Origin of the sequence: Pseudomonas sp. RW407, assembly GCF_003176655.1 — a bacterium.
Taxonomy (GTDB): Bacteria; Pseudomonadota; Gammaproteobacteria; order Pseudomonadales; family Pseudomonadaceae; genus Pseudomonas; species Pseudomonas delhiensis.
Genome location: NZ_QGSL01000029.1, coordinates 381,245 through 437,271 on the forward strand (window position 1 = coordinate 381,245; position 56,027 = coordinate 437,271).

General features: G+C 67.5%; 52 protein-coding genes and 1 other RNA gene (1 of these 53 cut by a window edge). 15 read left to right on the forward strand and 38 right to left on the reverse strand.

The features are described from left to right. Positions 1-29: 29 nt before the first annotated feature. Positions 30-878, reverse strand: coding sequence for a mechanosensitive ion channel family protein (locus DK254_RS02610; RefSeq protein WP_109932008.1), 849 nt, complete (start codon positions 876-878; stop codon positions 30-32). Between the two features lie 118 nt (positions 879-996). Then, complete coding sequence (locus DK254_RS02615; protein ID WP_089390669.1) at positions 997-1,476, reverse strand: YajQ family cyclic di-GMP-binding protein; 480 nt, start codon at positions 1,474-1,476, stop codon at positions 997-999. 154 nt (positions 1,477-1,630) lie between these two features. Here DK254_RS02615 and DK254_RS02620 point away from each other — a divergent pair, with 154 nt between their 5' ends. The 4 genes from DK254_RS02620 to DK254_RS02635 are packed head-to-tail and all read left to right on the forward strand — an operon-like array spanning position 1,631 to position 6,227. Continuing rightward, a complete protein-coding gene (locus DK254_RS02620) occupies positions 1,631-2,596 on the forward strand; it encodes a response regulator (RefSeq protein WP_109932010.1) in 966 nt (321 codons plus the stop codon). 37 nt (positions 2,597-2,633) lie between these two features. After that, positions 2,634-3,548: a putative 2-dehydropantoate 2-reductase gene (locus tag DK254_RS02625; RefSeq protein WP_109932012.1), complete on the forward strand. Its 915-nt coding sequence runs from the start codon at positions 2,634-2,636 to the stop codon at positions 3,546-3,548. Between the two features lie 57 nt (positions 3,549-3,605). Continuing rightward, the gene (locus DK254_RS02630) at positions 3,606-5,651 is read left to right on the forward strand and encodes an ATP-binding protein (RefSeq protein WP_109932939.1); all 2,046 of its coding nucleotides are present in this window, start codon (positions 3,606-3,608) and stop codon (positions 5,649-5,651) included. Positions 5,652-5,654: 3 nt separating this feature from the next. Next, positions 5,655-6,227, forward strand: a complete 573-nt coding sequence (locus DK254_RS02635) for a cob(I)yrinic acid a,c-diamide adenosyltransferase (RefSeq protein WP_109932014.1) — start codon at positions 5,655-5,657, stop codon at positions 6,225-6,227. Between the two features lie 300 nt (positions 6,228-6,527). Here DK254_RS02635 and DK254_RS02640 read toward each other — a convergent pair whose 3' ends face one another. The 4 genes from DK254_RS02640 to secA form a co-directional block, all read right to left on the reverse strand. After that, a complete protein-coding gene (locus DK254_RS02640) occupies positions 6,528-7,478 on the reverse strand; it encodes a Nudix family hydrolase (protein WP_109932016.1) in 951 nt (316 codons plus the stop codon). 28 nt (positions 7,479-7,506) lie between these two features. After that, entirely contained in the window at positions 7,507-8,130 is a 624-nt protein-coding gene (locus DK254_RS02645; protein WP_109932018.1) for a glutathione S-transferase family protein, read from the reverse strand. 182 nt (positions 8,131-8,312) lie between these two features. Continuing rightward, positions 8,313-9,530, reverse strand: coding sequence for a bifunctional glutamate N-acetyltransferase/amino-acid acetyltransferase ArgJ (gene argJ / locus DK254_RS02650; RefSeq protein WP_109932020.1), 1,218 nt, complete (start codon positions 9,528-9,530; stop codon positions 8,313-8,315). 93 nt (positions 9,531-9,623) lie between these two features. Next, on the reverse strand, positions 9,624-12,377 hold the full coding sequence (gene secA / locus DK254_RS02655; RefSeq protein ID WP_109932022.1) for a preprotein translocase subunit SecA: 2,754 nt from the start codon (positions 12,375-12,377) through the stop codon (positions 9,624-9,626). 305 nt (positions 12,378-12,682) lie between these two features. Between secA and DK254_RS02660 the strand changes: the two genes are divergently transcribed. Then, the gene (locus DK254_RS02660; protein WP_109932024.1) at positions 12,683-13,138 is read left to right on the forward strand and encodes a DciA family protein; all 456 of its coding nucleotides are present in this window, start codon (positions 12,683-12,685) and stop codon (positions 13,136-13,138) included. Positions 13,139-13,312: 174 nt separating this feature from the next. On the opposite strand, the gene lpxC is transcribed toward DK254_RS02660, so the two are convergent. The 18 genes from lpxC to rsmI all read right to left on the reverse strand — a co-directional run bounded on the left by lpxC (position 13,313) and on the right by rsmI (position 32,648). Further along, a complete protein-coding gene (gene lpxC / locus DK254_RS02665; protein ID WP_009617927.1) occupies positions 13,313-14,224 on the reverse strand; it encodes a UDP-3-O-acyl-N-acetylglucosamine deacetylase in 912 nt (303 codons plus the stop codon). Positions 14,225-14,336: 112 nt separating this feature from the next. Next, a complete protein-coding gene (gene ftsZ, locus DK254_RS02670; RefSeq protein ID WP_009617925.1) occupies positions 14,337-15,521 on the reverse strand; it encodes a cell division protein FtsZ in 1,185 nt (394 codons plus the stop codon). Positions 15,522-15,576: 55 nt separating this feature from the next. Further along, on the reverse strand, positions 15,577-16,824 hold the full coding sequence (ftsA, locus tag DK254_RS02675) for a cell division protein FtsA (protein ID WP_089390660.1): 1,248 nt from the start codon (positions 16,822-16,824) through the stop codon (positions 15,577-15,579). A 21-nt stretch (positions 16,825-16,845) separates the two neighbouring features. Next, positions 16,846-17,709 (reverse strand): cell division protein FtsQ/DivIB, encoded by an 864-nt coding sequence (locus DK254_RS02680; protein ID WP_109932026.1) that lies wholly within the window; start codon positions 17,707-17,709, stop codon positions 16,846-16,848. 4 nt (positions 17,710-17,713) lie between these two features. Next, positions 17,714-18,661 (reverse strand): D-alanine--D-alanine ligase, encoded by a 948-nt coding sequence (locus tag DK254_RS02685; RefSeq protein ID WP_109932941.1) that lies wholly within the window; start codon positions 18,659-18,661, stop codon positions 17,714-17,716. Next, positions 18,661-20,100, reverse strand: a complete 1,440-nt coding sequence (gene murC, locus DK254_RS02690; protein ID WP_109932028.1) for a UDP-N-acetylmuramate--L-alanine ligase — start codon at positions 20,098-20,100, stop codon at positions 18,661-18,663. The genes DK254_RS02685 and murC overlap by 1 nt, the downstream gene beginning before the upstream one ends. Continuing rightward, the gene (murG, locus tag DK254_RS02695; RefSeq protein WP_109932030.1) at positions 20,093-21,166 is read right to left on the reverse strand and encodes an undecaprenyldiphospho-muramoylpentapeptide beta-N-acetylglucosaminyltransferase; all 1,074 of its coding nucleotides are present in this window, start codon (positions 21,164-21,166) and stop codon (positions 20,093-20,095) included. The genes murC and murG overlap by 8 nt, the downstream gene beginning before the upstream one ends. Further along, complete coding sequence (gene ftsW / locus DK254_RS02700; RefSeq protein WP_109932032.1) at positions 21,156-22,355, reverse strand: putative lipid II flippase FtsW; 1,200 nt, start codon at positions 22,353-22,355, stop codon at positions 21,156-21,158. The genes murG and ftsW overlap by 11 nt, the downstream gene beginning before the upstream one ends. Then, on the reverse strand, positions 22,355-23,701 hold the full coding sequence (gene murD / locus DK254_RS02705; RefSeq protein ID WP_109932034.1) for a UDP-N-acetylmuramoyl-L-alanine--D-glutamate ligase: 1,347 nt from the start codon (positions 23,699-23,701) through the stop codon (positions 22,355-22,357). The genes ftsW and murD overlap by 1 nt, the downstream gene beginning before the upstream one ends. 13 nt (positions 23,702-23,714) lie before the next feature. Beyond that, on the reverse strand, positions 23,715-24,797 hold the full coding sequence (gene mraY / locus DK254_RS02710) for a phospho-N-acetylmuramoyl-pentapeptide-transferase (RefSeq protein WP_109932036.1): 1,083 nt from the start codon (positions 24,795-24,797) through the stop codon (positions 23,715-23,717). Beyond that, the gene (gene murF, locus DK254_RS02715) at positions 24,797-26,161 is read right to left on the reverse strand and encodes a UDP-N-acetylmuramoyl-tripeptide--D-alanyl-D-alanine ligase (protein ID WP_109932038.1); all 1,365 of its coding nucleotides are present in this window, start codon (positions 26,159-26,161) and stop codon (positions 24,797-24,799) included. The genes mraY and murF overlap by 1 nt, the downstream gene beginning before the upstream one ends. Continuing rightward, complete coding sequence (locus DK254_RS02720) at positions 26,154-27,620, reverse strand: UDP-N-acetylmuramoyl-L-alanyl-D-glutamate--2,6-diaminopimelate ligase (RefSeq protein WP_109932040.1); 1,467 nt, start codon at positions 27,618-27,620, stop codon at positions 26,154-26,156. The genes murF and DK254_RS02720 overlap by 8 nt, the downstream gene beginning before the upstream one ends. After that, positions 27,620-29,365, reverse strand: coding sequence for a penicillin-binding protein 2 (locus DK254_RS02725; protein WP_109932042.1), 1,746 nt, complete (start codon positions 29,363-29,365; stop codon positions 27,620-27,622). The genes DK254_RS02720 and DK254_RS02725 overlap by 1 nt, the downstream gene beginning before the upstream one ends. Beyond that, complete coding sequence (ftsL, locus tag DK254_RS02730) at positions 29,362-29,655, reverse strand: cell division protein FtsL (protein WP_009617905.1); 294 nt, start codon at positions 29,653-29,655, stop codon at positions 29,362-29,364. The genes DK254_RS02725 and ftsL overlap by 4 nt, the downstream gene beginning before the upstream one ends. Further along, on the reverse strand, positions 29,652-30,593 hold the full coding sequence (rsmH, locus tag DK254_RS02735) for a 16S rRNA (cytosine(1402)-N(4))-methyltransferase RsmH (RefSeq protein WP_109932943.1): 942 nt from the start codon (positions 30,591-30,593) through the stop codon (positions 29,652-29,654). Before rsmH ends, ftsL begins: the two co-directional genes overlap by 4 nt. A gap of 8 nt (positions 30,594-30,601) precedes the next feature. After that, the gene (mraZ, locus tag DK254_RS02740; protein ID WP_089390647.1) at positions 30,602-31,057 is read right to left on the reverse strand and encodes a division/cell wall cluster transcriptional repressor MraZ; all 456 of its coding nucleotides are present in this window, start codon (positions 31,055-31,057) and stop codon (positions 30,602-30,604) included. A gap of 308 nt (positions 31,058-31,365) precedes the next feature. Further along, positions 31,366-31,717: RNase P RNA component class A (rnpB, locus tag DK254_RS02745), an RNA gene on the reverse strand. Between the two features lie 88 nt (positions 31,718-31,805). Continuing rightward, positions 31,806-32,648: a 16S rRNA (cytidine(1402)-2'-O)-methyltransferase gene (gene rsmI / locus DK254_RS02750; RefSeq protein WP_109932044.1), complete on the reverse strand. Its 843-nt coding sequence runs from the start codon at positions 32,646-32,648 to the stop codon at positions 31,806-31,808. 127 nt (positions 32,649-32,775) lie between these two features. On the opposite strand from rsmI, the gene DK254_RS02755 reads away from it, so the two are divergent. From DK254_RS02755 to DK254_RS02770, 4 genes are read left to right on the forward strand one after another with little or no spacing between them, the layout of a single operon-like run. Then, positions 32,776-34,590 (forward strand): penicillin-binding protein activator, encoded by a 1,815-nt coding sequence (locus DK254_RS02755; RefSeq protein WP_109932944.1) that lies wholly within the window; start codon positions 32,776-32,778, stop codon positions 34,588-34,590. After that, positions 34,590-34,967: a YraN family protein gene (locus DK254_RS02760; protein WP_371921101.1), complete on the forward strand. Its 378-nt coding sequence runs from the start codon at positions 34,590-34,592 to the stop codon at positions 34,965-34,967. The genes DK254_RS02755 and DK254_RS02760 overlap by 1 nt, the downstream gene beginning before the upstream one ends. 28 nt (positions 34,968-34,995) lie before the next feature. Next, a complete protein-coding gene (locus DK254_RS02765; protein WP_009617899.1) occupies positions 34,996-35,589 on the forward strand; it encodes a phosphoheptose isomerase in 594 nt (197 codons plus the stop codon). Then, complete coding sequence (locus DK254_RS02770; protein WP_109932048.1) at positions 35,586-36,167, forward strand: BON domain-containing protein; 582 nt, start codon at positions 35,586-35,588, stop codon at positions 36,165-36,167. The genes DK254_RS02765 and DK254_RS02770 overlap by 4 nt, the downstream gene beginning before the upstream one ends. Before the next feature lie 377 nt (positions 36,168-36,544). Here DK254_RS02770 and DK254_RS02775 read toward each other — a convergent pair whose 3' ends face one another. The 7 genes from DK254_RS02775 to rplM all read right to left on the reverse strand — a co-directional run bounded on the left by DK254_RS02775 (position 36,545) and on the right by rplM (position 41,354). Continuing rightward, positions 36,545-36,952 carry a ClpXP protease specificity-enhancing factor gene (locus DK254_RS02775; RefSeq protein WP_089390705.1) on the reverse strand — a complete coding sequence of 136 codons (408 nt, stop codon included), beginning with the start codon at positions 36,950-36,952 and terminating at the stop codon, positions 36,545-36,547. Positions 36,953-36,963: 11 nt separating this feature from the next. After that, on the reverse strand, positions 36,964-37,581 hold the full coding sequence (locus tag DK254_RS02780; RefSeq protein WP_109932050.1) for a glutathione S-transferase N-terminal domain-containing protein: 618 nt from the start codon (positions 37,579-37,581) through the stop codon (positions 36,964-36,966). Between the two features lie 92 nt (positions 37,582-37,673). Further along, positions 37,674-38,456: a cytochrome c1 gene (locus DK254_RS02785; protein WP_109932052.1), complete on the reverse strand. Its 783-nt coding sequence runs from the start codon at positions 38,454-38,456 to the stop codon at positions 37,674-37,676. Beyond that, positions 38,456-39,667: a cytochrome bc complex cytochrome b subunit gene (locus DK254_RS02790; protein WP_109932054.1), complete on the reverse strand. Its 1,212-nt coding sequence runs from the start codon at positions 39,665-39,667 to the stop codon at positions 38,456-38,458. Before DK254_RS02790 ends, DK254_RS02785 begins: the two co-directional genes overlap by 1 nt. Further along, positions 39,667-40,257, reverse strand: a complete 591-nt coding sequence (petA, locus tag DK254_RS02795; protein ID WP_109932056.1) for a ubiquinol-cytochrome c reductase iron-sulfur subunit — start codon at positions 40,255-40,257, stop codon at positions 39,667-39,669. Before petA ends, DK254_RS02790 begins: the two co-directional genes overlap by 1 nt. 261 nt (positions 40,258-40,518) lie before the next feature. Continuing rightward, positions 40,519-40,911: a 30S ribosomal protein S9 gene (gene rpsI / locus DK254_RS02800; RefSeq protein ID WP_009617885.1), complete on the reverse strand. Its 393-nt coding sequence runs from the start codon at positions 40,909-40,911 to the stop codon at positions 40,519-40,521. 14 nt (positions 40,912-40,925) lie between these two features. Next, the gene (rplM, locus tag DK254_RS02805; protein WP_109932058.1) at positions 40,926-41,354 is read right to left on the reverse strand and encodes a 50S ribosomal protein L13; all 429 of its coding nucleotides are present in this window, start codon (positions 41,352-41,354) and stop codon (positions 40,926-40,928) included. A gap of 244 nt (positions 41,355-41,598) precedes the next feature. Here rplM and DK254_RS02810 point away from each other — a divergent pair, with 244 nt between their 5' ends. Next, positions 41,599-42,636, forward strand: coding sequence for an NADP(H)-dependent aldo-keto reductase (locus tag DK254_RS02810; protein ID WP_109932060.1), 1,038 nt, complete (start codon positions 41,599-41,601; stop codon positions 42,634-42,636). Between the two features lie 109 nt (positions 42,637-42,745). Here the strand turns inward: DK254_RS02810 and DK254_RS02815 are convergent, their stop codons facing one another. After that, on the reverse strand, positions 42,746-43,882 hold the full coding sequence (locus DK254_RS02815) for an acyl-CoA dehydrogenase family protein (protein ID WP_109932062.1): 1,137 nt from the start codon (positions 43,880-43,882) through the stop codon (positions 42,746-42,748). Between the two features lie 250 nt (positions 43,883-44,132). Between DK254_RS02815 and DK254_RS02820 the strand changes: the two genes are divergently transcribed. Beyond that, the gene (locus DK254_RS02820; protein ID WP_167364809.1) at positions 44,133-45,032 is read left to right on the forward strand and encodes a GlxA family transcriptional regulator; all 900 of its coding nucleotides are present in this window, start codon (positions 44,133-44,135) and stop codon (positions 45,030-45,032) included. 90 nt (positions 45,033-45,122) lie between these two features. Continuing rightward, positions 45,123-46,082, forward strand: coding sequence for a hypothetical protein (locus DK254_RS02825; RefSeq protein ID WP_109932064.1), 960 nt, complete (start codon positions 45,123-45,125; stop codon positions 46,080-46,082). Positions 46,083-46,172: 90 nt separating this feature from the next. Here DK254_RS02825 and zapE read toward each other — a convergent pair whose 3' ends face one another. The 3 genes from zapE to DK254_RS02840 all read right to left on the reverse strand — a co-directional run bounded on the left by zapE (position 46,173) and on the right by DK254_RS02840 (position 49,397). Continuing rightward, positions 46,173-47,267: a cell division protein ZapE gene (gene zapE / locus DK254_RS02830; RefSeq protein WP_043272363.1), complete on the reverse strand. Its 1,095-nt coding sequence runs from the start codon at positions 47,265-47,267 to the stop codon at positions 46,173-46,175. Positions 47,268-47,362: 95 nt separating this feature from the next. Further along, positions 47,363-48,709, reverse strand: coding sequence for a tryptophan--tRNA ligase (locus tag DK254_RS02835; RefSeq protein ID WP_109932066.1), 1,347 nt, complete (start codon positions 48,707-48,709; stop codon positions 47,363-47,365). Between the two features lie 43 nt (positions 48,710-48,752). Further along, the gene (locus tag DK254_RS02840; protein ID WP_109932068.1) at positions 48,753-49,397 is read right to left on the reverse strand and encodes an alpha/beta hydrolase; all 645 of its coding nucleotides are present in this window, start codon (positions 49,395-49,397) and stop codon (positions 48,753-48,755) included. A 138-nt stretch (positions 49,398-49,535) separates the two neighbouring features. Here DK254_RS02840 and DK254_RS02845 point away from each other — a divergent pair, with 138 nt between their 5' ends. After that, on the forward strand, positions 49,536-49,979 hold the full coding sequence (locus tag DK254_RS02845; RefSeq protein WP_089390633.1) for a YhcB family protein: 444 nt from the start codon (positions 49,536-49,538) through the stop codon (positions 49,977-49,979). Between the two features lie 564 nt (positions 49,980-50,543). Here DK254_RS02845 and phnX read toward each other — a convergent pair. Continuing rightward, the gene (gene phnX / locus DK254_RS02850) at positions 50,544-51,371 is read right to left on the reverse strand and encodes a phosphonoacetaldehyde hydrolase (RefSeq protein WP_109932070.1); all 828 of its coding nucleotides are present in this window, start codon (positions 51,369-51,371) and stop codon (positions 50,544-50,546) included. A gap of 52 nt (positions 51,372-51,423) precedes the next feature. After that, complete coding sequence (locus DK254_RS02855; protein ID WP_109932072.1) at positions 51,424-52,539, reverse strand: 2-aminoethylphosphonate--pyruvate transaminase; 1,116 nt, start codon at positions 52,537-52,539, stop codon at positions 51,424-51,426. Positions 52,540-52,683: 144 nt separating this feature from the next. Here DK254_RS02855 and DK254_RS02860 point away from each other — a divergent pair, with 144 nt between their 5' ends. Continuing rightward, the gene (locus DK254_RS02860; RefSeq protein ID WP_109932074.1) at positions 52,684-53,553 is read left to right on the forward strand and encodes a LysR substrate-binding domain-containing protein; all 870 of its coding nucleotides are present in this window, start codon (positions 52,684-52,686) and stop codon (positions 53,551-53,553) included. A gap of 168 nt (positions 53,554-53,721) precedes the next feature. On the opposite strand, the gene DK254_RS02865 is transcribed toward DK254_RS02860, so the two are convergent. Then, positions 53,722-54,606 carry a LysR substrate-binding domain-containing protein gene (locus tag DK254_RS02865; RefSeq protein WP_109932076.1) on the reverse strand — a complete coding sequence of 295 codons (885 nt, stop codon included), beginning with the start codon at positions 54,604-54,606 and terminating at the stop codon, positions 53,722-53,724. Positions 54,607-54,875: 269 nt separating this feature from the next. On the opposite strand from DK254_RS02865, the gene DK254_RS02870 reads away from it, so the two are divergent. After that, positions 54,876-56,027 carry the 5' portion of an MFS transporter gene (locus DK254_RS02870; protein ID WP_109932078.1) on the forward strand. Its footprint extends 207 nt past the window's final position, so the window shows 1,152 of its 1,359 coding nt (coding positions 1-1,152); it begins with the start codon at positions 54,876-54,878; its stop codon lies beyond the right edge, outside the window.

Sequence of the window (56,027 nt, forward strand, 5' to 3'; positions counted from 1 at the left end):
CATGGCCGGCCTTCCTCATGGGCTCGCCCTCACTCGGCGAAGGCTTCCTCCTCGGAACCCCTGACCACCCGCACCACCCGGCTCGGCAGCGCCAGGTCGATACCGCGGTCGCGCAGGCACAGGCGCACCTGCTCGTTGAGCATGAAGGTCACCGCGCCGAAATCGGCATTGGCGGTCCACAGGCGCAGCGACAGGGTCACCGAGTTCTCGCCCAGGGCCGAGACCACCACCACCGGCGCGGGGGTCTTGAGCACGCGCGGGTCCTGGGCCAGCTCCAGGAGAATGCCGCGGGCGGCGTCCAGGTCGGCGTCGAAGGCCAGCTTGATGTCGAAGATCACCTGGCGCGTGGCCTGGCTCGAGACGTTGGTGATGATGCCGTTGGACAGCGCGCCGTTGGGCATGATGACCGTGCGGTTGTCACCGGTGCGCAGCACGGTGTGGAAGATCTGGATGCTGTCCACGGTGCCGGCGACGCCCTGCGCCTCGATGGCATCGCCGACCTTGAACGGGCGGAACAGCAGGATCAGCACCCCACCGGCGAAGTTCGACAGGCTGCCCTGCAGGGCCAGGCCGATGGCCAGGCCGGCGGCGCCGATGGCGGCGACGAAGCTGGTGGTCTGGATGCCGATCATCGAGGCCACGCTGACCACCAGGAGGATCTTCAGCACGATGTTGACCAGGCTGCCGATGAAGCCCTGGAGGGTCTTGTCCACCCGCTGGCTGGCCAGCAGCCCGCCCACCCGGCGGGTCAGCAGGTTGATCAGCCACCAGCCGATCAGCAGGGTGATCAGCGCCAACACGGCGTTGCCCAGGTAACTCAGCACCAGCGGCGTCCAGGCCTCAGCGCTCCGTACTATCTGGTCGTAGTTCATGTCCATGGAATGGGGCCCCCTTGGTTTCGATCCGTAGAAATGCGATCGCCATGGCGAACCATGGCGATCGGTGTTCGCCGAGCGGCACTCTAATTGCGACGCCGCCCGGTCGACGAGGTTCCGCTCAATCGCGGAAGTTGTTGAACTGCAGCGGCATGCCCAGGGATTCGCTGCGCAGCAGGGCGATCACTTCCTGCAGGTCGTCGCGCTTCTTGCCGGTGACGCGCACCTGCTCGCCCTGGATGGCGGCCTGGACCTTCATCTTGCGGTCCTTGATCAGGCCGACGATCTTCTTCGCCAGGTCCTTGTCGATGCCCTCGCGGAAGTCCACTTCCTGCTTGACCACCTTGCCCGAGGGGTAGGCGTCCTTGAGCTCCATGCACTGGATGTCGATCTTGCGCTTGATCAGGTTGCTGCGCAGGATGTCGAGCATCTGCTCCAGCATGAAATCGGCCTCGGCGGTCAGGGTAACCGACTTGTCCTTGGGCTCGAAGCTGCACTTGCCCTTGAGGTCGAAACGGCGATCGAGCTCCTTGCCGGCGTTGTCCAGGGCGTTGGTCAGTTCGTGCTTGTCCAGTTCGGACACCACGTCGAACGAAGGCATGTCATCTCTCCAGATGGACGGCGCGACCCGGTTCACAGTCGGGCATGCGCCTGGCTTGACGGTAAAAATGCGCGCTCATTATAACTGAGCCACAAGCGCGCGCCCGGCCAAGAACCGGCGAACTCCCCCCCGCCTCCTCCGAGTCCCCTGCCCCATGCCAACCAACCATCTGAGCATCCTGGTGGTCGACGACGCGAAATTCTCCAGCGCCATGATCGGCCGGGCACTGAGCCAGGCCGGCTACCAGAACGTGCGCTTCGCCAGCAGCGCCAGCGAAGCCCTGCAACTGCTGGAACGGGAACCGGTGAGCGTGCTCCTGGCCGACTGGCTGATGCCGGAGATGGACGGCCTGGAGCTCACCGCGCGGGTACGCCAGCTGGACGAGAGCGGCGACCACTACACCTACATCATGCTGCTCACCGGCAAGGAGGGCGACAACGCCCTGGCCGAAGCCTTCGACCGCGGCGTGGACGACTTCGTCAGCAAGGCGGCGATGAGCGAACAGCTGGTGCCACGGGTGCTGGCCGCCGACCGCCTGTGCAACACCCTGCAGCGCCTGCTGGTGGAAAACCGCCTGCTCACCGAGAACATCAACCGCCTGGAGGAACGCAACCTGGTGGACGCCGCCACCGGCCTGGGCAACCTGCGCTACCTGCGGCAGAAGCTCGCCGACAGCATCCGCCAGGTGGAGTCCCGCGGCGGCGCGGTGTGCTACCTGCTGATCGGCATCCCCGCCCTGCTGGAGCAGGACGGCCAGCACTTCCCCGGCTTCCACCAGGAGCTGCTGCACGGCATCGGCCGGCGCCTGCAGCAACTGGTGCGGCCGCTGGACGTGCTGGCGCGCATCGACGAGCAGCACTTCGGCCTCATCACCCTGATCGACGACCTCCAGGAATGCTCGCCGAGCAGCTTCCGCCGCCTGCACGAGGGCCTCAACCTCAAGGCCTTCAAGACCAGCCGCGGCTTCGTCACCCTCAAGGCCGGCATCGGCCTGGTGGGGCTGGACGCCAAGTCCCTGCCGCTGCAGGCCGAGGCCGTGCTGGAACAGGCCCGCCAGCTGCTGCCCGACGCCTACGCCAGCGGACGGATCAACGCCAGCCGGCTGCCCGGGGTGCGCTAGACTTCGCAGTACGCCCATCGACCCGCGAAGCCCCACCATGAACTGGACCATCCTCGGCGCCGGCAGCCTCGGCAGCCTCTGGGCCGCCCGCCTGGCCCGTGCCGGCCTTCCCGTGCAGCTGCTGCTGCGTGACCGCCAGCGCCTGGCGGCGTACCGCGCCCGCGGTGGCGTCAGCCTGTGCGAGGACGGCCGCGAGAGCCTCTACCCGATCCCGGCGGAAACCGCCGGCCAGCTGAACGCCCCGATCCAGCGCCTGCTCCTGGCCAGCAAGGCCTACGACGCCGAGGAGGCCGCCGCCAGCGTGGCCGCGCACCTGGCCCCCGGCGCCGAGATCATCCTCCTGCAGAACGGCCTGGGCAGCCAGCAGGCGGTGGCCGCGCACCTGCCGCGGGCACGTTGCCTGTACGCCTCCAGCACCGAAGGGGCGTTCCGCGACGGCGACTTCCGCGTGGTCTTCGCCGGCCGCGGGCAGACCTGGCTCGGCGACGAGCGCGGCGGCCCGGCGCCAGCCTGGCTGGCCGAGCTGGCCAGTGCCGGGATTCCCGCGCAATGGAGCGACGACATCCTCGAACGGCTGTGGCGCAAGCTGGCGCTGAACTGCGCGATCAACCCGCTGACCGTGCTCCACCACTGCCGCAACGGCGAGCTGGCCGGCCATGCCGAGCAGGTCGCCGGCCTGTGCGACGAACTCGGCCAGTTGCTCCATGCCTGCGGCTACGACGCCGCGGCGCGGGAGCTGCAGGGCGAAGTGGAACGGGTGATCGCCGCCACCGCGGCCAACTACTCCTCCATGTACCAGGACGTGGCCAGCGGCCGCCGCACCGAGGTCGCCTACCTGCTCGGCCATGCCTGCGCCGAAGGCCGCCGCCGCGGCCTGCCGCTGCCCGGGCTGAACGCCCTGCACCAGCGCCTGCGCGACGCGCTGCGCCAACGCGGATTGCCCGAGGCCTGAACGGCGGGCTAACCTGCCCGCCTCGCCTTCGATCGCCGAGCCCCTATGCCGTCCTTCATCAACCTGCGTCAGCGCCTGGAAAACCTGCCGGTCGGCCAGAAGATCCTCGCCGCCCTGCTGGTGCTGCTGGCCACCGTGTTGCTGGCGGCCAACCTGGCGTTCATCAGCGCAGCCTACTGGATCTCCCAGGACAGCGTGGCGCCCCAGGCCCTGCAGACCATCGGCCGGCTGATCGCCAACCCGGCGCTCAGCTACCCGGCGCTGAGTTCCCCGGAGCAGGCCGACACCCTGCTGCACCAGCTCGACGACTACCAGCCGCTGCGCGCCGCGGCGCTCTACGACGCCAACGGCACGCGCATCGCCCAGTCGCCCCGGGAAGGCTCGCTGCCCAGGCACCTGGAAGACCTGGAGCGCTGGCGCGCCCGCGAATACCGCCTCAACGCCCTGTTCGAGCTGCCGCAACCCGGCGGGCGCAACGGCTACCTGCTGCTGGTGGCCAGCAGCGAGCTGCCCGGCGCCTTCTATACCGGCACCCTGACCGCCAGCCTGGCGATCCTGGCGGTGAGCGTGCTGCTGTGGATGCTCATCGCCCGGCAGATCCGCCGCCTGATCACCCGGCCGATCCGCAGCCTGGAGGAACTGTCGCGCCAGGTCACCCGCGAGGAGAACTACTCGCTGCGCGCCGAACGTGGCAACGCCGACGAGATCGGCCGCCTGTCCGACGCCTTCAACACCATGCTGACCCGCATCGAGGCCCGCGAGCAGCAGCTCAAGCGCGCCCGCGACGACGCCCAGGACGCCATGGCCCAGGCCCAGGACCTGGCCGAGGAAACCCGCCGCTCGAACCGCAAGCTGGAGCTGGAAGTCCAGGTGCGCAGCAAGATCGAGAAAAAGCTCACCGGCTTCCAGCACTACCTCAACAGCATCATCGACTCCATGCCCTCGGCCCTGATCGCGGTGGACGAGCAGCTCTACGTCACCCAGTGGAACCAGGAGGCCAGCCGGCTCTCCGGCACCAGCCTGGACGACGCGGTGAACCAGCCGGTGTTCCTCGCCTTCCCCTCGCTCAAGCCCTTCCTGCTGCAGCTCACCCGCGCCGCCGAGCAGCACAAGGTGGAGCGCGTCGAGCGCGTCACCTGGGCCTTGATCGACTCGCCGCGGCACTATGCCCTGACCTTCTACCCGCTGATGGGCGGCACCGGCCGCGGCGCGGTGATCCGCATCGACGACATCACCGAGCGCCTGGGCATGGAGGAGCTGATGGTGCAGTCGGAGAAGATGCTCTCGGTGGGCGGCCTGGCCGCCGGCATGGCCCACGAGATCAACAACCCGCTGGGGGCCATCCTGCACAACGTGCAGAACATCCGCCGGCGGCTGTCGCCGGAGCTGCCGAAGAACCTGGAGGTAGCCGCCGAGGTGGGCATCGCCCTGGACGACCTCAACCACTACCTGGAGGCGCGGGAGATTCCCAGGCTGATGGACGGCATCCAGTACGCCGGCTCGCGCGCGGCCAAGATCGTCACCCACATGCTCGCCTTCAGCCGCCGCAGCCACCGGCAGATGGCGCCCTGCGAGCTGCCATCGCTGATCGAGCAGGCGGTGGAGATCGCCGGCAACGACTTCGACCTGGCCGGCGGCTTCGACTTCAAGTCGCTGGAAATCGTCCACGAGTTCGACCCGCGCCTGGGCCCGGTGCCGGTGATCGCCAACGAGTTCGAGCAGGTGCTGCTCAACCTGCTGAAGAACGCCGCCCAGGCCATCCACCTGCGCGACGACGAGGAGGAAGGCGAACAGGGCCGGATCATCCTGCGCACCCGGCTGAACCCGCCGTGGGCGGAGGTACAGGTGCAGGACAACGGCTGCGGCATGCCGGAGACGGTGCGCAAGCGCATCTTCGAGCCCTTCTTCACCACCAAGGAAGTGGGCCAGGGCACCGGCCTGGGCCTGTCGGTGTCCTATTTCATCATCACCAACAACCACAAGGGGCAGATGGAAGTGCAGTCGGAACTCGGCCAGGGCACCTGCTTCACCCTGCGCCTGCCGCTGGGCGACGAGCCCGTGGCGCCGGTGGCGCTGCCGCCCCCGCAGAACAAGGAGCTCTGAGGCATGGGCTACCGCCTGTCGAAGATCTATACCCGCACCGGCGACGCCGGCGAAACCGGCCTGGCCGATGGTAGCCGGGTGCCCAAGCACCACCCGCGCATCGAGGCCATCGGTTGCGTGGACGAACTGAACAGCCAGTTGGGACTGCTGCTGGCCGACCTGCAGGAAGCCCGCAGCGCCGCGCTGGACCAGCTGCTGACGGTGCTGGCGCCGGTGCAGCACCGCCTGTTCGACCTCGGTGGCGAACTGGCGATGCCGGAATACCGGGCCCTGGACGACCACGAGGTGGCCCGCCTGGAGCAGGCCATCGATGCCTGGAACGAGGAACTGGAACCGCTGAAGGACTTCATCCTCCCCGGCGGCTCCCGCCTGGTGGCGCAGATCCACGTGTGCCGCGCCCTCGCGCGCAAGGCCGAGCGCCGCTGCCAGCAGCTCAACGCAGAGGAGCCGCTGCAGGGCGCGGGGCTGCGCTACCTGAACCGGCTGTCGGACCTGCTGTTCGTCGCCGCGCGCATCGCTGCCAAGCGCCAGGGCGTGGCCGAGGTGTTGTGGAAGGCGGCGGAAAAACCCGCCTGAACCCTCCCGGCCCACCGTAGGGCGCATAACGCCTATGGCGTTATCCGCCATCGCCGCCGGGCACCGAGGCTCCGGCCGGCGGCGGATAACCGCGAACGGTTATTCGCCCTACGCTCCTGAAACACCATGCCTCCTGCAATGGGAATGGCGTGGGAGCGGTTGTAGGAGCAGGCCCTGCCCGCGATTCGCGCGCAGGGCGCGCTCCTACAGTGGGAATGGCGTAGGGGCGGTTGTAGGAGCGGATTTCAGCCGATACGTCCGGCTATCGCGGACGGAGTCCGCTCCTACAGGTCGTACGGCCTACGCTTCGCTCTTCGGCCAGAACGCGCGGATGCCGGCCACGCCCTGGGCGCCTGCCTGCCAGGCGCGCTCCAGGTCCTGCGGGCCCAGGCCGCCGAGGAGGAACACCGGCTGGTTGAAGCCTTCCACCAGTTGCTGCGCCGCATCCCAGCCCAGTGCCGGCTCGCCCGGATGGCTCTGGGTCGGCTGCACCGGCGACAGGGTGACGAAGTCCACGCCCATGGCGCTGGCCAGGGTCAGCTCCTCGGCGCCGTGGCAGGATGCCGCGAGCAGGCGGTCGTCGGGGAATGGGCGGCCGTTGGGGGCGTACTTGCGCAGTTGCTCGGCGGTCAGGTGCCAGCCCGCGGAGGGGAAGTCGCCCAGCCATTCCAGCGGGCCCTTGAGCATCAGCTGCGCCTTGCCGGCGCACAGCCCCACGGCGTCCACCGCCATGTCGCGGTATTCCGGGCTGTACATGTTCGGCGCGCGCAGCTGGATCAGGCGCACGCCACCGGCCACGGCGGCGCGGATGCCCTGCAGGACTTCCTGCGGCTCCAGGCCGTCGGGGGTGATCAGGTAGCGCTCGGGCAGGCGCGCGGCGTGCACGATGGGCCGGTTGGCGGCGGGGAACTCGTAGTCGGGCAGCTCCCGCGGGGCCACCCAGGCCAGCGGCTGGCCCTCGGCGCCGTGGGGCTCGCCGGAGAACCCCGAGACCTCCCAGACGTCCAGCAGCACCTGCTTGTCCGGGTAGTCGTGGGCCACGCGGATCAGCGGCCGGGCGCGCTCGACGCGGATGCCCAACTCCTCTTCCAGCTCGCGGGCCAGCGCCGCCTGCACCGGCTCGCCCTCCTCCACCTTGCCGCCGGGGAACTCCCAGAGGCCGCCCTGGTGCTTGTCGTCCGGGCGCCGGGCGATCAGCACGCGGCCATCGGCGCCACGGATCACGGCGGCGGCGACATGTACTCGTTTCACTGCATAACTCCTCGTCGGTTGCCGGCGCTCAGGGGCGCTCGGCCAGCGCGGCCTGCAGCCAGGGCTGGAAGGCCGCCCACTGGTAGATGGTGTCCACGTAGGCCTTGGCCAGCGGCGGCAGCTCCACGGCGTAGCTGCGCAGGCGCGTGGCCACCGGCGCGTAGAAGGCGTCGGCGATGCTGGCGTGGCCGAACAGGAAAGGCCCGTCCTGGCCGAAACCCTGGCGGCACAGGGTCCACAGCTCGATGACGCGGGCGATGTCGGTTTCCACTTCGGCCGGCACCTTGGCCAGCGGCTTGTGCCGCTGCAGGTCCATGGGCATGTGCGAGCGCAGGGCGGGGAAGCCGCTGTGCATCTCCGCGCAGATCGACCGCGCCAGCGCCCGGGCCGCCTCGCCGCGCGGCCACAGGTGCGCCTCGGGGAAGCGTTCGGCCAGGTACTCGGCGATCGCCAGGGAGTCCCAGATCACCCCGTCCTCGCACTCGAGCACCGGCACCTTGCCGGTGGGCGAGTGCTCGCGGATGCGCCGCGAGGTGTCGACGCCACCCAGCGGAATCAGCACCTCTTCGAATTCCGCACCGGTCAGTTGCATGGCCAGCCAGCCACGCAACGACCAGGACGACAGATTCTTGCTGCCAATGACCAGTTTCATCGCTCGTTCCTCGCGCCGGCTACAGGCTACAGGCTACAGGCTACAGGCTACAGGCTACAGGCTACAGGCTACAGGCTACAGGCTACAGGCTACAGGCGAAGAGCATAGCGGGCTCGCTCCCAGGGGGCGGGCTTTTCGCTTTTGCCTGCAGCCTGCCGCCTGAAGCCTGCAGCCGCCTTCGATCAGGTCCGATATTCCGCGTTGATCTTCACGTACTCGTGGGACAGGTCGGTGGTCCAGATGGTCTCGCTGCAGTCGCCGCGGCCCAGTTCGATGCGGATGGTGATCTCTTCCTGGGCCATCACCCGCGCGCCCTGGTCCTCGGTGTAGCTGGCGGCGCGGCAGCCGCGGCTGGCGATGCAGACTTCGTCGAGGAACACGTCGATCTTGCTGACGTCCAGGTTCGGCACGCTGGCGTAGCCGACCGCGGCGAGGATGCGGCCCCAGTTCGGGTCGGAGGCGAACAGCGCGGTCTTGATCAGCGGCGAGTGGGCCACGGCGTAGCCGACGTCCAGGCACTCCTGGTGGGTGCCGCCGCCGTTGACCTGCACGGTGACGAACTTGGTGGCGCCTTCGCCGTCGCGGACGATGGCCTGGGCCAGCTCCATGGACACCTCGATCACCGCCTGCTTCAGGGCGCCGAACAGCGCGCCGCTGGCCTGGGTGATCTCCGGCAGCGCGGCCTGGCCGGTGGCGACCAGGGTGCAGCTGTCGTTGGTGGAGGTGTCGCCGTCGATGGTGATGCGGTTGAACGACTTGTTCGCCGCGTCGCGCAGCAGGTCCTGCAGCACGCCCTGGGCGACCTTGGCGTCGGTGGCGATGTAGCCGAGCATGGTGGCCATGTTCGGCTTGATCATGCCGGCGCCCTTGCTGATGCCGGTGACGGTGACGGTCACGCCGTCATGCTCGAACTGGCGGCTGGCCCCCTTGGGCAGGGTGTCGGTGGTCATGATGCCGGCGGCGGCCTCGGCCCAGTTGTCCGGGCCCAGGGCGGCCAGGGCGGCTGGCAGCGCGGCCTCGATCTTGGCCACCGGCAGCGGCTCGCCGATCACCCCGGTGGAGAACGGCAGCACCTGGCTTTCGTCCACCCCGGCCAGCTCGGCCAGCCTGGCGCACACCGCCGAGGCGTTGGCCAGGCCCGGCTCGCCGGTGCCGGCGTTGGCGTTGCCGGTGTTGGTCACCAGGTAGCGCACCGGCCCGAGGAAGCGCTTCTTGCACAGCAGCACGGGCGCGGCGCAGAAGGCGTTGGTGGTGAACACCCCGGCTACGGTGGAGCCTTCGGCGCAGCGCATCACCACGACGTCCTTGCGACCGGGGCGCTTGATGCCGGCGGAAGCGATGCCCAGTTCGAAGCCGGGGACCGGATGCAGGGTGGAGATGGGGCCGAGACCGACAGCCATGGATGTGCTCCTTACGAAAAAGGGTGGATCGAATGTGAAAAACGCCGCGAGCGGCAGGGCCGGTCGCGGCGTCGTGTGGTCAGGTCAGGCGGATCAGTTCACCTGGCCATGGCAATGCTTGTACTTCTTGCCGGAACCGCAGGGGCACAGCTCGTTGCGGCCGATCTTCGGCTCGGCGCGCACCGGCTCCAGCGGCACGACCTGGGCCGGGCCCTGCTCGCCCTCTTCGCCTTCCTCGGCATCGGGGGCCTGGTCGATGGACGGCGCCTCGGCGTGCTGGAACTGCATGCGCTTGGCCATTTCCTCGGCCTCGCGGCGCAGGCGCGCCTCTTCCTCGGCCGGGTCCTCGCGGCGGACCTGGACGAAGGACAGCACGCGGATGGTGTCGCGCTTGATGGAATCCAGCAGTTCCTGGAACAGGTTGAAGGACTCGCGCTTGTACTCCTGCTTCGGGTTCTTCTGCGCGTAGCCGCGCAGGTGGATGCCGTGGCGCAGGTGGTCCATGGTGGACAGGTGGTCCTTCCACAGGTCGTCCAGCACGCGCAGCAGCATCTGCTTCTCGAAGGTGCGCAGCGCCTCGGCGCCGGCCAGCTCTTCCTTCTCGTTGTAGGCGGCGACCAGCTCGGCGAGGATCTTCTCGCGCAGGGTCTCCTCATAGAGTTTCTCGTCGTCGTCCAGCCACTGCTGGACCGGCAGCTTCAGGCCGAAGTCGCTGTACAGCGAGGCTTCCAGGCCGGAGATGTCCCACTGCTCGGGCAGCGACTGCGGCGGGATGTGCTGGCTGATGGTGTTGTTCAGCACTTCCTCGCGGAACTCGGCGATGGTGTCGCCGATGTTCTCCGCGGCCAGCAGGCTGTTGCGCATGTGGTAGATCACCTTGCGCTGCTCGTTGGCCACGTCGTCGAACTCGAGCAGCTGCTTGCGGATGTCGAAGTTGCGGCCTTCGACCTTGCGCTGCGCCTTCTCGATGGCGTTGCTGACCATGCGGTGCTCGATGGCCTCGCCCGGCTGCATGCCCAGGGCCTTCATGAAGTTCTTCACCCGGTCGGAGGCGAAGATACGCATCAGGTTGTCTTCCAGCGACAGGTAGAAGCGGCTGGAACCCGGGTCACCCTGGCGGCCGGAACGGCCCCGCAGCTGGTTGTCGATACGGCGGGACTCGTGGCGCTCGGAGGCGATCACGTGCAGGCCGCCGGACTCGATCACCTGCTGGTGGCGCTTCTGCCACTCGGCCTTGATCTGGGCGATCTGCTCGTCGCTGGGGTTCTCCAGGCTGGCGATCTCGGCTTCCCAGTTGCCGCCCAGGAGGATGTCGGTACCACGGCCGGCCATGTTGGTGGCGATGGTCACCGAGCCCGGCGCACCGGCCTGCGCGATGATCTCGGCTTCCTTCTCGTGGTACTTGGCGTTGAGCACCTTGTGCTCGATGCCGGCCTGCTCCAGCAGCTTGGACACGTACTCGGAGGTCTCGATGGACGCGGTACCGACCAGGATCGGCCGGCCCAGGGCCTGGCTCTGCTGGATGTCGGTGATGATCGCGGCGTACTTCTCTTCCTGGGTCAGGTAGACCAGGTCGTTGAAGTCCTTGCGGGCGATCGGCCGGTGGGTCGGGATCACCACCACGTCCAGGCCGTAGATCTGGCGGAACTCGAAGGCCTCGGTGTCGGCGGTGCCGGTCATGCCGGACAGCTTGGTGTAGAGGCGGAAGTAGTTCTGGAAGGTGGTGGAGGCCAGGGTCTGGCTCTCGGCCTGGATCGGCAGGTTTTCCTTGGCCTCGATGGCCTGGTGCAGGCCCTCGGAGAGGCGGCGGCCGGGCATGGTGCGGCCGGTGTGCTCGTCGATCAGCAGGACCTGGTCGCCCTGGACGATGTACTCGACGTTGCGGTGGAACAGGGTGTGAGCGCGCAGCGCGGCGTAGACATGGGTCAGCAGGCTGAGGTTGTGCGCCGAGTAGAGGCTCTCGCCCTCGCCCAGCAGGCCGGCCTGGCTCAGCAGTTCCTCGACGTAGGCGTGGCCCTGCTCGTTGAGTTCGACCTGGCGGGTCTTCTCGTCGATGCTGTAGTGGCCCTGCTGGGTCACCTGGCCCTCGACTTCCTCGATGTGGCGCTTCAGGCGCGGGATCAGCTTGTTGATCTTGATGTACAGCTCGGAGCTGTCTTCGGCCTGGCCGGAGATGATCAGCGGGGTGCGCGCCTCGTCGATGAGGATGGAGTCCACTTCGTCGACCACGGCGAAGTTCAGCTCGCGCTGGAACTTGTCCTGCAGGCTGAAGGCCATGTTGTCGCGCAGGTAGTCGAAACCGAATTCGTTGTTGGTGCCGTAGGTGATGTCCGAGGCGTAGGCCGCGCGCTTCTCCTCCGGCGGCTGGAACGGCGTGACCACGCCGACCGACAGGCCGAGGAATTCGTACAGCGGACGCATCCAGTTGGCGTCGCGGCGGGCCAGGTAGTCGTTCACGGTGACCACGTGCACGCCCTTGCCGGACAGCGCGTTCAGGTACACCGCCAGGGTGCCCACCAGGGTCTTGCCCTCGCCGGTGCGCATCTCGGCGATCTTGCCTTCGTGCAGGCTCATGCCGCCGATCAGCTGGACGTCGAAGTGACGCATGCCCATCACCCGCTTGCCCGCCTCGCGGGCCACGGCGAAGGCTTCGGGAAGCAGGTCGTCGAGGCTTTCGCCTTTGGCCACGCGCGCCTTGAACTCTTCGGTCTTGGCCTTCAGTTGCTCATCGGAAAGCGCCACCATCTGTGGCTCGAGCGCATTGATGGCCTGGACCTGCTTGGCCATGCGCTTCACTTCACGCTCGTTCTTGCTTCCAAAGAGTTTTTTCAACAAAGGCGCAAACATATCGACTGGGTCATCCGAACTTGGGGAATGGAGGGCTGCCCGACTGGCTGGCCGCGGCTTGCATCGACGGCAAAGGGGGCATTCTACTCGGAAACGTGAACGAAAGAAGTGCCCAGGTCATGCTGGGGACTTTCCCAGCATGCACATTGCCTGGCCGGAACGCGGGGGCGGACTGGCAGCCCGCCTGCTTTATATTGTGTCGCACGGGGAAAGTTCAAGGCTCGGCTGCGACGGACGTCGGCGCGGCGGCCCGGGATGCCCCCATTCTGATACCATCGCCGCTCAACAACCCCGGAATTTTCGCCATGGCGTTCCGCCCGCTGCCGGCACAGGCCACCACCAAGCTGCTGCGCGAAGCCAAGCCGTTGCAGACGCTGTTCAACGAGGCCCAGCGCCTCGCCCAGTTGCAACAGTTGCTCGACAGCCAGCTGCAGCCAGCCGCGCGCCCGCACTGCCGGGTCGCCGCCTGGCGCGCCGGCAGCCTGCTGCTGGTGCTGACCGACGCGCACTGGGCCACGCGCCTGCGCTACCAGCAGAAACGCCTGCTGCGCCAGTTGCAGATGTTCGACGAGTTCGCCGGGCTGCAGCACATCCTGTTCAAGGTCCAGCCCCAGGTCGAACGCCAGGCGCCGGTGCGCACCCACCAGCTCTCCGTCGCCGCCGCCGAAGCCCTGCAGGAAGCCGCCGAAGGCATCAGCAACCCGCGCCTGAAGGCCGCCCTGGAACGCCTGGCCAGCCGCAGCCGCCCGCGCGAAGACTGACCCCCGCCCCTACCGCCGATCCGCCCGGGCCTTTCATCGGCCCCTGCCGATGAACTCGTGTGAATTTTCCTTCTCCAACCTCCAAGCGTCCTGCCCGCGTCATTTCGCGCACATAAAAAAAGGCCACCCGGAGGTGGCCTTCAATATGTACAGCTTGAAAGGAGGAAGGTTTCCTCAAACGGCCGCAGCGGGCCGCATGTAGGAAATCGGCGCGGTGCTCGCGTCTTCGAAGGTGACCACTTCCCAGGCCTCCTTGTCCGCGATGAGCGCGCGGAGCAGGCGGTTGTTCAGGGCATGGCCGGACTTGAAGCCGCGGAACTCGCCGATAAGGCTGTTACCAAGCAGGTACAGGTCACCGATGGCGTCCAGGATCTTGTGCTTGACGAACTCGTCCTCGTAACGAAGACCGTCTTCGTTGAGCACGCGATACTCGTCGACCACGATGGCGTTCTCCACGCTGCCACCGAGCGCCAGGTTCTGCGAACGCAGGTACTCGATGTCGCGCATGAACCCGAAGGTCCGCGCACGGCTGACTTCCTTGACGAAGGAAGTGCTGGAGAAGTCCACCGTCGCCTTCTGGGTGCGACCACGGAAGACCGGGTGATCGAAATCGATCTCGAAGCTCACCTTGAAGCCGTCGAAGGGAACGAAAGTGGCGCGCTTGTCGCCCTCTTCCACGGTCACTTCACGCTTGATGCGGATGAACTTCTTGGCCGCCTCCTGCTCCTGCAGGCCGGCGGATTGGATCAGGAATACGAAGGGCCCCGCGCTGCCGTCCATGATCGGCACTTCCGAGGCGGACAGCTCGACATAGGCGTTGTCGATGCCCAGGCCAGCCATGGCCGAGAGCAGATGCTCCACCGTATCCACTTTGACGTCACCCTTGACCAGGGTGGTCGACATGGTGGTCTCGCCGACGTTCGAGGCCCGAGCCGGGATTTCCACCACCGGGTCGAGGTCGGTACGGACGAACACGATACCGCTGTCCACCGGAGCCGGCTTCAGGGTGAGGTAGACCTTCTCCCCCGAGTGCAGACCGACGCCGGTGGCCCGGATGATGTTCTTCAAGGTGCGTTGTCTGATCATGGCTTTGGCCGCTTTCGCGCAAGTTGCGAACTGTTGTCAACAATGGGCGGCGATGATAGCAGAACCGCCCTTTGCTGAACACCAATCACGTTCATACTCCTGATAAATTGCCTCAATCGGCCTGGCGACGCAGGAATGCCGGGATATCCAGGTAGTCCAGGTCGTCCTGCGGGTTGAGCTTGGCCGCGGTGGCCGCGCTGCCGTGCGCCTGGTTGCGCATCACGGTCGGGCGGTCCAGGTCGCGGTAGTTCACCGACTGCTGCTCGCGCTGTACCGGAGCCTGGCTGCTGACCGCCTGGGTCTGCACGGTGTTGTCGACCACCTTGACCGGTTTTTCCAGGCGCGCGCCCAGGCCGGTGGCGACCACGGTGACGTGCAGTTCGTCGCGCATGTCCGGATCGATCACGGTGCCCACCTTGACGGTGGCGTGCTCGGAGGCGAACTGCTCGATGATGTTGCCCACGTCGGAGTACTCACCCAGGGACAGGTCGGGACCGGCGGTGATGTTCACCAGGATGCCGCGGGCGCCCTGCAGGTTGACGTCCTCCAGCAGCGGGTTGCGGATCGCCGCCTCGGTGGCCTCGCGGGCACGGTTCGGGCCGCTGGCGGCGCCGGTGCCCATCATGGCCATGCCCATCTCGCTCATCACGGTCTTCACGTCGGCGAAGTCGACGTTGATCATGCCCGGACGCTTGATGATATCGGAGATGCCACGCACGGCGCCGGCCAGCACGTCGTCGGCCTTGGCGAAGGCGGCCAGCAGGCTGGCGTCCTTGCCGAGGATGGTCAGCAGCTTCTCGTTGGGGATGGTGATCAGCGAGTCGACGCTTTCCGCCAGGGAGCGGATGCCCTCGTCGGCGATCTGCATGCGCTTGCGGCCCTCGAACGGGAACGGACGGGTGACCACCGCGACGGTCAGGATGCCCATTTCCTTGGCCACTTCGGCGATGATCGGCGCCGCACCGGTACCGGTGCCGCCACCCATGCCGGTGGTGATGAAGACCATGTCGGCGCCTTCCAGCACCTCGGCGATGCGCTCGCGATCCTCGATCGCGGCCTGGCGGCCGACTTCAGGGTTGGCGCCGGCGCCCAGGCCCTTGGTCACGCCCGGGCCGAGCTGCAGCACGGTGCGCGCCGCGATGTTCTTCAGCGCCTGGGCGTCGGTGTTGGCGCAGATGAACTCCACGCCGTCGACGTTGTTCTTGGCCATGTGGTTCACGGCGTTGCCGCCGCCACCACCGACACCGATGACTTTGATTACTGCCGTTTGTGGGACGTTATCGACGAGCTCGAACATTTTCCCTTCTCCTTCCTTTCTAGTTGTGTCGCCTACGTTTTACCGCGCCGGTAAATCAGAAATTGCCCTGGACCCAGCGTTTGAGCCGTTCCAGAACAGGTGTCTTGGGTTCATCGCTGAAGCCGCTGCCGCCGGACATGGAGACGCCGTCGGACTGCTTCTGCAGGCCATACATGAGCAGGCCCACGCCGGTGGAATAGATGGGGTTGCGCACGACGTCGGTCAGCCCCTTGACGCCCTGCGGTACGCCCAGGCGCACCGGCATGTGGAAGATCTCCTCGGCGAGCTCCACGGCGCCTTCCATCTTGGCGGTGCCACCGGTCAGGACGATCCCGGCCGGGATCAGGTCCTCGTAGCCGCTGCGCCGCAGTTCGGCCTGGACCAGAGTGAAAAGCTCGTCGTAACGCGGCTCCACGACCTCGGCCAGGGCCTGGCGCGACAGCTCCCGCGGCGGCCGGTCGCCGACGCTGGGCACCTTGATGGTTTCGCCCGCGCCGGCCAGCTTGGCCAGTGCGCAGGCGTAGCGGATCTTGATTTCCTCGGCGTACTGCGTGGGGGTGCGCAGGGCCATGGCGATGTCGTTGGTGACCTGGTCGCCGGCGATCGGGATCACCGCCGTATGGCGGATGGCGCCCTCGGTGAAGATGGCGATGTCGGTGGTGCCGCCGCCGATGTCCACCAGGCACACGCCCAGTTCCTTCTCGTCCTCGGTGATCACCGAGTAGGCCGAGGCCAGTTGCTCGAGGATGATGTCGTCGACTTCCAGGCCGCAGCGGCGCACGCACTTCTCGATGTTCTGCGCGGCGTTCACCGCGCAGGTCACCACGTGCACCTTGGCTTCCAGGCGCACGCCGGACATGCCCAGCGGCTCGCGCACGCCCTCCTGGTTGTCGATCACGTAGTCCTGGGCCAGGGTGTGCAGCACCCGCTGGTCGGCCGGGATGGCCACGGCCTGGGCGGCATCGAGCACGCGGTCGATGTCGGCCGGGCTGACCTCGCGGTCGCGGATGGCCACGATGCCGTGGGAATTCAGGCTGCGGATGTGGTTGCCGGCGATGCCGACGAAGGCCGAGTGGATCCGGCAGCCGGCCATCTGCTGCGCCTCGTCGATGGCGCGCTGGATGGACTGCACGGTGGACTCGATGTTCACCACCACGCCCTTCTTCAGGCCGCGCGACGGATGGGTGCCGATGCCGACGATCTCCAGCTTGCCATCGGCCGCGACCTCGCCCACCAGTGCCACCACCTTGGAGGTACCGATGTCCAGGCCGACCACCATCTTGCCGCTCTGCACGCTTGCCATGGTTATTGCTGTCTCCTCAAATCACTGCGCGGACGCGGCCTGGGCCACGTCCGTCTGCGGCAGCGGGTCGCGCCACGCCACGGCCAGGCCGTTGGGGTAGCGCATGTCGATGCGCGCAATCTTCGATATCTGTTCTTTCAGGGCCTTTTCGTAGATGGTCACGAAACGGCGGATCTGTTCGACCGTGTGGTCGCGGCCCAGGACGATCTGCACGCCCTGGGCGGTGTCCAGCGTCCAGGCGCCGCGCGAGCTCATCTCCAGGCTGGCGATGGTGAAGCCCAGGGGCCGCAGCAGCTGGCTGAGGATCTGGTACTGCTGCATCACCTTCTGCTGGGCGAACTGCGGGCCGGACAGGCGCGGCAGGTGCTCGTAGTGCGACACCTCGTGGGGCGCGAAGGCCTGGCCCTGGTTGTTCAGCAGCGCCTCGTCGCCCCAGCGGGCCACCGGCAGCTGTTCCTCCAGGTGGATCACCACCTGGTCCGGCCAGACGCGGCGCACCTCGGCGTGGGCGATCCAGGGCATCTGCTCCAGCTCCTGGCGCATGCCGGCCAGGTCGATGGTGAAGAAGCTGGCCGAGACGAACGGCGCGATGCGCTGCTGCACCGCCTGCTGGCTGATGTAGCTGAGGTCGCCTTCGACGCTGATCTTGGCGATCGGGCGGTCGGCGTAGGGCAGCACGTACTGCGCGCCCTGGTAGGCGCCGAAGCCCAGCACGGCCAGCAGCACCGGCCACATCAGGATGCGCAGGAAGCCGAAGCTGGGCCTGGGCAGGCGAGCGCTGATCGGCTCCTTCGCCACCAGGCGGCTGGCGCCGCGCGGCACCGGCTTGCGCGCGGGTGCGCGGCCGATACCGGGTTGCGAGTGGCGGAGCATCGCGCCGTTCATGGTCTTACCCCCTTGCCTCGACGCTGTCGGCGAGGATCGCCAGCACCAGTTGCTGGAAATCCAGGCCGGCCGCGCGCGCGGCCATGGGCACCAGGCTGTGGTCGGTCATGCCCGGTGCGGTGTTGACTTCGAGCAGCCAGAAACGCCCCTCGGCGTCCTGCATCACGTCGGTCCGCCCCCAGCCCTGGATGCCCAGCGCCTCGCAGGCGCGGGCGCACAGGTCCTGCAGCTCGCGCTCCTTCTCGGGGCTGAGGCCACAGGGGATGCGGTACTGGGTATCGCTGGCCAGGTACTTGGCGTCGTAGTCGTAGAAGCTGTGCGGGGTGCCCAGGCCGATGGCCGGCAGCACCTGGCCGCGCAGGGTGGCCACGGTGAACTCGGGGCCGCTGATCCACTGCTCGACCAGCACTTGCGAATCGTATTCGGCGGCGCTGCGCCAGGCCGCGATCAGCGCTTCCACGCCGTCCACCTTGGCCATGCCGATGCTGGAGCCTTCATGGGCCGGTTTGACGATCAGCGGGAAGCCCAGTTCCGTCGCGGCGCGGCGGCAGTCGTCCTCGCTGGCCAGCACGGCATAGGCCGGCGTCGGCAGGCCCAGGCTCAGCCACACGCGCTTGGTGCGCAGCTTGTCCATGGCCAGCGCCGAAGCCAGCACGCCGCTGCCGGTATAGGGAATCCCCGCCACTTCCAGCAGGCCCTGCATGCTGCCGTCCTCGCCGCCACGGCCGTGGAGGATGATGAAGGCGCGGTCGATCTTCTCGCTGACCAGGCGCGGCAGCAGGTCGTCGCCCACGTCGATGCCGAAGGCGTCCACGCCGGCGTCCCGCAGGGCCGCCAGGACCATGCCGCCGGATTTCAGCGACACTTCGCGCTCGGCGCTCTTGCCGCCGTAGAGCACGGCGACGCGGCCGAAGGCGCGGGGGTCGAGGGTGGATTTGAGTGCGTCGCTCATCACGCCGCCCCCGTGGCTTTGCCACCGAACACCGGGTTCTTGATCAGCGCCGGGGCCAGGCCACCGATGTCGCCGGCACCCTGGCAGAGCAGGATGTCGCCGGCGCGCAGCAGCGGCTTGAGCAGCGCGGCGAGGTCGCCGTCACGCTCCAGGTAGATGGGGTCGAGCTGGCCGCGCTGGCGGATGCTGTGGCACAGCTGGCGGCTGTCGGCGCCGGGGATCGGCTCCTCGCCGGCCGGGTAGACCTCCATCAGCAGCAGCACGTTGGCCTCGCCGAGCACCTGCACGAAGTCCTCGTAGAGGTCGCGGGTACGGGTATAGCGGTGCGGCTGGTAGACCATCACCAGGCGCCGCTCCGGCCAGCCGCCGCGCACGGCCTTGATCACCGCGGCGACTTCGCGCGGGTGGTGGCCGTAGTCGTCGACCAGCATCACGCTGCCGCCGTCGACCTGCAGCTCGCCATACACCTGGAAGCGCCGGCCCACGCCCTGGAAGCCGGACAGGCCCTGGACGATGGCTTCGTCGGCAATGCCTTCGTCGGTGGCGATGACGATGGTCGCCAGGGAGTTCAGCACGTTGTGCAGGCCGGGCATGTTCACCGAGACGTCCAGCGGCTCGCGCTCCGGGCGCAGCACGGTGAAGTAGGTGCGCATGCCTTCCTGGCGGATGTTGATGGCGCGCACGTCGGCGTCTTCGCTCAGGCCGTAGGTGACGGTCGGGCGCGCCACCTGCGGGAGGATCTCGCGGACCACCGGATCGTCCACGCACATCACCGCCAGCCCGTAGAACGGCAGGTTGTGCAGGAAGTCGACGAAGGTCTTCTTCAGCTTGTTGAAGTCGCCGCCGTAGGTGGCCATGTGGTCGGCGTCGATATTGGTGACCACCGCGACCATCGGCTGCAGGTGCAGGAAGCTGGCGTCGCTCTCGTCGGCCTCGGCCACCAGGTAGCGGCTGGTGCCCAGCTGCGCATTGGTGCCGGCGGCGTTCAGGCGGCCGCCGATGACGAAGGTCGGGTCCAGGTGGCCCGCGGCGAACACCGAGGCGATCAGGCTGGTGGTGGTGGTCTTGCCGTGGGTGCCGGCCACTGCGATGCCGTGGCGGTAGCGCATCAGCTCGGCGAGCATCTCCGCGCGCGGCACCACCGGCACGCGGCGCTCCAGGGCGGCGGCGACTTCCGGGTTGGCCTTGTTCACCGCGCTGGAAACCACCAGCACGTCGGCGCCGTCGGCATTCTCCGCGCGGTGGCCGATGAAGACCTGGGCACCGAACTTCTCCAGGCGCTCGGTGACCGCCGAAGCCTTGAGATCGGAACCGGAGACCTCGTAGCCGAGGTTCAGCAGCACTTCGGCGATGCCGCACATGCCGGCGCCGCCGATGCCGACGAAGTGGATGCGGCGGATGCGCCGCATGGTACGGGTGCCGCTGGGTTCGTTAACCACGGGCCACCTCCAGGCAAGCGTCGACCACCGTGCGGGTAGCCTCGGGCATGGCCAGGCGCCGGGCGCTGGCGGCCATCTGCTTCAGGGATTCGGGATGCATCAATACCTCGGACAGCTGCGCGGCCAGGTCGGCGGCGCCGGTAGACTTTTGCGGCAGCAGGCGGGCGGCGCCCTCCCGTACCAGGAATTCGGCATTGCGCGTCTGGTGGTCGTCGATCGCGTGGGGCAACGGCACCAGGAAGGACGGCAGGCCGGCGGCGGTCAGCTCGCTGACGGTCAGGGCGCCGGCACGGCAGATCACCAGGTCGGCCCAGGCGTAGGCCGCGGCCATGTCGCCGATGAACGGAGCGACGTCGGCTTGGACACCGGCCTGGGCGTAACGCTCCGCGGTGACCTCGGCATGCTGACGACCGGCCTGGTGGCGAATGGCCGGGCGCTGCTCGGCGGGGATCAGCCTCAGCGCCTCGGGCAGCAGCTTGTTCAGCGGCTCGGCGCCCAGGCTGCCGCCCAGCACCAGCAGGTTGACCTTGCGGCCGGCCAGCTCGGCGCGGGCGTCGGCGTCGAGGAACAGCTCGGCGCGCACCGGGTTGCCGGTGGTCAGGCGCTTGGCGCTGGCCGGGAAGGTGTCCGGGAAGGCCTCGCAGACGCGCCTGGCCAGCGGCGCCAGGCCACGGTTGGCGGTGCCGGCGACGGCGTTCTGTTCGTGGATCACCAGGGGCGCGCCGCTCAGCTTCGCCGCCACGCCGCCAGGGCCGGTGACGTAGCCGCCCAGGCCGAGCACGCAGACCGGCTTGAGCTTGCGAACCACGCCCAGGGCCTGGAACAGCGACTTGAGCAGGTCGAAGGGCGCGCGCAGCAGCGCCAGGCGGCCCTTGCCACGCAGGCCGCTGACGTTGATCAGGTGCAGCGGCAGACCGGCCTTGGGCACCAGGTCGTTCTCGATACCACGCGGCGTGCCGAGCCAGTGCACGGCGTAGCCGCGGGCCTGGAACTCGCGGGCGCAGGCCAGGGCCGGGAACACGTGGCCGCCGGTGCCGCCGGCCATGATGAGGACGTTACCTTTCATCGGCGAAGTCCTCCTCGGTGAATTCGTACTCTTCGCTGCCCACCGCCGTGCGCCGCTCCCATTCGATGCGCAGCAGCATGCCCAGGCAGGCGCAGCAGATGACCAGCGACGAACCGCCGTAGCTGAGGAACGGCAGGGTCAGGCCCTTGGTCGGCAGCAGGCCGACGTTCACGCCCACGTTGATGAGGAACTGGCCGATCCACAGGAAGGCCAGGCCGTAGGCCACGTAGGCGGAGAAATACTGCTTGGCCTGCTCGGCCCAGATGCCGATGTAGAGCGCGCGCAGGCCGACGAAGACGAACAGGCCGACGGTGGCCAGGGCGCCGACGATGCCCAGCTCCTCGGCCAGCACGGCGAACACGAAGTCGGTGTGCGCCTCGGGCAGGTAGAACTGCTTCTGGATGCTGTTGCCCAGGCCCATGCCCAGCCAGCCGCCGCGGCCGAAGGCGATCAGCGCCTGGCTGAGCTGGTAGCCGGCGCCGAACTGGTCGGCCCAGGGGTCGCTGAAGTTGGTCAGGCGCGCCATCCGGTAGGGCTGGGTCCAGATCAGCAGGGCCACCGCGCCCACCGCCAGGGCCACCATCAGGCCGAAGCGGAACAGGCCGACGCCGCCGAGGAACAGCATGGCCGCCGCGGCGCCCATCATCACCACGGTGGCGCCGAAATCCGGCTCGCGCAGCAGCAGGCCGGCGAACGGCAGCAGCACGGCGAAGGGCTTGAAGAAGCCGATCCAGCTCTCGCGCACCTCGTGCTGGCGACGCACCAGGTAACCGGCCATGAACACCACCACGAAGACCTTGGCGATCTCCGAGGGCTGGATGTTGAACAGGCCGAAGCCGATCCAGCGCATGGAGCCGTTGACCTCGCGGCCGAGGCCGGGGGTGATCACCGCCACCAGCAGCAGGAAGGCCACGCCCAGCAACTTCCAGCTGTGGCGCTGCCAGGTCTCCATCGGCGTCAGCATGGTCACGCCGCAGGCGACGAAGCCGATGGCCAGGTAGATCAGGTGGCGCACCGAGAAGTACAGCGGGTTACCCGACTGCGCCGCCGCCACTTCCGAGGACGCCGAGGTCACCATCACCAGGCCCAGGCCGAGCAGCGCCAGGCAACCGGCGAGCAGCGGGAAGTCCAGGTCGATGCCGTTGCGGCTGATCAGCGGGGACGGGTATGGGCGCAGGAAGGAGAACATCAGGCGATCTCCTCCACGGCCTTGGCGAACAGGCGGCCACGCTCTTCGAAGTTCCTGAACATGTCCAGGCTGGCGCAGGCCGGCGACAGCAGCACGGCGTCGCCCGCCTTGGCGAGCTCGGCGGCCTTGCGCACGGCTTCGTCCAGCGTCTGCACGCGCACTTTCGGCGTCTGGTCGCTCAGCACGGCGCCAACCAGCTCGGCGTCGCGGCCGAGCAGCACCACGGCGCGGCAGAACTTCGCCACCGGCTCGCGCAGGGCGCTGAAGTCCGCGCCCTTGCCGTCGCCGCCGGCGATCAGCACCAGCTTGCCGTCGATATCGGCGCCCAGGCCCTCGATAGCGGCCAGCGCGGCGCCGACGTTGGTGGCCTTGGAGTCGTCGTAGAAGCTCACCCCGGCGCGCTCGCCGACCCACTGGCAACGGTGGGCCAGGCCGGCGAAGCGGCGCAGGGTCTGCAGCATGGGCTCGAACGGCAGGCCCACGGCATGGCCCAGGGCCAGGGCGGCCAGGGCATTGGACTGGTTGTGGGCGCCGCGGATCTTCAGCTCGCGCACCGGCATCAGCGCCTCGAACTGGAAGGCCAGGCACTTCTCGCCGCCCTCTTCCACCAGGCCGAAGGCCTTGAAGTCGGGCTTGTTGGTGCCGAAGGTCCAGCACGGCACGGTGTCAGCGACCAGCGGACGACTGAGGGCATCGGCGCGGTTCACCACGACCTGGCGGGCGCCGCGGAAGATGCGGTGCTTGGCCAGGTGGTAATCGGCCATGCCGTCGTAGCGGTCCATGTGATCTTCGCTGACGTTCAGGCAAGTGGCGACCTCGGCGTTCAGCCGCTCGCAGGTCTCCAGCTGGAAGCTCGACAGCTCCAGCACGTACAGCTCGACGTCATCGGCCAGCAGGTCCAGGGCCGGGGTGCCCAGGTTGCCGCCCACCGCCACGCGCTTGCCGGCGGCCGCGGCCATCTCGCCGACCAGGGTGGTCACGGTGCTCTTGGCGTTGGAACCGGTGATGGCGACGATCGGCGCCTTGGCATGGCGGGCGAACAGGTCGATGTCGCCGGACAGGCGCACGCCACGGGCGGCGGCCTCGACCAGCGCCGGCGTGCGCAGCGACAGACCGGGGCTGACGTACAGCTCGCGGGCGCGGCAGAGGAACTCGGCGTCCAGCTCGCCGCAACGCACGTCCACCTGCGGGTACTGGGCGCGCAGGGTGGCCAGCTCCGGCGGATTCTCGCGGGTGTCGGCCACGGCGAAAGGCACGCCCTGGCGCGCCAGGAAGCGCACCAGCGACATGCCGCTCTTGCCGAGGCCGACAACGATGCGGAAATTGTCCGAAGCGATCAGGCTCATGCTGCTTTTGCCCTCAACGCAGTTTCAACGTGGCCAGGCCGATCAGCACGAGAATCACCGTGATGATCCAGAAGCGCACGATCACGCGCGGCTCCGGCCAGCCCTTGAGTTCGAAGTGGTGGTGGATGGGCGCCATGCGGAACACCCGTTTCCCGGTCAGCTTGAAGCTGGCGACCTGGATGACCACCGACAGGGTTTCCATGACGAACACCCCGCCCATGATGAACAGCACGATCTCCTGGCGGACGATGACCGCGATGGTGCCCAGCGCGGCGCCCAGGGCCAGTGCGCCGACGTCGCCCATGAAGACCTGCGCCGGGTAGGTGTTGAACCAGAGGAAGCCAAGGCCCGCGCCGACGATGGCGGAGCAGAAGATGATCAGCTCGCCGGCCCCGGGCACGCTGGGGATCAGCAGGTATTCGGCGAACTTCACGTTGCCCGACAGGTAGCAGAAGATGCCCAGGGCGCCGCCGACCATCACCGTCGGCATGATCGCCAGGCCGTCCAGGCCGTCGGTCAGGTTCACCGCGTTGCTGGAGCCGACGATGACGAAGTAGGTCAGCACCACGAAGAAGATGCCCAGGGGAATCTCGATGTTCTTCAGCAGCGGCAGGATCAGGGTGGTTTCCACCGGGGTCTCGGCGGTCAGGTAGAGGAAGACCGCGGCGCCCAGGCCGAACACCGACTGCCAGAAATACTTCCAGCGGCTCGGCAGGCCGCGGGAGTTCTTCTCGATCACCTTGCGGTAGTCGTCGACCCAGCCGATGGCGCCGAACAGCAGGGTCACGGCCAGCACCACCCAGACGTAGCGGTTCGACCAGTCGGCCCAGAGCAGGGTGCTGATGGCGATGGCGGTGAGGATCAGGGCGCCGCCCATGGTCGGGGTGCCCTTCTTCGACAGGTGCGACTGCGGCCCGTCGTTGCGCACGGCCTGGCCGATCTGGCGGATCTGCAGGGTGCGGATCATCCAGGGGCCCAGCCACAGCGACAGGGCGAGCGCGGTCAGCACGCTGAGGATGCCGCGCAGGGTCAGGTACTGGAAGACGCCGAAGCCCTTGTAGAACTGTTGCAGGTACTCGGCGAGCAGCAGCAGCATCAATGTTTCTCCTCGGGGGAGGCGCACAACGCCGCGACGACCTTGTCCATCGCCGCGCTGCGCGAGCCCTTGATCAGAATGGTGGTGGTAGAGGGTTCGCCGGCCAGGGCCTGGATCAGGCTGGCCTGGTCGGCGAAGTGCCGGCCCGCCGCGCCGAACGCCTCGACGGCGTTGCGCATCAGCGGCCCCACGGCATAGAGCGCACCGACCTTGCCCGCGGCGTAGGCGCCCACCTCGCGGTGCGCGGCCTCGGCCCAGGCGCCCAGTTCGCCCATGTCCCCGAGGACCAGGACGGTCCGGCCGGAAAAGCCGGCGAGTATATCAACGGCCGCGCAGATTGACGCCGGGTTGGCGTTGTAGCTGTCGTCGATCACCCGCATGCCGTTCGTCGCCAGCTGGGCAACCGCGCGGCCCTTGACCGGCTGCAGTTGCGCAAGACCCCGGGCGATCCCGACCAGCGGCACGCCCAGGGCGTGGGCCGCGGCCGCGGCGGCCAGGGCGTTGGCGACGTTGTGTTCGCCCAGCAGGTTGAGCTGGATGCGCGCCTCGCCGGCCAGCCCCAGCAGGGTGAAGCCGACGCAGCCGCGGGCATCGCGCTGCAGGTCGCGGGCGCGGAAGTCGGCGTTGCCATTGTTCAGCGCGAAACTCAGTACCCGGCGGCCGGCGGCGCGGGCCTTCCAGGTGTCGAAGGCGCGGTCGTCGAGGTTGAGCACGGCGCTGCCGGCCGCATCCAGGCCTTCGAGGATCTCGCCCTTGGCCAGGACGATCCTGTCCTGGCCGCCGAACTCGCCGACGTGGGCGGTGCCGGCGTTGGTGATGATGGCCACCTGCGGGCGGGTCAGGCCGACGGTGTAGGCGATCTCGCCGACCCGCGAGGCACCCAGCTCGATCACCGCGCTGGCGTGCTGCGGGCCGATCTGCAGCAGGGTCAGGGGCGCGCCCAGGTCGTTGTTCAGGTTGCCGCGGGTGGCCAGGACCTCGCCCTGGGTCCGCAGGATGCTGGCGAGCATCTCCTTGACCGTGGTCTTGCCGCTGGAGCCGGTCACCGCCGCCACCTGGCCGGTGAAGGCGGCGCGGTTCAGCGCGCCGAGGCGGCCGAGGGCCTCGCGGGTGTCGGCCACCAGCAGCTGCGGCAACGGCGCATCCGCCACCTCGCGCTGCACCAGGGCGGCGACGGCGCCCTTGGCGGCGACCTCGGCGAGGTAGTCGTGGCCGTCGAAGCGCGGCCCGCTGAGGGCGACGAACAGCTGGCCGGCCTCGATGGCGCGGCTGTCGGTGCTCACCGCGTCGAAGGCGACGTCGGCGCCCAGCACGCGGCCTTCCAGGGCGGCGGCGACTTCACTGAGCAGCAGCGGCTTAAGCATCTTTCTTCACCTCCCAGGCAGCCAGCGCCTTGGCGGCTTCTTGCAGATCGGAGAACGGCTGGCGGACGCCGGCGATCTCCTGGTAATCCTCGTGGCCCTTGCCGGCCAGCAGCACCACATCGGCGGCGCCGGCGCCGGCGATCAGCTGGGCGATGGCCTGGCCGCGGCCCGGCACGAAGCGCACCGCCTCGGGCCTGGCGAAGCCGGCACGGATGTCGTCGATGATCCGCGCGCTGTCTTCGCTGCGCGGGTTGTCGTCGGTCACCAGCACGCCGTCGGCATGCCGTTCGGCCACCTGGGCCATGAGCGGGCGCTTGCCGCGGTCGCGGTCGCCGCCGCAGCCGAACAGGCACAGCAGCTTGCCGTGGGCATGCGGGCGCAGCGCCAGCAGGACCTTCTCCAGGGCATCGGGGGTATGGGCGTAGTCCACCACCACCAGCGGCTTGTCGCCGCCACCCAGGCGCTGCACGCGGCCCACCGGCCCCTGCAGTCGCGGCAGCACCTTGAGGATGTCGCCCAGCGGGTAGTCCAGGCCGAGCAGCGCGCCGACCACCGCCAGCAGGTTGCTCAGGTTGAAGCGGCCGAGCAGCGAGCTGCGCAGCACGCCCTCGCCCTTGGGCGAGACCAGGTGGGCTTCGACGCCGGCGTCGCTGAAGCGCGCCTCGCGGCAATAGAGGAAGGCGCTGGCGTCTTCCAGGCTGTAGCCCATCAGGCGCGAGGGGTGCGCCTCGCCGGCCAGTTGGCGGCCGAAGGCGTCGTCCAGGTTGATCACCCGGCACTTCAGGCCCGGCCAGGCGAACAGCCTGGCCTTGGCGGCGCCATAGGCTTCCATGGTGCCGTGGTAGTCCAGGTGGTCGCGGGACAGGTTGGTGAACACCGCGACGTCGAATTCGAGGGCGGCCACGCGGCCCTGCTCCAGGCCATGGGAGGACACCTCCATGGCCACGGCGCGCGCGCCGTCCTGCTTCAGCCGCGCCAGGGTGGCCTGTAGCGCCAGGGCGTCGGGCGTGGTGTGCTTGCCGCTTTCCAGGGCGCCGTGGAAACCGCTGCCGAGGGTGCCGACGATGCCGCAGCGCTGGCCGAGCAGGTCCAGGGCCTGGGCCAGCAGCTGGCTGACGCTGGTCTTGCCGTTGGTGCCGGTGACGCCGATCAGCTCGATGCCACGGCTGGGCTCGCCGTAGAAGCGCCCGGCGATGGCCGAGAGCTGGGCGGCCAGGCCCTTGATGGCGACCAGCGGCGTATCGCCGATGGGCGCGACGGACGCCCCCGCGGCCTCGTAGGCGATGGCGGCGGCGCCACGGGCGACGGCGTCGGCGATGTGCGCGCGGCCGTCGTGCAGGGCACCGGGAATGGCCAGGAACAGGTCACCCGGCTTGACCGCGCGGCTGTCCAGGGTCAGCTCGCGGATCAGCACGCCGGTTTCAGCCTGCGGCAGCAGTTGGTTAAGGCTCATCGGCATCAGCCACGCCCTCCTTTCATGGGCGCAGCATCGGCTTGCTGCTGCGGGGTCGTCTGCAGGTTGTCTGGCGGAATGTTCATCAATCGCAGCGTGCCGGACATCACCTTGCTGAACACCGGAGCCGAGACCAGGCCGCCGAAGTAGCCGGCCTTGCTGGGCTCGTCGATTACCACGACGACCACGAAACGCGGGTTGCTCATCGGCCCGAAGCCGGCGAACAGCGAGCGGTAGGAATTCTCGGCGTAGCCCTTGGCGCCGGTCTGGGTCTTGCGCGCGGTACCGGACTTGCCGGCCACATGATAGCCGGGGACCTGGGCGCGATAGACGCCGTTCGGCGCCTCGACCACCTGCTGCAGCATGCCCTGCATGGTCTTGGCGACCGGCTCCGGGATCACCTGGCTGGCGGTCGGCTGGCGGTCGGCGCGGACCATGGTCAGCGGCACCGTCTGGCCGTTGTTGGCCAGGGCCGCGTAGGCGTGGGCCAGCTGGATGGCGGTGACCGACAGGCCGTAGCCGTAGGACAGGGTGGCGGTCTCGGCCTTGCGCCACTCGCGGTAGTTGGGCAGGTTGCCGACGCGCTCGCCGGGGAAGCCCAGGCCGGTGTCCTGGCCCAGGCCGACCTTCTGCATCAGTTGGTAGATGGCCTCGCCGCCGATGTCGAAGGCGACCTTGCTCATGCCCACGTTGCTGGAGCGGATGAGGATGCCGGTGAGGTCCAGCACCGGGCCTTCGGTGCGCGACACGTCGCGGATGGTGTAGCGGCCGATCTGCAGCGTGCCCGGGTAGACCTCGACTGTGTCGCTGGGCTTCCAGCGCCCGGTCTCCAGCGCCGCGCTCATGGAGAACGGCTTCATGGTCGAGCCCGGCTCGAAGACGTCGATCATGGCGCGGTTGCGCATCATCTCCGGCTGCATGTCGCGGCGGTTGTTCGGGTTGTAGGTCGGCTGGTTGGCCATGGCCAGGACCTCGCCGGTCTTCACGTCGAGGATCACCAGGCTGCCGGCCTTGGCGCCGTTCTCGACGATGGCGTTGCGCAGCTCGCGGTTGGCCAGGTACTGCAGGCGCAGGTCGATGGACAGCGCCAGGGTCTTGCCGGCCTTGGCGTTGCGCGTGACCTGCAGGTCGCGGATCAGGTGGCCGCGGCGGTCCTTGAGCACCTGGCGCTTGCCCGGCACGCCGGCCAGCCAGCTGTCGTAGGACAGCTCGACGCCTTCGCGGCCGCGGTCGTCCACGTCGGTGAAGCCGACCACCTGGGCGGTCACGTCGCCGGCCGGGTAGAAACGACGAAACTCCTCGATGGAGTAGACGCCGGGAATCCTGTTGGCCTTGACCTCGGCCATCACCGCCTCGCCCTGCTCGGGCGTGAGCCCGCGGACCAGGTAGATGAATTCCTTGTCGGCCATCTGCTCCAAGCGCGCGCTCAGCGCGTCGCGGTTGACCCCCAGGGCGTGGGCCAGGATCGGCCACTTGTCGCGCTCCAGCACCAGCTCCTTGGGGTTGGCCCAGAGGGTGGCGACCGGGGTGCTCACCGCCAGCGGCTCGCCGTTGCGGTCGGTGATCTGCCCGCGGTGGGCCGGAATGGAGATGTGCCGCACGCTGCGCGCGTCGCCCTGCTCCTGGAGGAAGTCGTGGTCGATCACGTGCAGGTCGACGATGCGCCAGACGATGGCGGCCACCATCGCCAGCAGCAGCCCGACGGCGACGCGGAAACGCCAGGGGTAGAGCGCGCCGTTGAGGTTCTTCATGGCGCCACCATGATGATTTCCGCCGGGTCCGGCACGCGCATCTTCAACTGGCCGGTGGCCAGGGTCTCGATGCGGTTGTAGGCGGTCCAGGTGCTCTGCTCCAGGACCAGCCGGCCGTACTCGGCCTGCGCCTTGTCGCGCACGCTCAGCTCGGTGTACAGGGTGTTCAGCAGCTGGCGGTTCCAGTAGGCGCTGTAGGCCACGGAAATCGCCGACAGCAGCACGCCGATGAACAGCAGCAGCATGATGAAGCTGCCGGTGGGCAGGCGCTTGGCGAACAGGCGGCTCATCGCAGCTTCTCCGCCACGCGCATCACCGCGCTGCGCGAGCGCGGGTTGGCCTTGAGCTCGGCGTCGGAAGCGTATTGCGGCTTGCCCAGCAGCTTCAGGCGCGGGTCGAAGGCCTTGGCGCGGATCGGCAGGTCGCGCGGCAGGTTGTCCGCCTCGCCCTTGGCGTGCTTGCGCATGAACTGCTTGACGATGCGGTCTTCCAGGGAGTGGAAGCTGATCACCACCAGGCGGCCACCCACCGCCAGCGCCTCCAGGGCGGCGTCCAGGCCGCGCTCGAGGTCGCCCAGTTCGTTGTTGACGTGGATACGCAGGCCCTGGAAGGCCCGGGTAGCCGGGTTCTTGCCCTTTTCCCAGGCCGGGTTGGCCTCGGTGATCACGGCCGCGAGGTCGGCGGTGCGCTCGAAGGGTTTCTCCGCCCGGCGCTGCACGATGGCGCGGGCCATGCGCTTGGCGAAGCGTTCCTCGCCGTACTCCTTGAACACCCGGGCGATCTCGTCCTCGGCGGCGTTGGCGATCCACTCGGCGGCGCTGACGCCGCGGCTCGGGTCCATGCGCATGTCCAGCGGGCCGTCGTTGAGGAAGCTGAAGCCGCGCTCGGGGTCGTCCAGCTGCGGCGAGGACACGCCCAGGTCCAGCAACACGCCGTCGACGCGGCCGGTCAGGCCGCGCGCGGCCAGCTCTTCGCCCATCTCGGCGAACGACCTTTGTACAACGACGAAGCGGCCGTCTTCGGCCGCCAGTGCTTGACCCGTGGCTATCGCCTGGGGGTCCTTGTCGAACCCGAGCAACTGTCCGCCCGGGTCCAGCCTGCCAAGCAAGGCCCGGCTGTGCCCTCCCCTGCCGAAGGTACCGTCCACATAACAGCCACCCGCCCTCGGGGCCAGCGCGTCGACGGCCTCCTCGAGCAGAACGGTGATGTGTTGGTAGGTGGCGTTCACAGGCAGGCTCACAAAATCAGGTCGCGTAGTTCATCCGGCAGTCCGCCGGGTTCCTTGATGGCGGCGAGGTCGGCCTCGGCCACCGCATTCCACTTGTCTTCGTCCCACAGCTGGAACTTGTTCAACTGGCCGACGAGCATCGCCCGCTTGTCCAGCCCGGCGTACTCGCGCAGCCGCGGCGGCACCAGGAAACGCCCGTTGCCGTCCAGTTCCAGGTCCACCGCGTTGCCGATCAGCAAACGCTGCAGGCGCCGCGTTTCTTCACGCAGCGAGGGCAGCTCGCGGAGCTTGGCTTCGATGAGTTCCCATTCGGGCAAGGGGTAGACGGTCAGGCAGGGGTCGACGGCATCGATAGTGACGATGAGCTGGCCATTGCAACGCGAAACGAGCTCGTCACGATACCGACTCGGCATCGCGAGGCGCCCTTTGGCGTCGAGACTGATGGCGTTTGCTCCGCGAAACACGTCAGCGTTTCCCCCGGTGGTTGGCTTTCCTTGCCAGTTGATCCCACTTTTACCCACTTCATACCACTTGCGCACACTATAGAAATGCGCACTCCCCACCGTCAAGGCGAGGCCGGAGGGAAAAATCCTTATAGGACGGAGATTTAGCGTGCTTTTAAGAGGTTTCGTAGCGTTTTTGACGCTACCTGGAAAGGCAAAAAGCCCAGTGTTTTCAAAACACTGGGCTTTTCTACTTAAAGCAACTTCTTAAGATTTATGCTTCTTCCATCGCGCGACAAATGGTCGTTGTGGGAAGAAGTGGGAAAAGAGGAGAGAGTCGATCTGTAAGCCGGGTTCTGTCGAGGACAGCCATTCCTCTGGGACGCCCATCACTGAACGCCTCAAGCGACCTACCCGAATCCAGCGCGGGCCACGCAACGGATTCCTATTTGGTCTTGCTCCGAGTGGGGTTTACCTAGCCACGCACTGTTGCCAGCCGTGCGGTGCGCTCTTACCGCACCTTTTCACCCTTACCGGCGCTGTAGCGCTTAGGCGGTTATTTTCTGTGGCACTTTCCGTAGGCTCGCGCCTCCCAGGCGTTACCTGGCACTCTGCCCTATGGAGCCCGGACTTTCCTCCCCCATGTGGAAACCACATGGCAGCGACTGTCCAATCGACTCTCCGGCGCCAAGGTTAGCGGCAGCGGCTGCCTGCCGCAAGGGCAATCCGCCAGCCAGGGACGAAGGTCCCGGATTCGCCGGCAGGTGCTTCAGTCCGCCTTGCGCTCCAGCGCCGCCTGGTACAGCAGGTTCTTACGCACTCCGGTGATCTCCGCCGCCAGCGCCGCCGCGCGCTTGACCGGCAGCTCCGCCAGCAGCAGGTCGAGCACCCGCAGCGCTTCGGCGTCGATGCCTTCCTCCTGCGGCGCCTCCCAGCCGGCCAGCAGCAGCACGCACTCGCCGCGCTGCTGGTTGGCGTCCGCCGCCACCCACTCGCGCAACTCGCCCAGGGGCAGGCCCTTGAGGGTCTCGAAGGTCTTGGTCAGCTCGCGGGCCAGCACCGCCTGGCGCGCCTCGCCGAACACCTCGGCCATGTCCTGGATGCACTCCAGCAGGCGGTGCGGCGCCTCGTAGAAGATCAGCGTGCGCGGCTCCTCGCGCAGCGCTTCCAGGCGCGCCTTGCGCCCGGCCGTCTTGGCCGGCAGGAACCCTTCGAAGACGAAGCGGTCCGACGGCAGGCCCGCCGCCGACAGCCCGGCGATCAGTGCGCAGGCCCCCGGCACCGGGACCACCCGGATGCCCGCGGCGCGCGCCTGGCGCACCAGGTGGTAGCCGGGATCGGAAATCAGCGGCGTGCCGGCATCGGAGACCAGCGCCACGTCGTCCCCCGCCAGCAGGCGGGTGATGAAGCGCCCGCCCTGCTCGCGCTCGTTGTGCTCGTGGCAGGCGGCCAGCGGCGTCTCGATGCCGAAGTGCTGCAGCAGGCGGATCGAGTGGCGGGTGTCCTCGGCGGCGATCAGGGCCACCTCGCGCAGGGTGCGCTGGGCACGGGCGCTGATGTCGTCGAGATTGCCGATGGGCGTAGCCACTACATACAAGGTACCGAGGGACACGCAGCACTCCTTAATCCCGAACCGGAAAATTCCCCATTGTATCCCGTTTCAGGCGCCTGCCATCGCCTCGGCCAGCCGCCTTGGGTACAATTGCCGACTCTTTGAATGCGCCACGAGAAGCCCGATGATGATCGCTCGACTGCGTCCGCTTTCCGCCCTGTGCCTGGCCACCCTGCTGGCCGCCTGCGCCAGCTCGCCCTCTTCCAACCTCGGCGAGTTGCCGCGCACCCCGAACGCCAGCATCGAGCAACTGCTGCAGCAGGCCGCCACCGCCAAGCCCGAGGAAGCCGTGCTGCTCAAGCTGTCGGCCGCGGACCTTGCCTACCAGCAGAAGGACATCGCCCGCGCCGCGCAGATCCTCGAGCAACTGCCGATGGATAGCCTCAAGCCGGCGCAGCAGATCTTCGCCAGCACCCTGGATGCGCAGATTTCCCTGGCCCGCAACAAGCCCAAGGCCGCCCTCAAGGCCTTCGACCACCCCAGCTTCGCCCACCTGGGCGAGCTGCCGGTGGAACAGCAGGCGCGCAGCGGCCTGGTCAAGGCCCAGGCCCTGGCCGCCGATGGCCAGGCCCTGGCCGCCGCCCGCGAGCGCGTGTTCGTCGACCCGCTGCTCAACGCCGAGGCCAGCAAGGCCAACCACGAGGCCATCTGGGGCCTGGTCTCCAGCCTGCCGGTGGAGCAGCTGCAACCGGTGGCCAACGAAGGCGACCTGAACGGCTGGCTGGACCTGGCCCGCGTGGTGAAGAGCGCCTCGACCCTGCAGGAGCAGCAGGCCAACATCGACACCTGGCGCCAGCAGAACCCGCAGCACCCGGCGGCCAAGCAACTGCCGGACGCCCTGGAGAAGCTCAAGTCGCTGGCCGCCCAGCCGCTGAACAAGATCGGCCTGCTGCTGCCCCAGCAAGGCCAGCTGGCCGGCGTCGCCCGCGCCCTGCAGGACGGCTTCATGGCCGCCTACTACCAGGCCCAGCAGGGCGGCAGCCAGCAGCCGGCCATCCAGCTCTACGACAGCAGCCAGGTGCGCTCGCTGGACGACTTCTACCGCCAGGCCCAGGCCGACGGCGTGCAACTGGTGGTCGGCCCGCTGGAGAAGCCGCTGGTCAAGCAGCTCGGCGATCGTCCGCAACTGCCCATCACCACCCTGGCCCTGAACTACACCGACAGCGCCCAGACCGGCCCGGCCCAGTTGTTCCAGTTCGGCCTGTCGGCCGAGGACGAGGCCCGCGAAGTGGCCCGCAAGGCCTGGGACGACGGCATGCGCCGCGCCGTGGCGCTGGTGCCGCGCGGCGACTGGGGCGACCGCGTGCTGGCGGCCTTCAGCCGTGACTGGCAGGCCCGCGGCGGCACCCTGATCGCCGCCGAGCACGTCGACCAGCCGGTGGAGCTGGCCCAGCAGATCGCCGACCTGCTCCAGCTGCGCCAGAGCGAAGGCCGCGCCAAGCGCCTGCAGGGCGTGCTCGACAGCAACGTCGACACCCAGCCCTCGCGCCGCCAGGACATCGACTTCATCTTCCTCGCCTCGACCCCGCAGCAGGCGCGCCAGATCAAGCCGACCCTGGCCTTCCAGTACGCCGGCGACCTGCCGGTCTACGCCACCTCCAACCTCTACACCGGCCAGAGCAACCCGGCGCAGGACCAGGACCTCAACGGCATCCGCTTCTGCGAGACGCCCTGGCTGCTGCAGACCGGCAACCCGCTGCGCCAGCAGGTCGTGGCCCAGTGGCCGCAGGCCGCCACCAGCCTCGGCCGCCTCTACGCCATGGGCGCCGACGCCTACCGCCTGGCCCCGCGCCTGCCGGAGCTGAAGGCCCTGCCGAGCATGCAGCTCGACGGCTTCACCGGCAACCTGAGCCTGGCGCCCAACCAGCGCATCCAGCGCCAGCTGCCCTGGGCGGAGTTCCGCAATGGCCAGGCGCAGGCACTGGAGAACGGCGGCCTTTGATCGGCGGGCGCGGCGGCTCCGCCGAACTCGGGCGCCGCGCCGAGCAGCTCGCCCGCGAGCACCTGCAAGGCCAGGGCCTGCGCCTGCTGGCGCAGAACTGGCGGTGCCGCCGTGGCGAGCTCGATCTGGTCATGCTGGACGGCGATACAGTAGTATTCGTCGAAGTTCGCTGCCGCCGGCACCAGGCCTGGGGTGGCGCCCTGGAAAGCGTGGATGCGCACAAGCGCCAGCGGCTGGTCGCCGCCGCCGAACATTTTCTGCAACAGGAAGCCCGCTGGTCCCGGCACCCCTGCCGGTTCGACGTAGTGGCGGTGCAGCCCTCCGCGGGAACCCCACCCGCTCAACTGAACTGGATCACCAACGCCTTTGACACCTGATCAGACGCTCGACGAAAGGTCACACCTGATGGACATGCAATCCCGTATCCGCCAGCTCTTCCATGCCAGCATCGAGACCAAGCAGCAGGCCACGGAAGTGCTGATTCCGCATATCGAACAGGCCAGCATGGTGATGGTCAATGCCCTGCTCAACGAAGGCAAGATCCTCAGTTGCGGCAACGGCGGCTCGGCGGGCGACGCCCAGCATTTCTCCTCGGAACTGCTCAACCGCTTCGAGCGCGAGCGCCCGAGCCTGCCCGCCGTGGCCCTGACCACCGACAGCTCGACCATCACCTCGATCGCCAACGACTACAGCTACAACGAGGTGTTCTCCAAGCAGATCCGCGCCCTCGGCCAGCCCGGCGACGTGCTGCTGGCTATTTCCACCAGCGGCAACTCGGCCAACGTCATCCAGGCCATCCAGGCTGCCCACGACCGCGAGATGGTGGTGGTGGCCCTGACCGGCCGCGACGGCGGCGGCATGGCCTCGCTGCTGCTGCCGGAGGATGTCGAGATCCGCGTGCCGGCCAAGGTGACCGCACGCATCCAGGAAGTGCACCTGCTGGTGATCCACTGCCTGTGCGACCTCATCGATCGTCAACTGTTCGGGAGTGAAGAATGAGTCGTAGTCCGCTGACCCTCGCCGGCCTCCTTGCCCTGACCCTGGTCATGGGCGGCTGCAGCAGCTTCCTCAGCGCCACCCGCGAGGAGCCCATCGACGACAACCGCGGCACCCGCACCATCGGCAGCACCATCGACGACTCGCTGATCGAGACCAAGGTCGCGGTCAACGTCGCCAAGGCCGATCCGGACCTGGACCGCAACTCGCACGTCGTCGTCATCAGCTACAACGGCGTGGTCCTGCTGGCCGGCCAGACGCCACGCGCCGACCTGAAGAACAAGGCCGAGCAGGCCGCGCGCAACGTGCAGAAGGTCAAGACCGTGCACAACGAGCTGCAGGTCATCCAGCCCTCCTCGCTGCTGGCGCGCAACAACGACACCTGGCTGACCACCAAGATCAAGACGCAGATGCTGGCCGACGCCAACGTGCCGTCCTCGCGCATCAAGGTCGTCACCGAGAACGGCATCGTCTACATGCTGGGCCTGGTGACCCGCCGCGAAGGCGACCTGGCCACCCAGGTGGTGCAGAACGTCAATGGCGTGCAGAAGATCGTGCGGTTGTTCGAATACATCGACTGAGCGAGTTCAGCCGGTTGAAAAAGCCCCGCCAAGCGGGGCTTTTTCTTGGCGCTGCGACCGCTGCAGGGCGCATAACCGTTCGCGGTTATCCGCCGTTGGCCAAAATTGCACCGGGACGCCCGGCGTGGCCGGTGAATCCAATCGCGGACGGAGTCCGCTCCTACGCTCGTGCTTCCGGAGCAGGCTCTGTCCGCGATTCGGCGGATAACGCCGTAGGCGTTATTCGCCCTACGGTTCCGGAGAAATGCCACCACAGGATGGGTTGGGCGAAGTCGGCGCGCCCTGCAAAGCAGGCTCCTACGGGCCCACCTGCCCGCCGACGAACCATCACAACCGCGCAGGCATGAAAAAGGCGATCCTCGGATCGCCTTTTTTTCTTACTTGACCACCTTCAGGCTGGGTCGCCCGCTGGGCTTTGGCGGCTCGTCGCTGGGGCCGCCGTCGTCCTGCAGCTCCTCGTCGTCCGCCGGCACCGGCGGCTCCAGGTCGAAGACCATGCCCTGGCCGTTCTCCCGCGCATAGACCGCCATCACCGCCTGGGACGGGATGTACAGGCTCTGCGCCACGCCGCCGAAGCGCCCCTCGAAGCTCACCGCCTCGTTGTCCATCAGCAGGTGGCGCACCGCCGTGGGCGACACGTTGAGGACGATCTGGCCGTCACTGGCATAGCCCGGCGGCACCTTGACCCCCGGGTACTCGGCGTTCACCAGGATATGCGGTGTACAGCCGTTGTCGACGATCCACTCATAGAGGGCTCGTACGAGGTAGGGTCGACTGGAATTCATCATCGGTTTCCTTAGCGCATATCACGTTCGATGGAGGACAGACTAGCCTGGAAGCTGTCACGGGCGAACTGCCGCTCCATGTAGTCGAGCAACGGCTTGGCCTGCCGCGGCAGCTCGATGCCGAGCCGGGGCAGGCGCCAGAGGATCGGCAGCAGGCAGCAGTCGACCAGGCTCAACTCCTCGCTGAGGAAGAAAGGCTTCTCGGCGAACAGCGGCGACACACCCGTTAGACTCTCACGCAACTCCTTGCGCGCCAAGGCGCGATCGCCATCCTTCTGACGATCGTCGAGGATGCGGTCGACCAGGGCGCACCAGTCGCGCTGGATGCGGTGCACCAGCAGGCGGGTGTTGGCGCGCGCCACCGGGTACACCGGCATCAGCGGCGGGTGCGGGTAGCGCTCTTCCAGGTATTCCATGATCACCGTCGACTCGTAGAGCACGAGGTCGCGGTCGACCAGGGTCGGCACGCTGGCGTAGGGGTTCACCTCGGCCAGCTTCGGCGGGCAGCGCCCGGCCTGGACCTCGACGATGTCGGCCTGGACGTTCTTTTCCGCCAGGACCAGACGCACGCGGTGGCAGTAGTGATCGGCAGGGTCGGAGTAACAGGTGAGTTTATTGACTGCGGCCATGCCGGGCCTCCTCGCAACAGCATTTCAGGGAGGTAAAAAGACGCGCGCGCCCCGAGGGGCGCGCGCGCTTCAACGCTTGGAGCTGGCTGTGCTTAGTGCACGTCCTTCCAGTATTCGCGCTTGAGCAGGTAGGCGAACACGAAGAAGAAGGCCAGGTACAGCAGGACGTAGGTGCCGATGCGGTGGGAATCCAGCTTGTTCGGGTCAGCCGAGTAAGCCAGGAAGGTCACCAGGTTCTTCACCTTCTCGTCGAACTGTGCTTCGGTCAGCTGGCCGGTCTTCGGCACCACGGTGAGCTGGTCGCAGGCCTCGTGGGTCAGCGGCGTACCGGTCAGCGGATCGAACTGCTTCTTGCCATTTTCCACGACCTGGATCTGCTTGCAACCGATAACCTGGCGACCTTGCACGCTACCCAGCACGTTGGGCATGCCGACGTTCGGGAACACCTTGTTGTTCACCCCCCACGGACGCTTGGGGTCCTCGTAGAAGGAGCGCAGGTAGGTGTACAGCCAGTCGGTGCCACGCACGCGGGCCACCAGGGTCAGGTCCGGCGGCGCGGCGCCGAACCAGACCTTGGCGTCGGCCGGCTTCATGCCGATGTCCATGTGGTCGCCGATCTTCGCCCCGGTGAACACCAGGTGGCTCAGCATCAGCTCCTCGGGAATCCCGAGGTCACGGGAAACGCGCTCGTAACGCTGGAACTTGGCGCTGTGGCAACCCATGCAGTAGTTGGCGAAGGTACGCGCGCCATCCTGCATGGCCGCTTTGTCGGTCAGGTCGATGTCGACGTGATCGAGGGCCGGTCCGTGGCCTTCGGCGGCGAAGCCGAAGAGGGGCACCAGGGCCAGAATCAATGCTGCGAATTGCTTTTTCATCAGCCAGTCACCCTTTCCGGAACCGGTTTGGTTTTCTCCATCCGGGTGTAGAACGGCATCAGGATGAAGAACGCGAAATACAGGATGGTGCACAGACGCGACAGCGTGGTGCCCAGCGGCGACGGGGCCTGAGAGCCGTAGTAGCCGAGGATCACGAAGGACACCGCGAAGATCACCAGCCAGATTTTGCTCAGCCAACCCTTGTAGCGGATCGAGCGTACCGGGCTACGGTCGAGCCACGGCAGCACGAACAGCACGGCGATGGCGGCGCCCATGGCGATGACGCCCATCAGCTTGTCCGGAACGGCGCGCAGGATCGCGTAGAACGGGGTGAAGTACCACACCGGGGCGATGTGCTCGGGGGTCTTGAACTGGTTCGCCATCTCGAAGTTGGGCTTCTCGAGGAAGAACCCGCCCATTTCCGGGAAGAAGAAGATCACGGTGCAGAACACGAACAGGAAGACCACCACGCCGAGGATGTCCTTGACGGTGTAGTACGGGTGGAACGGGATGCCGTCCAGCGGGATGCCGTTCTCGTCCTTCTTCTTCTTGATGTCCACGCCGTCGGGGTTGTTCGAGCCGACTTCGTGCAGCGCCAGGATGTGCAGCACGACCAGGCCGAGCAGGACGATCGGCAAGGCGATCACGTGCAGGGCGAAGAAGCGGTTCAGGGTGATGCCGGAGATCAGGAAGTCACCGCGGATCCACTGCGCCAGCGCCTCGCCCACCACCGGGATGGCGCCGAACAGCGAGATGATCACCTGGGCGCCCCAGTAGGACATCTGGCCCCAGGGCAGCAGGTAGCCCATGAAGGCCTCGGCCATCAGGGCGAGGTAGATCAGCATGCCGAACAGCCACACCAGCTCGCGCGGCTTCTGGTAGGAGCCGTAGAGCAGGCCGCGGAACATGTGGAGGTAGACCACGATGAAGAACGCCGATGCACCGGTGGAGTGCATGTAGCGGATGATCCAGCCGTAGTCCACATCACGCATGATGTATTCCACGGAGGCGAAGGCTTCTTCCGACGACGGCGTGAAGCTCATGGTCAGCCAGACGCCGGTGAGGATCTGGTTGACCAGCACCAGCAGCGCCAGGGAGCCGAAGAAGTACCAGAAGTTGAAGTTCTTCGGGGCGTAATACTTGCTCAGATGGTCTTCCCACATCTTGGTCGCGGGGAAGCGGGCATCGACCCAAGCCATGAACTTGTTCATCAGGCTTTCTCCTGGTCCACACCGATGGTCAGCACGTCACCATCGAGGCTATAGGGCGGAATCGGCAGGTTCAGGGGCGCGGGCTGGCCCTTGTAGACGCGACCGGCCAGATCGTAGTGGGAGCCGTGGCAGGGGCAGAAGTAGCCACCCTTCCAGTCCGGACCGAGGTCGGCGGGAGCGACTTCCGGGCGGAAGGTCGGCGAGCAGCCCAGGTGGGTACAGATACCAACGATAACGGCGAGTTCCGGCTTGATGGAGCGCAGCTTGGGATCGACGTAGGTCGGCTGGTCGGAGGCCTTGGATTCCGGGTCGGCCAGCTGACCCTCGAGGGTCGGCAGGGCGTCGAGCATTTCCTTGGTTCGGTGAACCAGGAACACCGGCTTGCCGCGCCATTCAGCGATGACCTGCTGCCCTGGTTCGATCTTGCCGACATTCACCTTCACCGGCGCGCCGGCCGCCTTGGCCTTGGCACTAGGGAACCATGACCCCACGAACGGGACCGCAGCACCGACAGCTCCCGCGGCGCCGACCACCGAAGTGGCCGCGACGAGGAAGCGACGCCGGCCTGCATTCACGCCGTCATTACTCATTCAGTCGTCTCCCATCAGCTTTAGCCCGTTATCTTCTCGGGCCTTAGAGTAAAAGTTGTGCCGCAGAAAAATTCGCCAAATGGTAAAGAAAAGCCCTGTACCTGACAAGGTAATTACCCTTGAACAGGAAGCTGGAGCCCTTGTGCCACGCGGCTCTCAGGCGTGCGACACCTTGCCGCATAAATTGCCGGCCACCTTAATCCTAGGCATAAAAAAACGCCCAGTCCTGTTGGAGCTGGGCGTTTTTTTCGAAGCGCCGTATTAACGCTTGGAGTACTGCGGACGCTTACGCGCTTTACGCAGACCGACTTTCTTACGCTCAACCTCACGGGCGTCGCGGGTGACGTAGCCGGCTTTGCGCAGGGCGCTGCGCAGGGTTTCGTCGTATTCGATCAGGGCGCGGGTGATACCGTGGCGGATCGCACCGGCCTGGCCGCTGACACCACCACCGACGACGGTGACGTAGATGTCGAACTTCTCGGTGTTCTCGGTCAGCTCGAGCGGCTGACGTACGACCATGCGAGCGGTTTCGCGGCCGAAGAACACGTCCAGGCTGCGGTTGTTGATGGAAATATTGCCGGTACCCGGACGCAGGAAGACGCGTGCGGTAGCGGTCTTACGACGGCCAGTGCCGTAATTTTGAGTCGCCGACATGATGAGCTATCCCGTTAAATCTTCAGTTCTTGAGGCTGCTGAGCGGTGTGCGGGTGGCTGGCACCCTTGTACACTTTCAGCTTGCGGTACATGTCGCGACCCAGCGGGTTCTTCGGCAGCATGCCTTTGACCGCGATCTCGATGACGCGCTCGGGAGCCTTGGCAATCAGCTTCTCGAAGTTGATCGACTTGATACCGCCCGGGAAGCCCGAGTGGTGGTAGTACATCTTGTCGGTGGTTTTCGCGCCAGTGACACGAACCTGCTCGGCGTTGATGACGACGATGTAGTCGCCGGTGTCAACGTGCGGGGTGTATTCCGGCTTGTGCTTGCCGCGCAGGCGGGTAGCGATTTCGGTAGCCAGGCGACCCAGGGTCAGGCCAGCAGCGTCGACGACGAACCAGTCGCGCTTAACAGTTTCTGGTTTCGCGGTGAAAGTTTTCATTCGTTATAGCCTCAGGGGCCGCCTGAAAATAAGACGGCGAATCTTACTGGACAGTGGTTGCCTTGACAAGTCAAGGACAGCCAGAAACAGACACGATTTGGGGCTCGGGTCAGTGTGCGTCCGTAACGACTAGATGTATCAATCGGCAGGCTAGGCATCCCCCACCGATGAAAGGCTGGCGAATTATGCAGATTCCGGCAGAATTTACAACCTCGTCGACACTCGATTTCACTAGGAGAAGCGCATGGAGTACCGCCCGCTCGGCCGCACCGGACTGCAAGTCAGCGCCCTGTGCCTCGGCACCATGACCTGGGGGGAGCAGAACAGCGAAGCCCAGGCCTTCGCCCAGATCGACCTGGCCAAGGCCGCCGGCGTCAACTTCATCGACACCGCCGAGATGTACCCGGTGCCGCCGCGCGCCGAAACCTACTCGCGCACCGAGCAGATCATCGGCAACTGGTTCCGCCAGCGCGGCGACCGCGCCGACTGGATCCTGGCCAGCAAGGTGGCCGGCCCCGGCAACGGCATCAGCCACATCCGCGACGGCCAGCTCAAGCATGACCGCAAGAACATCGTGGCCGCGCTGGACGCCAGCCTGAAGCGCCTGCAGACCGACTGGATCGACCTCTACCAGCTGCACTGGCCCGAGCGCAGCACCAACTTCTTCGGCCAGCTCGGCTACCAGCACAAGGCCCAGGACTTCACCCCGCTGGAGGAAACCCTGGACGTGCTCGACGAGCAGGTGCGCGCCGGCAAGATCCGCCACGTCGGCCTGTCCAACGAGACGCCCTGGGGCACCATGCGCTTCCTGCAGCTGGCCGAGCAGCGCGGCTGGCCAAGGGCGGTGTCGATCCAGAACCCCTACAACCTGCTCAACCGCAGCTTCGAGGTGGGCCTGGCGGAAATCGCCATCCGCGAGCGCTGCGGCCTGCTGGCCTACTCGCCGCTGGCCTTCGGCATGCTCTCGGGCAAGTACGACAACGGCGCGCGCCCGGCCAACGCCCGCATCACCCTGTTCAGCCGCTTCACCCGCTACACCAACCCGCAGAGCGAGCGCGCCTGCGCCCGCTACGTGGCCCTGGCCCGCGAGCACGGCCTGGACCCGGCGCAGATGGCCCTGGCCTTCGTCACCCGCCAGCCGTTCGTGACCAGCAACATCATTGGCGCGACCTCGCTGGAGCAGCTGGAAAGCAACCTGGGCAGCCTCCACCTGCAGCTCTCGGAAGAGGTACTGGCCGGCATCGAGGCGATCCACAAGGACCAGCCCAACCCGGCGCCCTGAGAGCAGCCCCTGTAGGAGCGAGCTTGCTCGCGAACCGCACTCTGCCGGACTGGCCCGGTGCAAGGAAGGTTCGCGAGCAAGCTCGCTCCTACGAAAGGCCCGCAGCCGCTTACAACGACCGGGCGATAATTTCCTTCATGATCTCGTTGGTCCCCGCGTAGATGCGCTGCACCCGCGCGTCGGCCCAGGCGCGGGCCACCGGGTATTCCCACATGTAGCCGTAGCCGCCGTGCAGTTGCACGCACTCGTCGAGCACCTTGCACTGCAGGTCGGTGGTCCAGTACTTGGCCATGGCCGCGGTGGGCACGTCGAGCTTGCCTTCCAGGTGCAGCTCCAGGCAGCGGTCGACGAAGGTGCGCCCGACCTGGATCTCGGTGGCCATCTCGGCCAGCTTGAAGCGGGTGTTCTGGAAGTCCGCCACGGCCTTGCCGAAGGCCTTGCGCTCGCGGGTGTAGTCGAGTGTCCACTTCAGCGCCGCCTCGGCCGAGGCCAGGGCGCCCAGGGCCACGGTCAGGCGCTCCTGGGGCAGCTCCTGCATCAGGTAGATGAAGCCCTGCCCCGGCTGGCCGAGCAGGGCCTCCCTGGGCACGCGCACGTCCTGGAAGAACAGCTCGGAGGTGTCCTGGGCCTTCATGCCGACCTTCTCCAGGCGCTTGCCCTTCTCGAAGCCCGGGGTGCCGGCCTCGACCAGGAACAGGCTGGTGCCCTTGGCGCCGGCCTTGGGGTCGGTCTTGGCCACCACTATCACCAGGTCGGCGAGGAAGCCGTTGGTGATGAAGGTCTTGGAGCCGTTGATGACGTATTCGTCGCCATCCAGCACCGCGGTGGTCTTCACCCCCTGCAGGTCGGAACCGGCGCCCGGCTCGGTCATGGCGATGGCGCCGACCATCTCGCCGGAAACCAGCTTCGGCAGGTAGTGCAGCTTCTGCGCCTCGCTGCCGTAATGCAGGATGTAGGGCGCGACTATGTCCGAGTGCAGGGAGAAGCCGATGCCGGTCAGGCCGAAGCGGCCGATCTCCTCGATCACCACCGCGCTGTAGAGGAAGTCCGCGGCCATGCCGCCGTAGGCCTCGGGGATGTGCGAACAGAGCATCCCCGCCTCCCCCGCCTTGTTCCACAGGGCGCGGTCGATGTGGCCGTCCTTCTCCCACTGGTGGTGGAAAGGCACGGCTTCCTGCTCGAGGAACTTGCGCACGCTGTCGCGGAAAAGCTCATGGTCGGAACTGAACAGGGTTCTGGGGATCATGCTCGCCTCCTGGCGCCTCGCTGGAGGGCCGAATGTAGGGCAGCCCGCCGAGCGGCGCCTACTGGACACTTGCGCCAAAAAATAAGACGATCCAGCCGTCATTTGACCGGTTAAGCGTCGAATGCGGCCCTCAACAACAATGATAAGAACGATGTCCGAACAATCCGTATCTTCCCTGAAAAGGGTCAGCATTCTTGCGACCGACGGTGTCTTCGCCTCCACGCTCATGCAGGCGCGGGACTTTCTGCACATGGCCAGCCTGCGCTTCGGCAGGCAGGAAGGCCTGGGCCTCACGCCGCTGCTGCGCAGCCGCATCGTCAGCCCCGACGGCCAGCCGGTGCGCGCGTTCAGCGGCGACCTGCTGGCGGTGGACGGCGCCCTCGACGAATCCGACCTGGTGATACTGCCGGCCTTCTGGGGCGACTTCGACCAGTTGCTGGCGCGTTATCCACAGGTGGTGCCCTGGCTGCGCGAACGCCACGCCGCCGGCTGCGCCATCGGCAGCGAGGCCACCGGGGTGTTCTGGCTGGCCGAGGCCGGCCTGCTGGATGGCAAGGAGGCGACCACCTACTGGCGCTTCTTCGACGACTTCGCCGCACGCTACCCCAAGGTGCTGCTCAACCGCGAGAAGCACATCACCGACGCCGACAACCTCTATGCCGCCAGCGGCGTGACCTCCGCCCGCGACCTCTACCTGTACCTGATCGAGCGCTTCTGCGGCGCCAACGTGGCCCAGGGCGTCTCCCGCGACATCCTCTTCGAGGTGCAGCGCAGCTACACCCCCGGGCGCCTGGGCTTCGGCGGCCAGAAGCTGCACCACGACCCGGCCATCCTGCAGGTCCAGCAATGGCTGGAGGACCACTATGCGGACAAGTTCCGCTTCGAGGACGTGGCCCGCGAGCACGGCATGAGCATCCGCAACTTCATGCGCCGCTTCCAGGCCGCCACCGGCGACAAGCCGCTGCACTACCTGCAGCGCCTGCGCATCGAGACGGCGCGCAGCCTGCTGTCGACCTCGCGCAAGAGCATCAAGACCATCAGCTACGAGGTGGGCTACGACGACGCCAGCTTCTTCGCCCGGCTGTTCCGCCAGCACACCAAGCTGTCACCCAACCACTACCGCAACCAGTACCGGCGGAAAGAGGCCTGAAACACGCCAGCCGTAGGATAGGTCCCGTGCACCGGGGCAGCTGCCTATGATCGGGGCTGCCCTTCCAGAACAAGAACACGGGATACCGCCATGCGCCGCCTATTGCTCGTCCTGCTCGCCTGCTTCTGCCTGCCCGCCTTCGCCGCGGGCGACTGGAAGCCCTTCCCCTACGACCAGAACGCTTTCGACTATTCAGGCGACAAGCTGCGCAGCGCCTGGCCGCAGCTGACCCGCGGCTTCGGCGGCTACCCCTTCCCCGACGCCGCCTGGGTGACGAAGATGGCCGCCGCCCACCCCGACGCGGTGGCCAGGACCGTCGCCGCCGGCAGCGGCTTCAGCGGCAAGCCCGAAGAAGCCCAGGCCTACGCCGAGAAGCTGCAGGACGTATGGCGCAAGGTGTTCCGCGGCGACTTCGCCCAGGCCCGGCAGGACGGCCTGGCCCTGGGCGTCGGCGGCCAGGTGCCGGCGATGTTCGCCCAGGTGCTCTACGCGATGTTCCTGGCCCCGGCGGCGGACAAGCAGCAGTTGCTGGAGGAAGTGATCAGCTACACCGACCAGGCCGGCCCGCTGCTCAACGCCGACCCCATCGCCCAGTTCGGCCGCGCCTACGCCAAGGCGCGGCTGGCGGAGGAACTGCCGGTGCCGGTGGTGCTCAAGCGCGGCTACACCAGCGACATTCCCAGGGAGCTGGACGCCATTCTCGCCAAGCAGCCCAACCAGCCCTTCGCCCTGGCGCTGTACGGCGGCTACGAGGCCGGCGTGATCCGCAAGGTCGGCAAGCTGGTCGGGCGCATGACCTACGGCGTCAGCGCGGACAAGATGGAGAGCTACTTCGCCCGCTCCTTCCGCGCCAGCGACGACCTGCCCATCGGCCACTACGAATACGCCAACGCGCTGGGCTACGTGTATGGCGATGACGAGCAGCAGAAGGCCCTGGAACAACTGCAGAAAGCCGTGGCGATCAAGCCGATCAACGCCATGGAGGCGCTGGAAGTGGCGCACGCCAAGCAGTTGCTGCAGAAGGCCGAGGCGCAGACCGCGCAGCGCTGAATGCTTTTCGTAGGAGCGAGCAAGCTCGCTCCTACGAAGAGCCAGAAACGAAAAAGGGCTGCCATCCGGCAGCCCTTTTTCATCGCCCCCTCAAGGCCGGTGCGGCCGGCTGAGGAACTCGTGGGACTGCATCTCCAGCAGGCGGCTCAAGGTGCGCTGGAACTCGAACTCCAGGCGGCCACCGGTGTACAGGTCCTTCAGCTCGACCTCGGCGGAGATGATCAGCTTGACGTTGCGGTCGTAGAACTCGTCCACCAGGTTGATGAAGCGGCGGGCCATGTCGTCCTTGGCCACGTTCATCTGCTCGACGTTGGAGATCAGCACCGCGTGGAAGATCTTCGCCAGCTCGATGTAGTCGTTCTGGCTGCGCGGGCCGTCGCACAGCTCGCGGTACTCGAACCAGGCCACGTCGTCGCAGGTCAGGCGCGCGCGGATCTCGCGGTTCTCGATCATCAGCACGTCGTCGCGGGTGGCCGCGGCGCACTCCGGGGTGAGCTTGCGGAAGTCGCGGGCCATGGCCTGCTCGGCCTGCTCGGTGAGCGGCCAGTGGTACAGCTCGGCCTGCTCCAGGGCGCGCAGGCGGTAGTCCACGCCACTGTCGACGTTGACCACCTCGGTGTGCTCCTTGAGCAGGGCGATGGCCGGCAGGAAGCGGGCGCGCTGCAGGCCGTCCCGGTACAGGCCGTCGGGCACGATGTTGGAGGTCGCCACCAGGCTGACGCCGTTCTTGAACAGCTCCTCCAGCAGGGTCGCGAGGATCATGGCGTCGGTGATGTCGGAGACGAAGAATTCGTCGAAGCAGATTACCCGGGCCTCGTCGGCGAAGCGCTTGCCGATGATGGTCAGCGGGTTCTTCTCGCCCTTGAGGGTCTTCATTTCCTCGTGCACGCGCTTCATGAAGCGGTGGAAGTGCGTGCGCATCTTCTGCTTGAACGGCAGCGCGTCGAAGAAGGTGTCCACCAGGTAGGTCTTGCCGCGCCCCACGCCGCCCCAGAAGTACAGGCCCTTGACCGGCCCGTTGGACTTCTTGCCGAGCAGCTTGCCGAACAGCCCGGGCTTGGCCTGGTCGGCCGCCAGCAGGTCGTCATATAGACGCTGCAGGTGCTTCACGGCATTGGCCTGGGCCGCATCGTGGAAGAAATCGGGACGTTTGAGGTCTTCCTGGTAGCGCTGAAGGGGCGTCATGATCGGTAGCAAGGCAACGAAAACGGGGCCGACACTTTAGCGACGGCCCCGCTTCTTGGCAATCGGCCATCCGTCGAGGATGGCCGTTCGCAACCTTACTCCTGGGGCGCCAGCGCCTCGCGCACGCGCTCGATGGCGGCGTCGCGGCTGGCGGCGTCGGCGAACGCCGGGCTCTGCGCCACGGCCGCACCGTCCAGCCACAGGGCGAAGGCATTGCCTTCTGCGCGCAGGTCCAGCGCCTCGCCGCCCTGCAGGCGCTTGCTCACCGCCCCGGCGGACTTGCCGTCGGCGAAGGCACTGGACAGCAGCAACTGCTCGCCGGCGGCGTCCAGCAGGCGGAAGCGGAAGCTGCCGTCTTCCTCGCGGAAGCTGACGATGCGCGCGCTCCTGGCGGCCTTCTTCTTGCCCTCGCCGGCCACCTGCACCTGCTCGCGGAAGGAGCGCAGGCCCACGGCCTCGCGCAGCTCGCCGAGGAACGGGGTGGCGATGCGGCGAGCCTTGGCGGCGCCGGCCAGGAGGATGTCCTCCAGGTCGCCCGGGCGGGTGATCAGCGTGTGGTAGCGCTCGCGGGCCTCGCCCAGCTCGGCTTCCAGCAGCGCGTAGAGGCGCTGCTTGGCCTCGCCCCAGGCCAGGCCTTCGAGCAGCGCGGCGCGGAATTCGGCCAGCTGCGCCGGCTTGGCGAAGGCCTGGTAGAGGGTGAACAGGTGCGAGTTGTCCGGGTCCTTCGGCTCGCCGGGCGCGCGGGAGTCGGTGACGATGCGGGCGATGGCGTCCTTGAGCTGCTTGCTGCTGCCGAACAGCGGGATGGTGTTGTCGTAGCTCTTGGACATCTTGCGCCCGTCCAGGCCCGGCAGGGTCGCCACTTCTTCCTCGATCACCACCTCCGGCAGGGTGAACAGCTCCTTGCCGTTGCCGAACAGGTGGTTGAAGCGCTGGCCGATGTCGCGGGCCATCTCCACGTGCTGGATCTGGTCGCGGCCGACCGGCACCTTGTGCGCATTGAACATCAGGATGTCCGCGGCCATCAGGATCGGGTAGCTGTACAGGCCCATGCTGACGCCGGCGTCCGGGTCCTCCCCGGCCTCGACGTTCTTGTCCACCGAGGCCTTGTAGGCGTGGGCGCGGTTGAGCAGGCCCTTGGCCGTGACGCAGGTCAGCAGCCAGGTCAGCTCGGGGATCTCGGGGATGTCGGACTGGCGGTAGAAGGTCGCCTTGTCGGTATCCAGGCCCAGGGCCAGCCAGGTGGCGGCGATCTCCAGGCGCGAGCGCTGGATGCGCAGCGGGTCGTCGCACTTGATCAGCGCGTGGTAGTCGGCCAGGAAGTAGAAGGAGTCGGCCTGCGGGTCGCGGCTGGCGACGATCGCCGGGCGGATGGCGCCAGCGTAGTTGCCCAGGTGCGGGGTGCCGGTGGTGGTGATGCCGGTGAGGATGCGGGTCGTCATGGGATACCAGAAATCAGCGCGGGAAAAATGAGCGGCCTGGATGTTAACCCGCGGCGCCGGCCGGCGCGAGCCGGGGCTGCAGCAGGTCCTTGAGCTCGATCAGCTTGCCGTGGAAGAAGTGGCTGCACCCGGGCACGCGCAGCAGTTCGTGGGGCAGCGCCAGCGACTCGCTCCAGGCGTAGACGCGGGCCGGGGTCACCACTTCGTCATCTTCGGGCTGTACCACGGTGATGGGGCACTGCCGCGGCAACTCGACGGCGAAGCGTTCCACCGGCGGCGCCAGCATGAACAGATGGCGCAGGGCCACGCCCTGCCCTTCCAGGCGCGCGGCGGCGTTGCCGGCCACGCAGGAGCCGAAGGAGAAGCCCATCGGCGTCAGCGGCAGGCCGGGGTGTTTCTCCCCGAGCCAACGGGCCGCGGCCAGGGCGTCGTCGATCTCGCCGCGGCCGTCGGCGTAGTTGCCGGCGCTCTGGCCGACGCCACGGAAGTTGAAACGCAGGGTGGCGTAGCCGGCATCCCGGGCGATGCGCTGCAGGGTGGCGACCACCTTGTTCTGCATGGTGCCGGCGAACAGCGGGTGCGGATGGCAGATCAGCGCCACGCCGACGGCGCCGGGCGTGTCCAGGTGCAGGGCTTCCAGGGGGCCGTCCGGGCCATCGATGAACAGGGGGATTTCGCGGGTGGACAAACAGCAACTCCGTGACCCCGAGGCGGGTCGTCTCGTCTAGCTCGATACCGCGCCGACACCGAGGCCTCGCCCCGTGGTATACAGCGCAGGTGCAAGCCGCTAACGTAAAGCAAAGCCGTCTATAGAGGAAGGATTCGCGTGGAACAGTCCCTCACCACCTGGTTGGTCCCGGTCATCGCTCTGCTCGTCGGGGCCGCTGTCGGCTTCCTGATCGCCCGCCTGCTGCCCGGCGCCGCGCCCAACCGCATGCAACGCCAGGTCGATGACCTGCAGGAACGCTTCGACAGTTACCAGCGCGAGGTGGTGACGCACTTCAACACCACCGCCAGCCTGGTGAAGAAGCTCACCCAGAGCTACCAGGACGTCCAGGAACACCTGTCCGAGAGCGCCGAGCGCCTGGCCCTGGACGAGCAGACCAAGCAGCGCCTGCTGGCCGCCCTGCACGCCGAGGACAGCTACCCCGAGCGCCGCGAGCGCCTGACCCCGCCGGCCAGCCAGGAGGCGCCGAAGGACTACGCGCCGAAGACCGGCGAAGGCCCCGGCACCCTGGACGAGACCTACGGCCTCAAGCGCAAGCTCTGAGCCCGCAGCGCCCGGAAAAACCCCGCCATGGCGGGGTTTTTTCATGTTCGGAAACCGGATGTCGCAGGAGCGAGAGGGCGCCTGGTGCTTGATCACGAATGGTGTTGACCGGGTGGTTTGGCGCCAACGTTGAGCCCGTACCCTCTCCCCAGCCCTCTCCCTGAAGGGAGAGGGAGCCGTGTGGTGTGAAGCGTAATACCGGCGCTCACTGCCAACCCGACCCTGCCGGCGAGCGCTGCTGTGTCCACCGGCACGGACAGTCCCCTCTCCCTTCAGGGAGAGGGTTAGGGAGAGGGAGCGAAGGCAAGCCAATACACGGTGGTCACAGGTGAGCACCATTCGCGAGCAAGCGCCAAAGAAAAGCCCCGCCGAACAGGCTGTGTGAAAACCTCAGGATCGGTCCCACTGGTTAAAAAACAACCTGGATTTCGCGTTTCTACGTGGATTCTGGATTGGCTGAATAGCCAAGCCTCTTCAGATTTCACGTAGGAACGCGCTCTTCGAAGAGCCGCTCGGTTTTTCACACAGCCTGCGAGGCGGGCCTTTGTCTCACACCGGAAAACCTCAGAAGCTCTGCGGCATCTCCCCGCGCGCCAGGCGGGCGTTGATGTCGGCCACCACCGCCGGCAGCTCGGCGATGGTGTCGATCAGGTAGTGCGGGCGCGAGCCCTCGAACATCTGCCCGATGCGCCGGCGCTCCTGCTCCAGCTTGTCCGCCGGCAGCGCCTTGTACTGCTCATAGGTCAGGCCCAGGGCATTGCCCGAGCAGGTCAGCGCCACCGTCCACATGCCGGCGCGGCGGCCTTCGAGGATGCCCGGCCAGGTGTCGTCGACCTTCACGCAGGCGGCCACGTCGTCGATGCCCAGGGCGATCACGTTGGCCAGGGCCTGGGCCGGGTGCGGGCGGCCGTTGGGCACTTCGTCGGTGGCCACCACGTGGTCGGCGACGTAGCCCTTGGTGGCGGCCAGCTTGACCACCTTCTCCATCACCACCGCCGGGTAGCCGGAGCAGGAGCCGATCTTCAGGCCCTGTTCGCGCAGTTGCTCGATGGCTTCCAGGGCGCCGGGGATCAGCGCCGAGTGCTCGGCGATCTTCTCGATCTGCAGCGGCATGAAGCGCTCGTAGATGGCAGTGACGTCGTCGTCGCTCGGGACGCGGCCGAACCTGGCCTTGTAGCGCTCGGCGATGGCCGGGATGTCGCACAGGGTGCGGATGTGGTCCCACTTGCCCATGCCCATGGGGCCGCGGGCTTCCTCCAGGCTGACCTGCACGCCGAACTCGGCGAAGGCCTCGACGAAGATCTGCGTCGGCGCGAAGGAGCCGAAGTCGACCACGGTGCCGGCCCAGTCCAGAACGGCGGCTTGCAGTTGCTTGGGTTGTTCGTAGTTCATCGCTTCCATCCTGTTTGTCGGGCGCAGGCCGGGCCTGCGCCGGGAAAGGGGTTCAGACTTCGAAGACTTCCATCTCGCGCAGGGTCTCGGCGATGGCGGCGACCGCCTCGCGCATGCCCTGGGCGTCGACCTGGCCGATGCAGCCGACGCGGAAGGTTTCCACCTGGGTCAGCTTGCCCGGGTAGAGGATGTAGCCCTTCTCGCGCACCCGGTTGTAGAACTCGGTGAAGTTGTAGCGGGCATCGCGCGGGGCGTGGAATGTGACGATGATCGGCGCCTGGATGGCCGCCGGCAGGAAGCTGCGCAAACCGAGCTTGGCCATCTCGTCCAGCAGAGTCTGGCAGTTGTCCGCGTAACGTTTGTGACGGGCCGCCAGGCCGCCCTCCTCCTCGTACTGCGTCAGCGCCTCGTGCAGCGCGGCGACCACGTGGGTGGGCGGGGTGAAGCGCCACTGGCCGGTCTTGGCCATGTAGGCGTGCTGGTCCTGCAGGTCCATGGCCAGGGAGTGGCAGTTGCCGGCGCTGGCCGCCAGCGAGGCGTTGCGGGCGAACACGAAGCCCATGCCGGGCACGCCTTCCAGGCACTTGCCGGAGGCGGCGATCAGCGCGTCGAAGGGCACCTTGCGGGCGTCGATGTCCAGCGCGCCGAAGGAACTCATGGCATCGATGATCAGGCGCTTGCCATGGGCCTCGATGACCTTGGCGATGGCCTCGAGCGGGTTGAGGATGCCGGTGCTGGTCTCGCAGTGGATCAGCGCCACGTGGGTCACGGCCGGGTCGGCGGCGAGCAGACGGTCGACGTCCTCGGCGGTGGTGGGCACGTCTTCCTCGGTCTCGAAGGTGGAGAACTGGCGGCCGATCACCTGGCAGATCCTCGCCAGGCGCTTGCCGTAGGCGCCGTTGATCAGCACCAGCACCTTGCCGTCGCGCGGCACCAGGGTGCCCACCGCGGCCTCGACGGAGAAGGTTCCGCTGCCCTGCAGCGGAACGCAGGTGTGGCTGCCTTCGCCGTGGATGATGGCCAGCAGGCGGGAACAGACGCTGGCGGTCAGGGCGTTGAAGTCGTTGTCCCAGGAGCCCCAGTCGACCAGCATCGCGCGGCGGGTCCGCGGGGAGGTGGTCAGGGGGCCGGGGGTCAGCAGGATGGGCGCGCGCTCGGCAGTGCTCATGCTCGGTTCCTCTTCAGGGGAAAACCTGTGCGGGGTGAGGTTCTTGTCACGGCCCGTCGACCGGGCCTGGGCATACGTTGCCAAGCGGCGAGTTATCGCTCAAATTGTTTGTCATGATCCCAGGCATAAGTCGGACCTATACACATGAACCTGTTCCAGCTCCGCGCCTTCGACGCCGTCGCCCGCGAAGGCAGCTTCACCCGCGCCGCCGAGCGCCTGTTCATCAGCCAGCCGGCGGTGACCGGGCACGTCAAGGCGCTGGAGGAGCACTACCAGGTCAACCTGTTCCGGCGCACCGCCCGCGCCGTCGAGCTGACCGAGGAAGGCCGCCGCCTGGCGGCCATCAGCCGTACCCTGTTCGCCCTGGAGGAAGAGGCCGAGACGCTGCTCGACGCCAACCGCAAGCTGCTCAGCGGGCGCCTGGAGGTGGCGGCCGACGGCCCGCACCTGGTCATGCCCCTGCTCGCCCGCCTGCGCGCGCGCTACCCGGGCATCACCGTCAACCTGCGCCTGGGCAATGCCCACGAGACGCTGAGCGCCCTGCTCAGCGAGCACGTGGACGTCGCCGTGGTGACCGAGGTGGACGAGCGCCCCGGGCTGTACCTGCGCGAGCTGGTGGAATCGCACCTGTGCGCCCTGCTGCCGGCGGAGCACCCCTGGTGCGGGCGCGGCGAGGGCGTGCCGCTGGCGGAGCTGGATGGGCAGATCATGGTGCTGCGCGAGGCGGACTCCATCACCCGGCGCACCTTCGACCGCGCCTGTGGCGCCCTGCGGATACAACCACGGGTGCTGATGGAGCTGAGCAGCCGCGAGGCAGTCACCGAGGCGGTGGCGGCGGAACTGGGCATCGGCATCGTCTCCTCGCTGGAAGTGAGCCGCGACCCGCGGGTGCGCGCCGTGCCGCTGGTCGGCGAAGGCCTGGTGAACCGCCATTCCATCGGCTGCCTGGAACGGCGCCGCGGGTTGCGGGTGGTGAGCGCGTTCCTGGAGTTGGCGGAGGATGGTGTGGCCTGACCCGCCGTTGCCAACCACGGACAGAGTCCGCGGTTCCAGGAAGCACGATCGTAGGAGCGGGCCCTGCCCGCGATTCGCGCGCAGGGCGCGCTCCTACAGGGGAATGACATGGCTCGGCCTGCGTAGGAGCGGACTCCGTCCGCGATTGAACGCCCAGGCCGCGCCGGCCTACCCGGTGGCCCCTTCCAGCCCCTCCCGCACCACATCGAGGAAGGTCGCCACTATCCGCCGCGAACTCTGCTCGCGCAGGCACACCAGCGTCTCGCTCATGCGCCTTTCGCAATCGACGATCGGCAACGCGTGCACGCGGCTGTCGGCACCGAACTCGGCGGCCGACACCACACCCAGGCCGATGCCCGCCACCACCGCCTCGCGGGCGGCCTCGCGGCCTTCCACCTCGATGGCCGGGCGGATGCGCAGGCCGGCGCGGTGCATTTCCTCCTCGAGGGTCTGGCGCGTCACCGAGCCCTGCTCGCGCAGCACCAGCGGCGTGTCGTCCAGGTCCGCCAGGCGGATGGATTCGCGCTGCGCCCAGGGGTGGCCGCTGGCGACGAAGGCGACGATGGGGTCGCTGCGCAGGGTCACCGACAGCAGGCGCTCGTCCTCCACCGCGCGGCCCAGCAGCGCCAGGTCGGCCCGGTAGTTGAACAGCGATTGCAGCGACTCGTCGGTGTTGCCGCTCTCGATGCGCACGTGGATGCCCGGGTAGCGCTGGCAGAAGCGCGCCACCTGCGGCAGCAGGTGCACCGCGGCGTCCACCGCCAGGGTCAGGTTGCCGGTCTGCAGGGCGCTGGAGGCCGCCAGCAGCTCGTGGGCCTCGGCCTCGATGACGAACAGCCGCTGGGTCACCGCCAGCAGGCGCTCGCCCAGGTCGGTCAGGCGCACCGAGCGCTTGTTGCGGTGGAACAGCAGCACGCCGTAGCGCTCCTCCAGCTTGCGCACCTGGTCGGAAACCGCCGGCTGGGTGAGGAACAGGCGCTCGGCGGCGCGGGTGAAGCTGCCGGTCAGGGCCACGGCGTGGAAGGCCTTCAGTTGCGCGTGGGAAACCTGCATGGGCCTGGCTCCGCGGGGATCGGGAAGCCGCCACTCTGTCACCGGGCTGCGTGACTTACAAGTCAGACTTATTTTTAAAATTTGATAAATCGATTTTATTTATTTATCCGAAGTTGCTTCCATTCGTTTCACCGCGCGCCCCAGGCCCACGGCAACCTCACCCGCATTGGCTCTGACCCGTCACCTCCGGAAAGGGACGGCCCGCTCATATAACAACAACAAGTTTTTCCCTGACTGCCGGCACTCCTACAACAACGAGGTCAGATCGGATGAGCAACCCCACCGGTACCGCAGCCCGCGCGGGCAAAGGTTCCATGCAACGCTGGCGCGTGCAGATCTTCGCGATCACCTGGCTCGCCTACGCCGCCTTCTACTTCACCCGCAAGGCCTTCTCCGTGGCCAAGCTCGGCATCGCCGAGGACACGAGTTTCGAACTGGACAAGGCGATGATGGCCGACATGGACGCCATCTACCTGGCCGCCTACGCCGTGGGCCAGTTCACCTGGGGCGTCTTCGCCGACCGCTTCGGCCCCCGCGTGGTGGTGTTCGGCGGCCTGGTGATCTCCACCCTCGCCGCCCTGGTCATGGGCACCTTCGCCACCGTGCCGATCTTCGCCAGTTGCATGGTCATCCAGGGCCTGGCGCAGTCCACCGGCTGGTCCGGCCTGTGCAAGAACATGGGCAGCTTCTTCGCCGCCCACGAGCGCGGCCGCATCCTCGGCCTGTGGAGCACCTGCTACGCCTTCGGCGGCCTGGTCGCCTCGCCCTTCGCCGGCTGGTGGGCCTACAGCGTGTTCGGCACCTGGCACGCGGCCTTCTATTCGTCCGCCGCGGTGGTCGGCGGCGTCGCCCTGCTGTTCCTGCTGCTGCAGCGCAACCGCCCGCAGGACGTCGGCCTGCCGCCGATCGAGGCGGACGAGCCACAGGCCGTGCACTACGCCGGCTTCCATGAACAGGGCAGGAACCCCGGCTTCTGGGAGACCCTGGGCGCCGTGCTGCGCAACCGCACCGTGATGACCCTCGGCCTGGCCTACTTCCTGCTCAAGCCCGCGCGCTACGCCATCCTGCTGTGGGGCCCGGTGATCGTCTACGAGCGCATGCCGGCCCTGGGCAAGGTGGGCGCCGCGGTGCTGCCGACCTCCTTCGAGATCGCCGGGTTGCTCGGCCCCATCCTCATCGGCCTGGCCTCGGACAAGCTGTTCGGCGCGCGGCGCATGCCCGCCTGCGTGATCAGCCTGATCGGCCTGACCGCCTGCCTGGCGCTGTTCGTCCCGGCCATGCAGACCGGCAGCGCCCTGCTGGTGTTCGCCCTGCTGTTCATGATGGGCCTGACCCTCTACGGCCCGGACTCGATGATCAGCGGCGCCGCCGCCATCGACTTCGGCACCGGCAAGGCCGCCGGCACCGCGGCCGGCTTCGTC

What these genes read in the sequence shown, in the direction of transcription:
- DK254_RS02625 (WP_109932012.1), top strand. Translation starts at nt 2,634, where the DNA reads ATGAACTGGACCATCCTCGGCGCCGGCAGCCTCGGCAGCCTCTGGGCC.
- DK254_RS02785 (WP_109932052.1), bottom strand. Translation starts at nt 38,456, where the DNA reads ATGAAAAAGCAATTCGCAGCATTGATTCTGGCCCTGGTGCCCCTCTTC.
- DK254_RS02685 (WP_109932941.1), bottom strand. Translation starts at nt 18,661, where the DNA reads ATGAGCGACGCACTCAAATCCACCCTCGACCCCCGCGCCTTCGGCCGC.
- DK254_RS02610 (WP_109932008.1), bottom strand. Translation starts at nt 878, where the DNA reads ATGGACATGAACTACGACCAGATAGTACGGAGCGCTGAGGCCTGGACG.
- DK254_RS02680 (WP_109932026.1), bottom strand. Translation starts at nt 17,709, where the DNA reads ATGAACGGCGCGATGCTCCGCCACTCGCAACCCGGTATCGGCCGCGCA.
- ftsL (WP_009617905.1), bottom strand. Translation starts at nt 29,655, where the DNA reads ATGAGCCGCCTGTTCGCCAAGCGCCTGCCCACCGGCAGCTTCATCATG.
- DK254_RS02765 (WP_009617899.1), top strand. Translation starts at nt 34,996, where the DNA reads ATGGACATGCAATCCCGTATCCGCCAGCTCTTCCATGCCAGCATCGAG.
- rpsI (WP_009617885.1), bottom strand. Translation starts at nt 40,911, where the DNA reads ATGTCGGCGACTCAAAATTACGGCACTGGCCGTCGTAAGACCGCTACC.
- DK254_RS02855 (WP_109932072.1), bottom strand. Translation starts at nt 52,539, where the DNA reads ATGAGCACTGCCGAGCGCGCGCCCATCCTGCTGACCCCCGGCCCCCTG.
- DK254_RS02725 (WP_109932042.1), bottom strand. Translation starts at nt 29,365, where the DNA reads ATGAAGAACCTCAACGGCGCGCTCTACCCCTGGCGTTTCCGCGTCGCC.
- murF (WP_109932038.1), bottom strand. Translation starts at nt 26,161, where the DNA reads ATGCTTAAGCCGCTGCTGCTCAGTGAAGTCGCCGCCGCCCTGGAAGGC.
- DK254_RS02660 (WP_109932024.1), top strand. Translation starts at nt 12,683, where the DNA reads ATGGCGTTCCGCCCGCTGCCGGCACAGGCCACCACCAAGCTGCTGCGC.
- DK254_RS02635 (WP_109932014.1), top strand. Translation starts at nt 5,655, where the DNA reads ATGGGCTACCGCCTGTCGAAGATCTATACCCGCACCGGCGACGCCGGC.
- DK254_RS02775 (WP_089390705.1), bottom strand. Translation starts at nt 36,952, where the DNA reads ATGAATTCCAGTCGACCCTACCTCGTACGAGCCCTCTATGAGTGGATC.
- lpxC (WP_009617927.1), bottom strand. Translation starts at nt 14,224, where the DNA reads ATGATCAGACAACGCACCTTGAAGAACATCATCCGGGCCACCGGCGTC.
- DK254_RS02755 (WP_109932944.1), top strand. Translation starts at nt 32,776, where the DNA reads ATGATCGCTCGACTGCGTCCGCTTTCCGCCCTGTGCCTGGCCACCCTG.
- DK254_RS02835 (WP_109932066.1), bottom strand. Translation starts at nt 48,709, where the DNA reads ATGACGACCCGCATCCTCACCGGCATCACCACCACCGGCACCCCGCAC.
- phnX (WP_109932070.1), bottom strand. Translation starts at nt 51,371, where the DNA reads ATGAACTACGAACAACCCAAGCAACTGCAAGCCGCCGTTCTGGACTGG.
- DK254_RS02720 (WP_109932040.1), bottom strand. Translation starts at nt 27,620, where the DNA reads ATGCCGATGAGCCTTAACCAACTGCTGCCGCAGGCTGAAACCGGCGTG.
- DK254_RS02770 (WP_109932048.1), top strand. Translation starts at nt 35,586, where the DNA reads ATGAGTCGTAGTCCGCTGACCCTCGCCGGCCTCCTTGCCCTGACCCTG.
- murD (WP_109932034.1), bottom strand. Translation starts at nt 23,701, where the DNA reads ATGAGCCTGATCGCTTCGGACAATTTCCGCATCGTTGTCGGCCTCGGC.
- ftsW (WP_109932032.1), bottom strand. Translation starts at nt 22,355, where the DNA reads ATGTTCTCCTTCCTGCGCCCATACCCGTCCCCGCTGATCAGCCGCAAC.
- DK254_RS02860 (WP_109932074.1), top strand. Translation starts at nt 52,684, where the DNA reads ATGAACCTGTTCCAGCTCCGCGCCTTCGACGCCGTCGCCCGCGAAGGC.
- DK254_RS02790 (WP_109932054.1), bottom strand. Translation starts at nt 39,667, where the DNA reads ATGAACAAGTTCATGGCTTGGGTCGATGCCCGCTTCCCCGCGACCAAG.
- DK254_RS02645 (WP_109932018.1), bottom strand. Translation starts at nt 8,130, where the DNA reads ATGAAACTGGTCATTGGCAGCAAGAATCTGTCGTCCTGGTCGTTGCGT.
- DK254_RS02810 (WP_109932060.1), top strand. Translation starts at nt 41,599, where the DNA reads ATGGAGTACCGCCCGCTCGGCCGCACCGGACTGCAAGTCAGCGCCCTG.
- DK254_RS02815 (WP_109932062.1), bottom strand. Translation starts at nt 43,882, where the DNA reads ATGATCCCCAGAACCCTGTTCAGTTCCGACCATGAGCTTTTCCGCGAC.
- petA (WP_109932056.1), bottom strand. Translation starts at nt 40,257, where the DNA reads ATGAGTAATGACGGCGTGAATGCAGGCCGGCGTCGCTTCCTCGTCGCG.
- secA (WP_109932022.1), bottom strand. Translation starts at nt 12,377, where the DNA reads ATGTTTGCGCCTTTGTTGAAAAAACTCTTTGGAAGCAAGAACGAGCGT.
- mraY (WP_109932036.1), bottom strand. Translation starts at nt 24,797, where the DNA reads ATGCTGCTGCTGCTCGCCGAGTACCTGCAACAGTTCTACAAGGGCTTC.
- murG (WP_109932030.1), bottom strand. Translation starts at nt 21,166, where the DNA reads ATGAAAGGTAACGTCCTCATCATGGCCGGCGGCACCGGCGGCCACGTG.
- argJ (WP_109932020.1), bottom strand. Translation starts at nt 9,530, where the DNA reads ATGGCTGTCGGTCTCGGCCCCATCTCCACCCTGCATCCGGTCCCCGGC.
- DK254_RS02620 (WP_109932010.1), top strand. Translation starts at nt 1,631, where the DNA reads ATGCCAACCAACCATCTGAGCATCCTGGTGGTCGACGACGCGAAATTC.
- DK254_RS02825 (WP_109932064.1), top strand. Translation starts at nt 45,123, where the DNA reads ATGCGCCGCCTATTGCTCGTCCTGCTCGCCTGCTTCTGCCTGCCCGCC.
- ftsZ (WP_009617925.1), bottom strand. Translation starts at nt 15,521, where the DNA reads ATGTTCGAGCTCGTCGATAACGTCCCACAAACGGCAGTAATCAAAGTC.
- DK254_RS02615 (WP_089390669.1), bottom strand. Translation starts at nt 1,476, where the DNA reads ATGCCTTCGTTCGACGTGGTGTCCGAACTGGACAAGCACGAACTGACC.
- DK254_RS02820 (WP_167364809.1), top strand. Translation starts at nt 44,133, where the DNA reads ATGGCCAGCCTGCGCTTCGGCAGGCAGGAAGGCCTGGGCCTCACGCCG.
- ftsA (WP_089390660.1), bottom strand. Translation starts at nt 16,824, where the DNA reads ATGGCAAGCGTGCAGAGCGGCAAGATGGTGGTCGGCCTGGACATCGGT.
- zapE (WP_043272363.1), bottom strand. Translation starts at nt 47,267, where the DNA reads ATGACGCCCCTTCAGCGCTACCAGGAAGACCTCAAACGTCCCGATTTC.
- DK254_RS02780 (WP_109932050.1), bottom strand. Translation starts at nt 37,581, where the DNA reads ATGGCCGCAGTCAATAAACTCACCTGTTACTCCGACCCTGCCGATCAC.
- rplM (WP_109932058.1), bottom strand. Translation starts at nt 41,354, where the DNA reads ATGAAAACTTTCACCGCGAAACCAGAAACTGTTAAGCGCGACTGGTTC.
- DK254_RS02865 (WP_109932076.1), bottom strand. Translation starts at nt 54,606, where the DNA reads ATGCAGGTTTCCCACGCGCAACTGAAGGCCTTCCACGCCGTGGCCCTG.